This window comes from Dolomitihabitans soli, assembly GCF_022213955.1.
GTDB lineage: Bacteria > Actinomycetota > Actinomycetes > Streptosporangiales > Streptosporangiaceae > Streptosporangium_A > Streptosporangium_A soli.
Map to the genome: position 1 here is coordinate 110,649 of NZ_JAKNTW010000015.1, position 49,348 is coordinate 159,996.

The window sequence follows — 49,348 nt, forward strand, 5'->3', positions numbered from 1 at the left end:
CGGCCACCGCGGCCCGCCGGTTCGTGGAGCCGGTACGCCGGCGGGTCCCGTTCGCCGCGATCGAGGGCCCGACCGAGGCGCAGAGCGTGGCCGACCTGCTCGGCCACGTGGCCGGCGAGCGGGGCGACATGGGCGCCCGGGTGCGGTGGTCCTTCCTGCCGGCGCCGCGGTTCCCGCTCGCGCAGTTCGTGCTGTGGGCGCTCGGGCAGCGGGAGCAGCTTCAGGAGGAGGCCGGGCGGATCCTCGGCCGGCGCGCGAAGCAGATGGAGTTCAACCAGCCGTTGCGGCTCTGGCTCACCGGCCGCGGGCCGTCGTGGCAGGCGCCGCTGGCGCGGGCCGAGTACATCACCCGGTTCCTGCCGCTGCCCGTGCTCGCCACCGGCTCCGTCTCGTTCGCGCTGACCCGCCTGCTCGACGTCGCGGAATGGGCCAACGTCGCCATCTGGGCCGGCGCCCTGCTGGTCGCGTTCGGGTTCGCCACCCTGAGCGCCGCCAACTGGTCGAGCGGGCACTTCCGGTACCGCTGGTTCAAATCGCAGCGCTACCTGCCGAGGGAACGTTCCGAGGCGCTGGCCGCCTACGCCCTGCGCATCGCGGAGGCCGCCGGCGAACCGGGCGATCTCGTCGACCGGCTGCTGGTCAACGCCTTCCACGAGGATCTCCGGGTGGCCTATCGGCGGCTGCGTCCCTGGCTGCTGTGGCCGGGCTGGGGACGCAGCGCGCACGCCGTACTGCTGCTGCCGCAGGTGGGGCGGGGTGACGCGGCGCATCGGCTGCTGACGTTGACGCACGACGTGCGGGCCGCCGTCGGGCGCCCGGTTCCGCTGCTCGTGGTCGCGGGGGCCGCCGAGCCGCCGTTCGACGTCGACGAGCACCGGCACGTCGACGTCGAGCACACCGGTGACGTCGGGCGGCTGCCGGAGGTGTATGAGCGCTGGCGGGAGGCGGCGCAGCGGCCGACCCCCTGCCCCTACCTCCTCATCGACCTGCCGCCTGACGGTCTGGAGGACCTGTACGGCGGGTTGCCCGCGCCGCGCGCCGATCGGCGGGAACGGGCGCTGGTCTACTGGGCGGTGGTGGCGCTGGTGGTGGCCGCGCCGCTGTTCTTCGGCGTCAGGACCGTGCTGCCCCCGGTCTGCGCGTACGGGCTCACCATGCGCGACGGGCAGTGCGTCGGCTACACCACCTCCATCGAGAGCTTCGACGACGACCTCAAACCGCTCCTGGCGCTGATCCAGCGGCAGAACGCGGAGATCCCGGCGGGCGTGGAGACCTTCACCGTCGTCTACTTCGGCACCCTGACGCGCGCGCCGGTGGGCCAGGACCACACGGCGCTGGTCGGTACGGCGGGCGAGCTCATCGGGGTCGCCGCCCGGCAGCGCGACTACAACGAGTCCGCCGACGCCATGCGGATGCGGGTGACCTTCGCCAACGCCGGATACGGCTTCGCGAACGCCGAGTTCACCGCCAGGCGGCTCGCCGAGCAGAGCGAGGACGACGAGTCCGTGGCCGCCGTCGTCGGCCTGGGCTGGAGCCGCGAGGAGGTACGGCGGGCGGTCGGCGTCCTCGGCAACGCCCAACTCCCGATGGTGAGCACGACGAGCACGGCCGACAGCGTGGCCAGGGTCGGGGAGAGCCAGTCGGCGTACTTCTTCCGCCTGGCGGCGCCCAACTCCCGGCAGGCGCTGGTGGCGGTCGAGTGGATGACCGGGATCGGGCTGGAGGGCGGCGGCAAACCGGTGGTCACCGGCTCGGACGTCACCGTGCTCTCCCAGGTCGAGGCGAAGGAGTTGTACAGCGAGGACCTGGCCGACGAGTTCGACCGTGTGCTGGAGGGGACGAGCAGGAAGAGGTTCGCCGACGCCGCCCAGCTCCGCCAGGCCGTGCGGGAGGCCTGCGACGGCGGGGCCAAGCTGCTCTACTTCACCGGCCGGGCGCGCTACCTGCACACGCTCAGGGACGCCTGGCGCAGTCACTGCGCGGACGGAGTCGTGACGATGGCCGGCGACGACGTGATCAGCGCGGTCGCGGACTCGGTCCACGGGAAGACGTCCGACCAGGATCTGGAGCTGTTCTTCGTCGCGCTGACGGACGCCCGCGTCAAGGACGGTGTGGCGGCTCCCACCGGGAAGTCCGACTACCTGTCCGTCGTGGAGCGATGGATCGCGCGGGCGCGGGAGGACAAGGTCGCCCTGCCCCGCTACTCCTCCAGCCACGCCTGGCTCGGCCACGACGCCGTCCTCGTCGTCACGGAGGCGTTCAGCAAGTTCACGGTCCAGGGCGGTGGCAGGCATGTGCGCAACGGCATCCACTACAACCTGCGGGGCCTGGGGATGAAGGGGGCCAGCGGGCAGATCGCCTTCTCCGACGGCGTCACCGGTCACGACGCGCTGAACCGGCCGCTGTGGTTGATGTCGGTGCGCCAGGGCCATTCCGTCAAGGTGCACGGCATCTGCCGGCCGACGGCCACTCAGGCCCGCTGCGAGATGGACGGGAAGTAACCGGCCGGGCGCCACCGAAGCGGCGCCCGAACCGGTGAACCCGGCGGTCGCCCTGCTAGCCCAGGACCGCGGCGGCTCCGGGGACGTCGGTGACCGACCGCTGGGGCGGGCCGACGTACTTGGCGCTGGGGCGGACGAGCCTGCCCGTGCGCTTCTGCTCCAGGATGTGCGCGGCCCAGCCTGCCGTACGGGCGCAGGTGAACATCGAGGTGAACATGTGCGGGGGGACCGCGGCGAAGTCGAGCATGATCGCCGCCCAGAACTCCACGTTGGTGGCCAGCACCCGGTCCGGCTTGCGGGCGTGCAGCTCGGCCAGCGCGGCGTTCTCCAGCGCCACGGCGACCTCGTAGCGCGGCGCGTTCAGCTCCTGTGCGGTACGGCGGAGCACGCGGGCGCGGGGGTCCTCGGCGCGGTAGACGCGGTGGCCGAAGCCCATCAGCCGCTCGCCGCTGTCCAGCGCCTGCTTGACGTAGGTCTCGGCGCTGCCGATCCGTTCCACCTCCTCGATCATGTGGAGCACCCGGGCGGGGGCGCCGCCGTGCAGCGGGCCGGACATCGCGCCCACCGCGCCCGACAGGGCGGCGGCCACGTCGGCGCCGGTGGACGCGATGACCCTGGCGGTGAACGTCGAGGCGTTCATGCCGTGCTCGGCCGCGGAGGTCCAGTAGGCGTCGATGGCCTTGACGTGGTTCGGATCGGGTTCGCCACGCCAGCGGATCATGAACCGTTCGACGATGCTGTCGGCTTCGTCGACGCGTCTCTGCGGGACCATCGGCAGGCCGAGGCCGCGCGCCGACTGGGCGACGAAGCTGAGGGCGGTGACGCTGGCCCTGGCGAGGTCGTCGCGGGCCTGTTCCTCGTCGATGTCGAGGAGCTGGTGGAAGCCGAACGCGGGCGCCAGCATGGCCAGCGCGCTCTGCACGTCGACGCGGATGTCACCGGAGTGGACAGGGAGGGGGTACTGCTCAGCAGGGGGCAGCCCCGGCTGGAACTTGTTGTCGACCAGCAGTCCCCAGACGTTCCCATAGGTGACGCGGCCGACCAGCTCTTCGATGTCGACGCCCCGATACCGCAGGGCGCCCCCTTCTTTGTCCGGTTCCGCGATCTCCGTCTCGAAAGCTACGATGCCTTCGAGCCCGGGTTTGAAGTCGGACATTCTCGGCCGCCTCCCTTTCTTGAAGTCAAAGCCTTGATGTCGAGATACCGGCGGGTCTTATTCAACCCCCTGTACGGGGGTGGGTCGCCGCCGGACCCGCCGAAACGCGATCGTCCCTGGTAGGGAGGTCGTGTCAAGCGCGCAAGAATACTCTCCCGTGGACGCCACATCGCGCCCCCCGTCCCTCGGGGGGCTACGCCGAACCTACGAGGGCCGGCCGTTGCTCGAATCCGACGTCGCATCCGACCCGGTGGCCCAGTTCGCCTCCTGGTACGCCGACGCCGAATCGGCCGGACTGCCCGAGCCCAACGCCATGATCCTGGCCACCAGTTCCGCCGGTGGCCTGCCGACCGCACGAACGGTCCTGCTGAAGGGCTGCACCGAAGCCGGTTTCGTCTTCTACACCAACTACGAGTCGCGCAAGGGCCGTGATCTACGGGAGAACCCCCGGGCGTGTCTGCTGTTCCCCTGGCATCCGATCCGCCGCCAGGTCAGGGTCGAGGGCCAGGTCCTCCGGGTGACGCGGGAGGAGTCCGCGGCCTACTTCAACAGCAGGCCGTACGGCTCGCGGATCGGGGCCTGGGCCTCGCGTCAGTCGGCCGTCGTCCGGTCGCGGCAGGAGCTGGACGAGCGCTACGCCGAGCTGGCGGCGCGGTGGCCGGAGGATCCGCCCGTGCCGGACTTCTGGGGCGGGTATCGGGTGATTCCGGCCGAGGTGGAGTTCTGGCAGGGGCAGGTGGATCGGATGCACGACCGGCTGAGGTACCGGCGGTCCGGGGAGGGGTGGGTGCTGGAACGTTTGGCCCCATGATTCCCTTTAGAGGGATTTGTCGGGGTATCGGGTTGCTGGAGGCGCGTCGATGTTCGGTGGGTTCGGCGGGCTCTGGGGTCGGATCGCCATCGACACGACACCGTTGCGGATCGTCGCCTACCGGCGGCTGTGGACCGGCCAGGGCGTGTCGTTCATCGGCTTCCAGCTCACCGCGGTGGCGGTCAGCGCCCAGATCTACGACATCACCGGCTCCTCCTTCTGGGTCGGCATGCTCGGCCCGGCCAGCCTCATCCCGCTGGTGATCTTCGGGCTGTGGGGCGGCGCCGTGGCCGACGCCGTCGACCGGCGGCGCCTCCTGCTGGCCGGCTCGGTGATCGCCTGGGCGGGTACGGCGGCGCTGCTGCTGCAGGCCGTACTCGGGATCGACAACGTCGGCCTGATGCTCGCCACGGTCGCCGTGCACTCGACGGGCTTCGCGATCACCGGCCCGGTGCGCGGGGCGATCATCCCCAGGCTGGTCCCGGTCGACCAGGTGCCCGCGGCCAACACGCTCAACTTCCTGGTGAGCAGCGTCGGGGCCGTCATCGGGCCGCTCATCGGCGGCGTGCTGCTCGCCCAGGGCGGCTACGCGACCGCCTACCTCGTCGACGCGCTGCTCTTCGGCGCCGCCTTCTACGCCGCCGTACGGCTGCCGCCGCTCCCTCCCCTCGGCGACGTCGTACGGCCCGGCCTGCGGGCCGTGGGGGAGGGGCTGCGGTTCATCGCCGGGCATCCGGTGGTGCTGATGTCGTTCGTGGTGGACATCATCGCGATGGCCTTCGCGCTGCCGCGCGCGTTGTTCCCGGAGATGGTCGCCGCGCGGTTCGACGGGTCGCTGCTCGCCTTCGGGTGGCTGACCGCGAGCATCGCCATCGGGTCCGCGCTCGGCGGGCTGTTGTCCGGCTGGGTGGGGCGGGTCAGCCGTCAGGGGGTCGCGCTGACGCTTGTGATCTCGCTGTGGGGGCTCTCCGTCGCCGCCGCGGGTCTGGCCCACGAGTTGTGGCTGATGGTCGGTCTGCTCGCGCTTGGGGGCGCGGCGGACCTGGTCTCGGCCGTGTGGCGGCAGACGATCCTGCAGACGTACGCGCCCGACGAGATGCGCGGGCGGCTCCAGGGGGTGTTCTACGTGGTGGTCGCCGGCGGCCCGCGGCTCGGTGACCTGCGGGCCGGGGTGACGGCCACGATGGTCGGCGTGGTGCCCGCCTGGGTCGGGGGCGGGCTGGTGTGCGCGGTCCTGGTGCTCGTGGTCGGCTTCGCCGTACCGGCCTTCAGGAACTATCGGCCGAGCCGTTCCTGACCGGCCCGGCCGCTCGCAGGCCCCCGCCAAGGCCCGTTTACGGCGTGCGCCCCGGCGGTCGTGCGATGTAAAGCGGGCATTGTCCTCTTATGGGGAAGGAATCGGTCCGGTCCGGTGTTGCCAACCGTGACCATGGCTGGTCGTTCTCCCAATAGGGTCGATCCAACGATGGTTTCCCTGCCCCCGGCGAGTGGCTCAGTTCCCAGGCCGATGGGCGTAACATCGAGACAGGACGGGAGGAGCCTTGACCGCACACGGCCTGATCGACACGACGGAGATGTATCTCCGAACGATCTTCGAGCTGGAAGAAGAGGGCATCGTCCCCCTTCGCGCGAGGATCGCGGAACGGCTGCAGCAGAGCGGGCCAACCGTCAGCCAGACGGTCGCGCGGATGGAGCGTGACGGCCTCGTCCGCGTCGAGGGTGACCGCCATCTGACGATGACCGATCTCGGACGCACGCTGGCCACCCGCGTCATGCGAAAGCACCGGCTCGCCGAGTGCCTGCTGACCCAGGTGATCGGCCTGCCCTGGGAGGACGTCCACGTGGAGGCGTGCCGCTGGGAGCACGTGATGTCGGAGTCGGTGGAGGCGCGCCTGGTCACACTGCTCGACAACCCCACGGTCTGCCCGCACGGAAACCCGATTCCCGGCCTCGACGAGCTCGGCGTCACCGACTCCGAGGGCGGCGAGGAGGAGGGCATGATCGCCATGTCCGACGTCGCGGGCGCCAGGGATATGCCCGTCGTCGTACGACGGATTAGCGAACAAGTGCAAAGCGATCCTGCTGTGATGCTTAAACTCAAGCAAGTTGGGATACAACCCGGACGCGAGGTGACGCTCGCGGCGAGCGACGACGGTGTGCGGGTGACAGGTGACAACGAGGCGGACAACATTCTCGCGGAGCTACCGCGTGATGTCGCCGCGCACGTTTTCGTCTCGAAACGCTGATCTTCTCGTCACTGCCTGGTTGAATCCCACCCGGGAGGCCCCACTCTCCCCGGACCAGACAGCAGCAGGAGCGCCCGTGGCTCGCTTTGCGTACAACCACCCCCAAGGGGTGGTCACCGAATGAAGCGCTGGGGGGATCTTTCGCAGGATGCCGCCGATCACCTCACGGCCAGCACCGTCCTGGATCAAGCAGAGATGGCGGTGGTCGTCACCGACAGGTTCAGCAACCTGCTCTACTGGAACCCGTTCGCCGAGAAGCTCTTCGGCCAGCCGGGCGGGCAGGGGCAGCGCGACCAGTCGGTGATGTCCCTGGGCATCATGGAGAAGGACCACCCGCTCGCCGTCGAGCTGGCCAAGCACGTGCTCAAGGGCGGCGTCTGGGAGGGCACCTTCGACGTCCGGCGGGGCGACGGCACGATGGTCTATGTGCGGGCGCAGGCCGTCCCACTGCGGCACTCCTCCGGCTCGGTGACCGGCATAGTGATCACCGCGCGCGAGGCGATGCGCAGCAACGAGCGGGAGAAAGACCGCTTCGGCCTGCTGGAGCGCATCGGTGAGCGGCTGGCCGGCTCCCTCTACGTCGAGGAGACGCTCAAGCGAGTCGCCGAGATGCTCGTCCCGCAGTTCGCCGACCACTGCTTCATCGAGCTGAAGGAGACCGACCGGCTGATCCGCCGGGTCTCCACCCACGTGCAGGGCTGGACTCCGCCGGCCGACAGCTGGAAACCGGTCGGCGCCGAGATCACGTATCCCGCCGGGCACTACGCCGACTCCGCGCTGCGGCGTCAGGAGACCATCCTGGTCGAGGACTTCTCCCAGGTCAGTTATCCCAGCCCCAGCGCGGCCAGCGCCCGGCTCTGCGGCGAGGTCGGCCTCACCTCGGCGATCGTCGCGCCGTTGTGCGTGCGCGGCGAGACCCTCGGGCTGATGTATCTCGGGCTCTCCAACCTGACCGACCGGCGCAGCCCGCACTACGACACCTTCGACCGTGACTTCGTCGGCGCGATCGCGACGAGGGTGGCGCTCGCCGTCGACAACGCGCTGCTGTTCGAGGAGGAGCGGCACACCGCCGAGTCCTTTCAGAAGTATCTGCTGCCCAGGGCGCTTCCACAGCTCGACGGGCTGGAGATCGCCGTTCGCTACTACCCGGCGGCGCCGCTCGTCTCGCACGGGCAGGGCATCCAGACACAGGTCGGCGGCGACTGGTACGACGTGATCCCGCTGTCGGCCGGCCGCGTCGGCATCGTGATCGGCGACGTCGAGGGCCGGGGCGCCAAGGCCGCCGCCATCATGGGCCAGCTCCGCGCCGCGCTGCGCGCCTTCGCCCAGGACGACAAGCCGCCCGCCGAGATCCTGGCCAGGCTCGACGAGTGGACCCGCATCGTCGCCACCCCCGAGAGCGACGGTCTCGACATCAGCGTGCCGCCCATCGTCACCTGCCAGTACATGGTCTACGACGCCTGGTCCCGGCAGCTCGCCTTCGCCAACGCCGGCCACGCCCCGCCGCTCCTGCTCATCGACGGCACCTGTCACGAGCTCGACATCTCCGAGGTCGGCCAGCCGCTCGGCGTGCACGCCAAGGGCATCCACGCCGATCTCGTCTACAAGGAGGAGACGCGCACCCTGCCCCCCGGCGCGTCCCTGCTCCTCTACACCGACGGCCTGGTCGACCGCCGCCCCTCCCGTGACGCCGACGGCAACGCGGCGGCCGACGAGGAGACCCTCCAGGTGCTCTGCGAGAAGCTCGCCAAGTCCGACGACCTGACCGTGGAGCAGCTCGCCGACGCCGCGACCACCGCGGTGCCCGGCGAGATCGACGACGACATGGCGATCCTGGTAATCCGGGCCAGTGCCAGCGAGCTCGACGTCGAAGAACGCACCTTTCCGGCCCAGCCCATCATGGTCGGCGAGGCCAGGCGGATGGCGGCCGAGGCGTTCACCGGGTGGAACGTGCCCGAGGAGCGCGCCGAGCTGGCCTGTCTGCTCGTCTCCGAGGTGGTGACCAACGTCGTGCTGCACGCCGCGACCGCGAGCATCCCGCGCAGGGAGCTGTCGATGGACGGCCCGCCGCTGCCCTTCGAGGAGTCCTGGGATCTGCCGGGCATGGAGGAGGAGATCGCGGGCGAGAAGGAGTTCACGCTCCGGATCCGGCGTGGCGGCGAGGCCGTCTGGGTCGAGGTGTTCGACCAGGACCTTCGCCTCCCCCGCATCCGCAGCGCGGGCGAGAACGACGAGGGCGGCCGTGGCCTCTACCTCGTCGACCAGCTCGCCAGCCGTTGGGGGTCGCGTCCCACCAAGGAGGGCAAGGCCGTCTGGTTCGAGATTCCGACCCGCTCCAGGTGATAGGCGGAGCCGCCGAAGAGTGCTTGACTCGGGGGCATGGAGTTGGCTTTCGAGCGGCGTGGCAAAGGCTCGCCGCTGCTCTTGTTGCACGGAATCGGTCACCACTGGCAGGCCTGGTCGCCGGTGCTCGACCGGCTCGCCGCCTGCCACGATGTGATCGCCCTCGACCTGCCCGGTTTCGGCGCCTCCCCGCCGCTTCCCGCCGGCACGCCGTACACGCCTGAGGCGATGGCCGACGCGGTCGACGCGTTCTGCCTGCGGCTGGAGATTCGCGACCCGCACGTGGCGGGCAACTCGCTCGGCGGCTACGTGGCGCTCGACCTGGCCGCCCGCGGCGTGGTCCGCACGGCCACCGCCCTGTCGCCCGCCGGGTTCTGGTCGCGGCCGGAGGTCGGCTACGCGCGGGCGGTGCTGAAGCTGATGCGGTCGGGCGCGCGCGCCCTGCCGGAGAGCAGGAGCGAGCGGATCGCGCGGAGTCCCGCGGGGCGGGCGCTGACGGCCGGGGCGGTCGTCGCCCATCCCTCGCGGCTGTCCCCCGAGGCGCTCGCGTCCGCCGGAGCGGCCCTGCGCGGGTCGGTCGGCTTCGACGAGATGCTCGACGCGCTCGCCTGGGTGATGCCGCCCTCGCCGCCGAAGTGCCCGATCACGATCGCCTGGGGCGAGCACGACCGGCTCCTGCTCCGCCGCCAGGCCGTCCGGGCCGCCCGCTGGTCGGGCCACCGCGTCAAACTGCTCAAGGGCTGCGGCCACATCCCGATGAGTGACGACCCCGCCCTGGTGGCCCAGGTGCTGCTCGACACCACCAAGGGATTCCGGCCCTGACCTGGGGCTTGCCGTACGGGTGAGCGGGGCTGGTTCGTGTTTCGGAGGGCTTCGCCGGTTCGATGGGTCACGGGGTTCTTCGAGGGTGTCTGCGGTCGTCGGCCAGGTGCAGGGCCAGTTGGGTCCTGTCGCGCAGGCCGAGTTTGCGGAGCATGCTGGAGACGTGGTTCTTGACCGTGCCCTCGGCGATGTCGAGCCGGGCCGCGATCTCCCGGTTGGCCGCCCCGACGGCGATCATCCGGGCCACCTCGATCTCGCGTCCGGACAGCAGTTCCTCGTCCGGCAGGCCCGTCCGGCGCCGGGGACCCAGGCGGATCTCCTCGACGAGCCGTCCGGCCACCGGCCCGTCCAGCACGGTCTCGCCCTCGTACGCCTTGTGGATCGCCCTGATCAGGTCTTCGGGCGAGCTGTCCTTCAACAGGTAACCGCGGGCACCGGCCCGCAGCGCCCCGAAGATGTATTCGTCCTCGTCGAAGGTGCTGAGCACGAGGGAGGCGACCTCCGGGTGGTCCGCGCTGAGCCGGGTGATCAGTTCGACGCCGTCCATCCGGGGCATCCGCGCGTCGACCAGCGCCACCTGCGGCCGGCAGCGGGGCACGGCCGCCAGCGCCGCCACCCCGTCGGCGGCCGTGCCGACCACCTCGATGTCGTCCTCGATCTCCAGCATCTTGCGCAGCCCCTGCCGCATCAGCTCCTGGTCGTCCACCACCAGCACCCGGATCGGGGTCATGATCGGGTCACCGGCACCTCGGCCCGCACCTCGAACCCGCCGCCCGACACGTTGCCGGCCCGGAGGCTGCCGCCGATCGCCCGTGCCCGTTCCGCCAGGGAGGACAGGCCGAAGCCGTTCGTCTCCTCGGCCCCCTTGCCGTCGTCGCCGATCACCAGCACCACCCTCTCCGCCCCGAAGGCCAGCCGCGCCCGCACCTGTTCCGCGTCCGCGTGGCGCAGCGCGTTGGTCAGCCCTTCCTGCAACACCCGGTAGAGCACCAGCTCCGAGTCGGGGTCCAGCCTCCGCTCCGGGCCGTCGACCTCGAAGCTGACCCGGATGCCGGTCCCGTCGAAGGAGCGGGCCAGCCGGTCCAGCGCCGCGCTGCCGACGTGACCGTCGAGGGCGAGCGGGCGCAGCGCCCGGACCCAGCGGCGCGCCTCGGCCAGCGCCGCCGCGGTCATGTCCTTCGCCTGCCGTACCTCCGCCCAGGCGTCGGCGGGTCGGGCCTCCCTGAACCGCTCGGCGTTCTCCAGGCCCACCTTGATCACCGTGAGATGGTGCCCGATCGAGTCGTGCATGTCACCGGCCATCCGGGCCCGCTCCTCGGCGACCGCCAGCTCCCTGACCCGTTCGAGCAGCCGCTGGGCGTCCTCCTTCTTCCGCCGCACCTCCAGCAGGGCGGACGCCATGCCCAGCGCGAACGCCCCGAAGAGCACCATCGACGACGCCTGCCCCACCGCGTTCGTCCACGTCCGGTCGAGCACCGTGATCATCGTGACGAAGAGGACCGTGATGTAGGCCGCGACCACGCTGGTGGCCACCAGCATGCCGTTCAGGATGGCGAGGTTGGCGATCGCGATCAGCACCAGCGGCGCGTGGGTGCCGCCCGAGACCAGGCCGATGCACGTCGTCGCCAGCAGGAAGAACGGTGCGACGCGCTTACGGCCGGGGCTCGCGTCCGGGCTCCACGGCAGCAGCAGCCACAGGACGGCGACCACCGCCATCACCACGACGAAGATCACAGTGAACTCGGCGGCCTGGGGGATGGCGAAGCGAAGAAGCCCCGTCGCCGTGAACACCACCCAGAAGACGACGCTGAGCAGTGCCGGGCGGTCGGGGTCGCGGAACAAGCTCACACCTGCGCACACTAATCGCGGGCGCCCGCCGGGTCATCCATCCGCGGGACCATGACCTCGGTCATGGTGATCTCCGTCTGCGGCCCGATGCGCTCACGCCGCCCTCCGGCCTACCGTCGCCGGCATGAGACTGACCAAACCCCTGTGGGCGTCCTTGATCACGGTGGTCGCGCTGTTCGCCTCGGTGTACGGCGCCGCCCTGGCGGTCGGACCGTTGATCGACCGGGCGAACCCGCTGCACCTGCCGGCCGTCCCGCTCGCCACCACGGTCATCGCGGTCCTCCTGGTGGTCCTCCACCGGCGGTTCGTGACCCGTGAGCCCTGGTCGGGCGTACGGCTGGACTGGAAGTGGTCCGCCGTCCCGCAGACGTTACTCGGCGTGGTGTTCGCCGTGGCCGCCATCGCCGTCGCGAACGCCGTGTCCGTCACGGCGGGGTTCGCCACCTGGCTGGTCGACTGGGAACTGCTCCGGGAGCAGGCCGGCCAGTTCGCGCTGGTCGTCCTGGTCATCATCCTCGGGCAGGCGTTCCCGGAGGAGGTGCTGTTCCGCGGGCATCTCTTCGACACCCTGTCGAAGTCGCTGTCGCCGCGCGCCGTCCTGGCCATCACCACCCTGGTGTTCGGCTCGCTGCACATCCTGTCGCAGAGCCCGGCCACGGGGACCGTGGAGAAGCTGCTGTTCGTCGTGACCGCGACCTGCCTCGGGTTCGCGTGCGGGGCGGGCAGGGCCAGGACGGGGGCCGTGTGGATGGCGATCGGCTTCCACACCGGCTTCCACATCGGGATCCGCCTCTTCGCCACCCAGGACGTGAACTACGGGGCCCAGCTCGTGGTGCAGGCGGCGGCCATGGCCGCGGTCGCGCTGCTGGTCCTCGCGGTGCCGGGCAGGTCCGGGAAAGCCGGAGCGACAGCGGCCGCGGGCCTCCAGGACGCCCGCTAGCGCATCGTCTGGCCCCACACGAGGAGCGCGGCGATGATGAACACGATCATCACCCCGGCGTAGCCGATCGGGCCGAGCCGGAACATCCGCCGCACCCGGTTCAGCCCCCACGCGAACAGGAACGCCAGGAACACCAGCAGGATGAGTCCGCTGTCCATCGCCCACTCCTCCGCCCACGGCCGTTGCTGTCCAGTATGCGCGGCCTGCCGTACGGGCGCGAAGACCTAGCGGGCCGCTAGAGAGTTGAGCCGACCTTGGGCCTGTTCTGAATTCAGATCTTCGGTGGAGTGAGGGGCAGGGATCCAGTGAAGGCCCCGACTGAGGACGGCGCTCAGCCTCCTTCGGTTTCCCGGCGCACGGTAGCCGCGATGCGGGTGAGTGCGGCCCCGAGGTGGCGGCGCTGCGCGGCGCTGAGCGGATCGAACACGAGCCGCTTCACCTGCGCGACATGTTCCGGTGCGCTCTCGACGAGTTTCTGCCGGCCGGCGTCGGCCAGGGTGGCGAACGTGTACCGACCGTCGCTGGGGTCGGGTCGGCGGGCGACCCAGTCGCGGGCTTCGAAGCGGTCCATCACCTTCGACAGGCGGGGCTGGGTGCTGTCACAGACCCGGGCCAGGTCACTGAGCCGCATCGTGGCCTCGTCGGCCATGGACAGCTGGGCCAGAACCCCGTACTCGAAGTTGGAGATGCCTGCATCTCGCTGCAGCTGGCGGTCGAGGGCCGCCGGAAGAGCAATGACGACCGTGAGCAGCGCCTGCCAAAGATCCTGCTGTTCGTCGTCGAGCCAGGGTGACTGGGTGTCCATGGGCCCCATCATACTTGCCTAGGCAACTTGCGTCACTTGCCTAAGCAACTCTTTATGCACTACCTTTTGACTTGCCTAGGCAAGTGAAGATGTTGCCAGGGCAAGTGAAGGAGCTGATTTCGATCACTACCACGAGCAGCCTGGCCACCCCGAACGGCCCGTCCTCCCCCTTTCCGTCGCGGACAGCGGCCGCGGCGTACGACGACCTCCTTGCCGAGGTTCTGCCACAGGCGCGCGAGCAGCGGGTGTGGAACCCCTCCGACGGTTCCCTGCCCAGCCTCTTCGTCAGCCACGGCGCCCCGTTCACCCTCGACGATCCACAGTGGCTCAGCGACTTCTTCGCCTGGGCCCAGTCGATGCCCAAACCCCGGGCCATCGTCGTCGTCTCGGCCCACTGGGAACGGGCACCGGTCGCGATATCCGGAGCCGCGGCCGGCACCCCGCTGCACTACGATTTCAGCGGCTTCCATCCCCGCTACAAGACTCTTCCCTACGCGACCCCGGACGCCACTGGCCTGGCTCGGCGACTCACGGGCCTGCTGGGCCGGACGCCGGTGCACGAGTTCGCCGACCGCGGCCTCGACCACGGCGCTTTTATCCCGCTCATGGCCATGTACCCCGCAGCGGACGTCCCGGTCGTGCAGCTGTCGATGCCCAGCCTCGATCCCAGCGCTCTGCTTGAGCTCGGGGCACGCCTGCGGCCCCTGCGCGAAGAGGGCATCCTCGTTGTCGGCTCGGGATTCATGACCCACAGCTTCGCCGTCTTCCGCCGGCCTGAGCTCGCCGCCGAGACCACGGCCTTCGACGAATGGGCCGTTGACGCCCTCTCCCAGGGCGACGCCGACGCCCTCACCGACTACCGCAACAAGGCACCCGGCGCCGCGGTCGCTCATCCGACGGCCGAGCACTTCGTCCCGCTGCTGCTCGCCGTCGGCGCCGCCGATGACCCCGCCAGCGCCTTGAGCGCCATCGACCGCATGGTGATGGGCAACTCGACCCGGTCGGTGCAGCTGACCTGAGCGCCTCGATGCGCTTCACCTTCCCGCCTGATCGCCTTATCCCTTGGCGACGACATCAATACACCCCGGAGGAAAGTGCCATGAAGGCAATTCGTTTCCACGAGTTCGGCAGCAGCGAGGTTCTGCGCTACGAGGACGTCGACCGTCCGGCCCCCGGTACCGGGCAGGTGCTGGTGCGGGTGGCGGCCACATCGTTCAACCCGGTCGACGACCACATCCGCGCCGGTGTCCTGGCCGAGATGATCCCGATCACTCTCCCGTACGTGCCGGGGATCGACCTGGCGGGCACCGTCGCCGAACTCGGCGCCGACGTGACCGGCCTGGAGGTCGGCGACCGGGTCGTGGCGATGCTGCCCCTCGACTCCGCCGGAGGCGCCGCCGAGTACGTGCTCGCCCCGGCCGAGTCTCTGGCCCCGGCGCCCCGGACAATCGAGTTGGCCGATGCCGCGGCGCTGCCGCTGACCGGCCTGGCGGCCTGGCAGACGGCGTTCGAACTCGCCGAGCTCAAGCCCGGTCAGACCGTCCTGATCAATGGGGCGGGGGGCGCGGTGGGCAGCCTCGTGGTGCAGCTCGCCGCCGACGCGGGAGCGCACGTGACCGCGGTGGACGCACCGCAGCACGCCGACCGCCTTCGGGACTACGGCGCGGACCGGGTCGTCGCCCCCCTCGACCTCGCCGCGGGCCCGGTCGCTGTGGGCGGTCCGTTCCAGGTCGTGGTGAACCATGTGCGCCTCTCCCCGGAGGAGCTCGCGCAGCTGACGGACTACGTCGCCGACCGCGGGGTCGCCGCCAGCACAGCCGGCCCGATTCCCCAGGACCCCGCCCGGGGAGTGCGCAGCGCGAGCCTGTGGGTCCGCAGCGACGGAGCCCAGCTGACCGAGCTGGTCGCCAAGGTGGATGCGGGCAAGCTCCGGCTCCATGTCGCTGCCCACCGCCCGGTGGCCGAGCTGGCCGCCGTGCATGACGACGCCGGCGCCGGGCGGCTGCGCGGCAAGACGGTCGTGCTCGCTCCCTGATCACACCCTGATCACACCCTGACCGCACCCGACCGGGCCGCCCGCCGTTCGCTCTCCCGCCGGTGGGCGGACCAGAAGTTCGGCGGCAGCCGCACCCGCGACCCGTCTGCATCGGTGAGGCCGGCGGCACGCCCTGCACTCGAGCCCGCCGCTGCCGCTCACGCACGTTGCCCAGGACGCCGAAGCGTCCCGGGCAACGTCGTCTTCACTCGGGCTCCGGCCAGGCCCGGAGCCCGGGCGTCACGCCGGGGCTGTGACCGCCTCACCCAGCGGGGTCCGCGGGCCGGGCACCGTCGCCCGGATGGAGATCGCTGGGACGTGAAAATTTCACGCCTGCGACGGCATGCGGGCGAGGCTCCCTTCCGCCCCCCTTTCACCGCCTGTGACCTTGGCTGACCGGCGGTCTTCTGGTGGCTGTCGCGCCGCCGCCGCGAAGGGGCTCCTCGCCTCAGACCTTTCCCACTCGGCGATCACGTGGTTAACTCGGCTCCTCGCATCCGGAAAGCGCTTACCAAAGGCTGGTAAGCGCTTGCTCGATCTCCGGCGAAGGGCCCGGAAGGAGATCAACCGGTAGCGGCCCGTATCCACTCGTCCCACGACGAGCCCGCTCCCCTACGGAGACGAACGATGCGTATGAAAGCCGTCATCGCGTGCGCCGGTCTGCTGGCCGGCGTACTCGTCGCACTGTCCCCATCGGCCGCGCACGCCGCCCCCACACGGTACGAAGCCGAGACCTCGCCCGCCGTCTGCACCGGCACCATCGACTCCAACTGGGCCGGCTACTCCGGCAGCGGCTTCTGCAACGGCACCAACGCGGCCGGCGCCTACGCCCAGTTCACCGTGAACGCCTCGGCCTCCGGCACCGCGACGCTGGGCATCCGCTTCGCCAACGGAACCACCGCCCGGCCCACCGGCCTGATCGTCAACGGCTCCACCGTGCAGACCCCGTCCTTCGAAGGCACCGGCGCCTGGAGCACCTGGACCACCAAGACCCTGACCGTCTCGGTCAACGCCGGCAGCAACACCATCCGGCTGAACCCGACCGCCGCCGGCGGCCTGCCCAACATCGACTCCCTCGACTTCGAGGCCGGGAGCCAGCCGCCGGTCAACGCGTTGTACGTGGCGACCAACGGCAACGACGGCAACCCTGGGACGCAGGCGTCGCCGCTGCAGACGATCCAGCGGGCGGTGGACCTGGCGCAGCCGGGGCACACGATCTTCATCCGTGGTGGCACGTATGCGCCGAGCACGAACATCCAGCTGGTCAAGAGCGGTACGGCGAGCCAGCCGATCACGATGCGCAACCACGACGGCGAGCGGGTGATCATCGACGGCGAGAACATGCCGTACACGCCCGGCGCGGTCGGCTCCTCCATCCCCCGCCCCGAGCGAGGCGCCGTCCACATCGAGGGCGAGCACTGGCGGCTGATCGGGCTGGAGATCATCCACGGGCCGTACGGGATCTTCGGTCTGGACACCAGCGACAACGTCTTCGACCGCCTGGTCACCAGGGACAACTACGAGTCCGGTCTGCACCTCCAGGGCGCCTCCAGCAACAACCAGATCCTCAACCTGGACGCGTACGGCAACCGCGACCCGCGCAAGAACGGCGAGAGCGCCGACGGCGTCGCGATCAAGGAGGGCTCGGGCAGCGGCAACGTGATCCGCGGCGCCCGGCTGTGGAACAACTCCGACGACGGTCTGGACTTCTGGATGTTCCTCACCCCGGTCATCGTCGAGTCGTCGGTGGCCTGGGGCAACGGGTTCAACCGGTGGAACCTGCCCGACTACACCGGTGACGGCAACGGCTTCAAGCTGGGCGGCGGCGACCCGGACCCGGCGGCCGACCACGTCGTCCGCAACTCCATCGCCTTCGACAACGCGGTCGACGGCTTCACCGACAACGGCAACCCCGGCCGGCTGGTGACCGAACGTTCCACCGCGTGGCGCAACGGCGGCACCGGCTTCGATTACGCCGATTCCGTCTCCATCCTCACCAAGAACCTGTCGGTGGCGAACAATTCGCAGGTCTCGCTCGGCTCGTCGTCGGGCTCGGGCAACTCGTGGGACCTCGGCGGCTCGTGGTCGTTCGTGAGTACCAACTCCGGCACGATCACCGGCCCCCGGGCGGCGGACGGCTCGATCCCGTCCTCCACCTTCCTGCGTCCGAGCAACGGGGCGGACGTCGGGGCGCGCATCTAGGCGCACGAGAGCATGGTCAGCGGCTGGGTCCTGCCCCTACCGCCGCGATCATGGCAGGCCCCCGGGACGGGACCGTCCCGGGGGCCGATCCCGCGAGGAACGCCGGCGGGGATGGGCGCGGCGCGCGTCGCGGGAGTGGGCCGGGAGTCAGTGTTCGGTGTGGAGGCGGTGGGCGAGGACGCCGTGGGTTCGCTGCTCGGCGACGAAGCGGGCTTTTTGAAAAGCAGTACTTATGGCGGACCGAAACCTCATTTGTAATACCGTCAGAAGCCGAAGGAGCGGCCGATGATCTCCTTCATGATTTCGGTGGTGCCGCCGTAGATGGTCTGCACGCGGCTGTCGATCCACGCCTTGGCGACGGGATATTCCAGCATGTAGCCGTAGCCGCCGTGGAGTTGGAGACAGCGGTCGATGACCTTGTTCTGCAGTTCGGTGGTCCACCATTTGGCCTTGGCCGCGTCGACGGCGGTGAGTTCCCCGGCGTTCAGGGCGAGAATGCACTTGTCGACGTAGTGGCGGGCGATCTCGGTCTCGGTGGCGAGTTCGGCGAGGACGAAGCGGGTGTTCTGGAAGGTGCCGATGCTCCGGCCGAACGCCGTCCGCGATTTGCAGTAGTCGATGGTCGTCCCCAGTACGGCTTCCGCCGCGCCGACGGCGGCCACGGCGATGGAGAGACGCTCCTGCGGCAGGTTGCTCATGAGCTGGAAGAAGCCCTGCCCGTCTTCGTCGCCGAGCCGGTTGGCGACGGGAACCCGGACGTTCTCGAAGAAGAGCTCGGCCGTGTCCTGGGCGTGCATGCCGATCTTCTCCAGGTTGCGGCCGTGGCTGAAGCCGTCCATGTCGCGCTCCACGACGAGCAGGGTGGTGCCCCGCGCGCCCGCCTCCGGGTCGGTCTTGGCGACGACCACGACCAGGTCGGCGTTGATGCCGTTGGTGATGAAGGTCTTCTGCCCGTTGAGGAGGTAGTGGTCGCCCTGCCTGACGGCGGTGGTCCGGATGCCCTGGAGATCGCTTCCCGCGCCGGGCTCCGTCATGGCGATGGCCGTGATCAGCTCGCCGGTCACGAACCCGGGTAGCCATCGCTGCCGCTGCTCCTCGCTGGTCAGCGCCACCAGGTAGGGCGCCATGACGTCGTTGTGCAGGGAGAATCCGAGCCCTGAGGCCCCGACGCCGATGATCTCCTCGACGATGACGGCGTTGTACCGGAAGTCGGTGACCCCCGCCCCGCCGTACTCCTCGGGCACGGAGAAACCGAACATGCCCAGTTCGCCGGCCTTCTTCCACACCTCGCGCGGCACGATGCCGTCCTTCTCCCACTGCCCGTGGTTCGGGACGACCTCGCGGGTCAGGAACCCGCGCACGGCGTCGCGGAAGAGCAGGTGCTCCTCGTCGAAGAGGTCTCGCCGCATCTGTTTTCTCCTCCATGGGGTGGCTTGACGGCAGAATACTGTTCTCGTTACCGCCCGGTGCAGGTATGCCGGGGGTACGGCAGCGCGTCACCGGTGTGGCGATATGGCCGGATCTGCACCCAGGTCGACTTGTGGTCCCTGGGGTGATTCCTCCAAGATTGGTCAAGCGATCGTCTGCTGCAAGTCAAGACGCATGTCCGACCGTGCGTCCATCGGACAGACCGCGCCGAGTCACAGCAGGCGGGAAGCCGCGTAGCGCGTCCGCAAGCCCCGCCGGATGCTGGATCGCTCCCACCAAATGTGGACATCGACGACCTTTTGATCTTTGAGGAGCATTGATGAAGAAGTGGATCGCCGAGAGCGTCGCCGCCCTCGCCGTGACGGTCACGACCGTGGGTGGCGTTCAGGTCGCGGCGCTGAGCCCGGCGCAGGCGGCGCCCGCACACGGGGTGGTCACCAAGGCCGAGACCACTGCCATCGCGCCCTTGTCGTACAAACTGAATCTCACGGGCCAGCGCCAGCAGACGAATTACTACTGTGTTCCCGCGTCGGGTTCGATGAGCCTGTCGACCTTCGGCTTCAAGGTCAGCCAGGCCATCCTGGCCAAGAAGATGAAGACCACGACCAGTGGCACCAGCGGCAAGAACGCGACCCCGGTGCTCAACGCGTATGTCAAGTCGCGCGGCTACATGTACACGTCGGTCACCGACGTCGTCGGCAATCCAGTGCGCTTGATGAGCCGCGTGTCGAACAACGTCGGCGTGCTTCACCGGGCCCCGACCATCGCGGTGTGGATGGAACAGCTGCCGTGGAACAAGGGCAAGGTCAAGGGCACCAAGGTCGGTCACGCCATCATCGCCTACGGCTACAACTCCCTCAAGGGCACGATCACCGTCTACGACCCCTGGAAGCCGACCGGCGGCACGCACACCATCTCCGCCAAGACGCTGGCCGGCGTGCTCCAGTCAGCCGGCGGGATGCGCTACATCTCGAAGCTCTGAGCGCCGCCGCCCTAAGTTCGGCTCCTGCTCCCGCGTTTCTGGCTGTCCCTTAAAGATTCGCCCCACCACCGTCCTTATCACAAGTCCGCCACAGTCCCTGGGGAGCGTTCCTGGGCTGATTCATGAATCAGTACGCTTCGCCGGGGATTGTGATCAGATGGCCGGTTTTCTGGCCAGATCAGGGCGATCGGAGTACGCGGTGGTTGGGTGGGGAACAGGGCTCCGCAGGACGATCGTCGCCTCGGCGTTAGGACTGGCGGGCGGTGTGGTGATCGCCCTGCCCGCCGTTCCGGCGACTGCGGACACGGTCGGGGTGACGCTGGACTACACGTGTGGGTTGGCGTCAATCGGTGACAAGGTGAAGTTGCGCGTCACGGTGACGGCGCCCACCACGATGACGGTCGGGCAGCCGATCGATATCAAGTGGGACATCAAATACCGCGACCAGACCGGTTTCATCGCTCCCGGCGAGCTTCCCGCCGGTGGAAAGCTCTCGGCTGACGGTGCCCTCAGGATCTCGGGCCCGTGGAAAGGCCGGGACCTGGCCCAGGGGACGGCGGATCAGGACGCGCTGCCCGTCGGGACGAAGCTCACGCTCCCGAGCCTCGTGACGGGTGACATCGGCGCCACCTCCCCAGGTGAGATCACCATCAGGCCGGGGCAGTTGAAGTTCGGCTTCACCCCTCCTGCTTCCGAGGTCATGGTCAACGATGATGACCTGACGAAGGTGGTGTACGGCAACCCACCCAGCCTGTGGACTGATTACAACGATCGGGACGCCAAGCTCAATGATTACCAATCCGACGTCCATGGGACGGAGAAAGCGGGCGCGACGTCCGTGCTCACTTTTACCGGCACCGGGGTGGAGTTCCGCACCGAGCGTGACCATCGAGCAGGACCGTTGGACTTCATGATCGACGAAAAGTCGTCCACCGCGAATCCGTCGTTGGACGACGACGGCACCCCTCTGGGCGTGGACGTGGTCAACCAGGGCGGACACACTCTCTGGCGGGTAGACGACCTGGACTACGGGCAGCACGTTCTCACCATCACGAACCGTGAGAACAAGTGGGCCATCGTCGATGCGTTCAACGTGCTGACCAGGGAACTCAATAAACCTCCGGAGGGTTATGAGACGACCTGCAAGCCGGAGAACAACAACGTCGCCTTCAAGATCACGGTAGGGGCCGCCCCGACGCCGACCCCGGATCCGACAGCGACCCCGACTCCCACGAACACCAACGGCAACCAGAACGGCAACAGCAACTCCACCAGTACGGCGACGGCGACGGCCACGACGACCGTGACCGCGACGCCGAAGCCGACGACCACGACGACCGTGACCGCGACGGCGACCCCCCAGGTGAAGGTCACCCCCAAGGGGGCGGCGCAGACGGGTGAGGCCCCCAGTTCTTCGTCAGGAATGGCGCTGATCGGCACGGGAAGTCTCATGCTCGCCGGAGGGGCCCTGGGCGGCGTGGCGCTGCGCCGACGCCGGGCGGCCCATGCGGGCAACCGGTTCGATTCGGATCTGGGCTGACGACAGGGGGAGAGCGATGACGCATCCAGGACCTGCGCCCACCGGCTCGGTTGGTGACAAGAAGGTCGGCGAGAAGGCCGGCGGCAAGAAGGACAAGCGGGCCGCCGTCCTGCCCGCATTGCTGGTGGTCGCGTCGCTGGGCGGAATCGCCGCGATCATGGCGGGCCTGTTGACCGTTCTGTCACCCGCGGAGAACACGGAGATGCTCGCCGCGGCCCAGGCCCAGGATTCGGCCCAGGAGCCGGTCCAGGATTCTGGAGAGCCGGTCGACGTTCAGCCGGCTGCCCAGCCGGTCACGCTGCCCAGCGTGGGGCCGGGCGGGCCGGGGGTGCCGTTGATTCCGGCGGAACCGGCCGCGCCACCACCGCTCCCGGTCGCCGAGGTGGTGTCGCCGGTCTCGACGGCGAAGTCGACCCGGCCCACCAAGGTCTCGATTCCGGCCATCGGGGTGTCCGCTCCGCTGAGCTCCCTCGGGGTGCAGAAGAGCGGCGAGATCGCGGTGCCTCCGCTGAACAAGCCGAAGCTCGCGGGCTGGTACCGGCTCGGGCCCATCCCCGGTGAGATCGGTCCTGCGGTGATCGTCGGTCACGTGAACAACAAGCAGGGGCCAGCCGTCTTCAGCCGCCTCCGTGAGGTCAAGCGCGGTCACAAGATCCGGGTCGCCCGCACCGACGGGAAGATCGTCGAGTTCACCGTCGACGGTGTGGAACAGGTGAGCAAGAACACCTTCCCCACCAAGCGGGTCTACAGCAACCTGAACGACGCCAGCCTCCGGCTGATCACCTGCGGCGGGGTCTACAACCCCAAGAGGCACAGCTACACCGACAACATCATCGTCTACGCGACCCTCTCCAAGCGCACTCGCTGAAGCAGAGCGATCACGTACGGCGACAATCCCGTGTGGCGGCAATTTATCTATGCCCGATTTCTGCATATGGGCCCCATTTCCCAGCCGCTATTCATAGGATCTCTACCGAACCGTGACCCATGACTGGGATGCTGGTACGCCTGTCGAACCGGTCGATGCGCGCTGAAACGGAGTTAGACAGTGCTGAAGTCCAAGGCGCGACGCCGCGTCGCCCTGAAGACAGCCGCCCTGGGGATGGTAGGGGGAGGCCTCGTCTTCGGAGCCGTCCCCGCGATGGCTGCTCCCACTCCGATTCCGTATACGTGCGGGCCGGACCCGGCGAATGTGAATGCCACTCCCACATACACGTTCTCGATGGAACTCGCCGGACCGGTGACGACCCCCTCGCCGAGCGCGGCGGTGACGGTGTCATGGCGGGTGGCGCAACCGGCTAGCAGTCCGCTTCCCGCCAAGGCGCCCATGACGCAGGGCGCGCCGGTGACCGCGCAGGCCCAGGTGAGCGCGAGTGGTCTCCCTGTCGGAAGTGTGACTCCGACCGCTGCTGGAACCGCCAGCGCCGCTGCTGCGGTGACAGCGAACGGTGCGTTGCCGTTGCCCACCATGGCGATCGTCCTCCAGCCGACTGCAACAGGCACGATCGCGATCAAGGCGAGCGACTTCACGGTCAACGCCGGCAACGCCGGCACCTATACCTGCTCGCCTGCCTCGGCCGGCCAAGGACCCACACTGAACCTGGCTGTGGCCACGGGAAGCGTGTCGCCCTCCGCCAGCAATACGACCGGCACCCCCACGCCGACCCCCACGCCCACTCCCACCCCCACACCGACTCCGACCACTCCGAAGCCGACCACCACCCACACCAGGACGGTGACCCAGACGCCGCCCGGAGGCGACGGCCAGGTCACCAAGACGCCGAGGGAGGGCGCCGCCACCGGAGGCGGCGGTGAGATCGGCCCGGACGGGCGGCTCTTCCTGGCGGTAGGGTCCGTGCTCGTACTGGGAGCCGGCATCGGCGGCCTCTACATGCGGCGCCGTACCGTCACTCCCCGGGGCTGAGCGGAGGCGTCGGGGTGAGCATGCCACCGCCGGGCGACCACTATCCCCACCACGGCCACCAGCCGCCCTACCAGGGCCCGCCGCCGATGATGTACGGCGGCCAGCCGCAGTGGGAGGAGCCCGAGCCGGAGCCGCGGGGGAGCACCGTGCTGCGTTCGGTGCTGATCCTCGCGGCGGTGGCGGGGGTGGTCACGGTGGTGGCCGGGCTGCTGATGATGCTGTCGGCCCCGGCGCAGTACGGCCTGGCCGACGGGCGGACCGAGTTGCCCGTCCGGGCCCAGCCCGAAGCGGGCCAGCCGATGTTCCAGGCGGCTCCCACGGTTCCGCCGCCGCTGCCGGAGATCAAGCCCGCGCCGCCGATGCAGCCCTCGACGCCGACCCGCCTGGTGATCAAGAAGCTGAACGTCAACTCGCCGATCAAGTCGGTCGGCCTCGCCAAGGACGGCACGATCGAGGTCCCCCCGGTGAGCAACCCCAACCTGACCGGCTGGTACCGCCACGGCTCCACAGCCGGCCAGGCCGGACCGGCGATCATGCTGGGCCACAAGGACACCCGCACCCAGAGCGCGGTCTTCAGCAGGCTGCACGAACTCCGCAACGGCGACCAGATCGAGGTCAAGCGGCAGGACGGCACCGTGGCCGTCTTCACCGTCGGCGGCGTGGAACAGGCCGACAAGAAGACCTTCCCCACCTCCCGCGTGTACGGCCCGCAGGACAACGCCCAGTTGCACCTGATCACCTGCGGCGGCACCTACAACCGCGCCACCGGCCACTACACCGACAACGTCATCGTCTACGCCACGCTGACCAGCAGCCACCGCGCGACGAAGACCTCCTGAGCCCTACCGCACCCGCCCGGTCGGGCGACGACACCCAACCCTGCCGCGCGCCTGACGGGGCGTTGGCCCCCGGCGAGCGGTGTTCGGACGGATGAGGTTGACTCTCCCAGCATGGGAGACCTGATGCTGAGTCGCGTGCACGACGACGGCACCGCGTTGCTCACGATCGGGGAGCTGGCCGAACGGACCGGTCTGTCCGTGAAGCTGATCCGTCACTGGTCCGACATCGGGGTGGTGCCGCCGGTGGGCCGTACCCCGGCCGGCTACCGCCTCTACGAGCCGGACGCCGTGGCCCGGCTGGAGCTGGCGCGGACGCTGCGCGATCTCGGGCTGGGCATGGCCGCGATCCGCGCCGTCGTCGGGCGCGAGCGCGGCATGGCCGAGGTGGTGGCGGTCCACGCCGACGCGCTGCAGGCACAGATTCGCACACTGCGGTTGCAACTCGCGGTGTTGCGGTCGGCCACCAACCGCGGATCCACTCCCGAGGAGCTTCCTTTCATGACCAAGCTGGCACGGCTGTCGGCCACCGAACGCAACGCGATCATCCACGAGTTCGTGGCGGAGACGATGGGCGATCTGGACGCCTCCGCCTACCGGGACGGGCTGATGGCGATCATGCCCGACCTGCCGGAGGAGCCCACCACCGAGCAGGTCGACGCCTGGATCGAGCTGGGCGAGCTGGTCCGCGATCCGGCCCTGGGCGCCGCGATGCGCCGGATGGCCGAGTACGCCGCCGAGCACGCGCCGAGCGACCCCGACGAACGGGACACGCAGACGGTACGGCACGTCACCGACCTGTGGGTGGAGCGCGTCAACACGGCGATCGGCGAGGGGATCGCCGCCGACTCGTCCACCGCCGAGCCCGTCGTGGCCGGCATCGTCGCCGCCTGGCTCCCCAGCCAGGCCAGAGCCGCCCGGCGGCCGGACGGTGACGGCGCGGCGGCCCGGCGGCTGCTGCTGGAGCAACTGGAGGTCGCCGCCGACACCCGGGCCGAGCGCTACTGGCAGTTGATGTGCGTGATCAACGGCTGGCCGGTCCGCGAGAGCCTGGCGCAAGCCGGCCAGTGGCTCATCACGGCGCTGCGGGCGAACCCGGAACCCGGCGCGCGGGCCGCACAGGTCACCGCGATGCTCGACGACGATGACGCCGTGGACCCGGCGAGCAGGCTGGAGTTCTGTGCCAGGGTCCTGGCGGAGGTGGACACGCTGGTCGCCGCCGTGCCTCGCGACCGGCTGGGCGATCCCACGCCCTGTGCCGGATGGGACGTGCGCGCCCTCCTCGATCACCTGGTCTGGGAGAACCTGCTCTGGACCAGCCTGGCCGAGGGCGCGCCCCGTTCAGACTTCGCCGCCGACCATCTGGGCGATGACCACGTGGCCGCGTTCCGGGTCGCGGCCGAGGCGACCCGCACGGCCTTCAACCGCCCCGGCATGATCGAGCAGCGGTACGGCCCGGCGTACGGCTGGCGGCTGGTCGAGCAGGTCGTCATCGAGATGCTGGTCCACGGCTGGGACCTGGCCAAGGCCACCGGCCAGTCCACCGACCTGGCCCCCGACGTCGCCGAAGCGATCATGACCGCCGTACGGGAGATCTACGGCGGTCTGCCGCGGACCCCTGGTGGCTCGTTCGCGCCGGCGTGCCCGGTGCCCGACGACGCGACCGCCGCCGACCGCCTCGCCGCCTACCTCGGCCGCACGATCGACTGCCCCCCGGCCGGGTGATCACCTGTCTCGGCCCAGGCGTATAGCCGGGTGCCGAACCCGTCGATCGGACGTCAGCGAACGTGGGAACCACCTGGACCGTTCCCTGTCCGCTTCCTGGTCAGGGAAGCGGGTGGGGATAGGCGCGATGCCAGCCGAAGGGCTCGTCCAGGAAGCCCACGGCTTCGAATCCAGTACCCACCATGGCCCGCGACTTCGTTGACACCGCCCACACCTGGCTACGGGCCCCGCTCACCCGCTGAGCGGGCGTTGCTCGCGATCAGTGGGTCAGACCACCCAGGAGCTGGTGCACTTGGCCGGGCTTCCGCCGAGGCCGGGCTGCTTCGCGCAGGCCCTGTAGTGGTAGCCGGCGATGGCTCGGTGCCCATCGGTGTAGGTCGTGTTCTTGATTGACTTCCACCTGCTGTCCCACTTACCCGACTTGGGGTTGTAGACCTGGATGATGAGGTGGTTACCGTTCGCCGAGGTCTTCTTGGGGGTACGCGCCCAGATAGAGGTGTACGAGCCATACTTGCCCGCACGAAGCTGCAGCTCGATATTTCTGCCGGCGACGTAGACGGTCTTCGTCTTGAGGGTGCCCACCTTCGTGGCGTACTGCGCCGCGTTCGATGACCAGTAGTTCGCCGCCTGGGCGGCGGGGGTGGTCATGACGAGCGCGGCCGATGCCGCCAGAGCCACGGTGGCGATGGACGCCAAACGGCCCACGATCTTTCGCATGTCTGCGATCTTCTCCTCTCCCGGCCTGATCAGCCGGGGTTGGTTGACCTGACCTTGCCGGTCAACCCTAGGGAGCGGCGGTATGCCGGGAGTATGCCGTCACGGCACGAGGTAGCCGGCCGTCGCCGGAGAGTCCTTTGACTTGTCCGCCCGGCAGGTGGCGACCGGCGCGGGAGGCACCGGGGTCGGGTTCTGTTGTAACCTCCTACTGACCGAACATTGCTCGGTTTGGCCGGGACGGAACCCAGGAGGCACTGTGGCAGAGGCGTACATCGTCGGGGCGGTCCGTACCCCCGTCGGCAAGAAGAAGGGCGGCCTGTCCGCCGTACACCCCACTGACCTGGCCGCACACACCCTCAAGGCGCTCGTCGAACGCACCGGTGTCGACCCGGCGGCGGTGGAAGACGTGATCATGGGCTGCGTCATGCAGTTCGGACCGCAGAGCATGGACATCGCGCGCAACGCGTGGTTGTCCGCCGGGCTCCCCGAAAGCGTCGCGGGCGTCACCATCGACCGCCAGTGCGGTTCCTCGCAGCAGTCGATCCACTTCGCGGCCCAGGGCGTGCTGTCGGGCACCCAGGATCTCGTGGTGGCGGCGGGCGTCGAGTCGATGAGCATCGTCCCGATGGGGTCGAGCATCACGGCGGCGCTGGAGAAGGGGATGCCGTTCCCGTTCGGGGAGGGCTGGGTCAGCCGGTACGGCAAGCAGGAGATCTCGCAGTTCCGCGGCGCGGAGCTGATGTGCGAGAAGTGGGGCCTGGGTCGCGAGGACCTGGAGCGCTTCGCCTACGAGAGCCACCAGCGGGCTGCCAAGGCCATCGCGAACGGCTACTTCAAGGACCAGATCGCGCCGATCGCCGGCGTCGAGGACGACGAGGGGCCGCGGCCCGACAGCACGCTGGAGAAGCTGGCCCAGCTCAAGACGCTGCGCGAAGGCGGCCAGATCACCGCCGCGACGTCGAGCCAGATCTCCGACGGGTCGGGCGCGGTGCTGATCGCCTCGGAGGCGGCGGTGAAGGCGCACGGCCTGACGCCGCGGGCCCGCATCGTCACCCTCGCGCTGACCGGCGACGACCCCGTCTACATGCTGACCGCGCCGATCCCCGCGACCCGCAAGGCGCTGAAGAAGTCGGGCCTGTCGATCGGCGACATCGACGTCACCGAGATCAACGAGGCGTTCGCGCCGGTCCCGCTGGCCTGGCTGAAGGAGCTGGACGCCGACCCCGCGAAGACCAACCCGAACGGCGGCGCGATCGCGCTGGGCCACCCGCTCGGCGGCACCGGCGCGATCCTGATGACCAAGCTGCTGCACGAGCTGGAGCGCACCGGCGGCAGGTACGGCCTGCAGACGATGTGCGAGGGCGGCGGCCAGGCCAACGTCACGATCATCGAGCGGCTCTGACCGCCTGAGCTCGGGCCCGCCGGTTCACCCTGCTCCGCCGGACCGGCGACCTCCCGGAGACGTCGCGGCGGCACGAGTCTCGGCGGGCTCTCGCCCCGCCGCACGCGACGACGTCCCGTCCCCTGAACTCAGGGGGCGGGACGCCGTCGTCGCATGGCCGGTCATCGCCGGGACACGTGACCTGCGCCGTCCCTGTGCCAGCGCTCTGCGTCGGTCAGCACTCTGTGCCGTCGCTGTGCCAGAACCCTGTGCCGGTCAGCACTCTGTGCCGTCGCTGTGCCAGCGCTCTGCGTCGATCAGCACCCTGTGCCGACCCCGTGTAGGTCAGAACGCAGGCCACGGCCGGAGCGGATGACCTACTTGGGCCGGGGAAGCCGGCGCGGCTGCTGGATCGGCCGCTGCGGCATCTTCGGCATCGGCATGTGCCTGGGCAGATCCCGTCGTGGGTCCTGACCGGGGATGACGTTGCCACGCTTCTTGTTACCGGAACGGATTCGCATAAGGGACTCCTCTACGTGTACGGCGACGCGGCGACATGAAGTCGAGCCGGGCCGAGTTCTCAGCTGCCGCGTCGGATCTACGGGCCTGATAGCTGAGGCGAAGCGGATCGATCCCTGAGACCGATCAACGCTCACGCTTAGGAGAAAATCCACATACTTCGACCTTAAGAGCGCTCCACCCGGAAGGCAACCGATTAAATCCGGGGCGGTACGGCAGGCCGTACCGCCCCGGGGTGGGCTACTTGATCGAGCCGGCCGTCAGGCCGCTGACGACCTTCCGTTCGATGAGTGCGAACAGGATGATGACCGGGATGGTGGCGATCACCGAGCCGGCGAACAGGTTCTGCCAGTCGACCTGGTACTGCCCGATGAACGAGTTGAGCGCCACGGTCAGCGGCTGGTTCTCGGGGGAGGTGGTGAGGGTCAGGGCCACCACGAACTCGTTCCAGGCGGCGATGAAGGTGAAGATCAACGCCGTGATCACGCCGGGCATGGCCAGCGGCAGGGTGACGCGGAACAGCGCGCCGAGGCGGCCGGTGCCGTCCATGAACGCCGCCTCCTCCAGTTCGCGCGGGATGGAGGAGAAGTAGGCGTTCAGGATCCAGACGGCGAAGGCCAGGTTGAATCCGCCGTTGACCAGGATCAGCGACCAGATCGTGTCGACGAGGCCGAGCTGGTAGAACTCGCGGTAGATGCCGACGATCATGGCGGTCGGCTGGAACATCTGGGTGATCAGCACCAGGATCAGGAACGCGGTCCTGAACCTGAAGTTGTGCCGGGCGGTGTAGTAGGCGGCGGGGAGCGCGACCAGCAGCACCAGGATCGTGGAGCCGCCCGCGACCTTGAGCGTGACCAGCAGGTTGTCGGCCAGGCCGCTGGTCCAGAAGCCGGTGAGGTTCGACCACTCGAAGGTCTCGGGGAGGTAGGTGGCGTTGCGCAGCGACTCCTGGGGGCGGAGCGCGGTGAGCACCATGACCAGGTAGGGGAAGAGGAAGACGAACGCGATCACGTAGGCGGCGGCCGCGATGATCACAGTTTTGATCTTCGGGAGCGACCGGGAGCCGACCTGCTTCACGTGCTGGGCCATCACGCGACCTCCGTCTTCCACCGGGAGACCTTGAGGAAGATCGCGGTAAGGATGATCACCATGCCGAAGTTGACAACGGACATGGCGGCGGACTCACCGATGTTGGCGTTCTTCAGGATGTACATGAAGATGGTCGAGGTCGCCGTGGAGTAGCCCGGCTGGCCGTGGGTCATCGCCCAGATGATCGGGAAGCTGTTGAAGACGTTCATGATGTTGATCAGCGCGGCCACGGTCAGCGCCGGGCGCAGCAGCGGCAACGTGATCGACCAGTACGTCCGCCACTTGGCCGCGCCGTCCATCCGGGCCGCCTCGTAGACGTCGCCGGGGATCGTCGCCAGCCCGGCCATCAACGCGTACGTGGTGAAGGGCACCGAGACGAACACCGCGACGAAGATCAGCCACGGCATCGCGGTCGAGGCGTCGCCCAGCGGGTCGGCGGACGCGCCGCCGAGGGCGTCGATCAGGCCCAGATCGCGCAGGACCATGTTGATCATGCCGACCTCGGGGTCGAGCATCCACTTGAAGACGATCGCCGTCATCAGCACCGACGCCGCCCAGGGGGCGATCAGCGCCCAGCGCGCGATCTTGCGGCCGGGGAAGCGCTGGTTGAACAGCTGCGCGAGGCCGAGCGAGATCAGCACGGTCAGCCCGACGACGGCCACCACCCAGATGAGGCTGCGCCACATCACGCTGCCGAAGTCGGGTTCGGCGAACAGCTTCTCGTAGTTCGCGGTGCCGTTCGATCCCTGCACGACGCCGAACCGGCTGATCTTCAGGAACGACGATCTGATCATCTCGACGACCGGCCAGATCACGACCAGTGCGATCAGCACGACGGCCGGCCCGACCCAGACCAGTGGTTCGAGGGCGCGCAAGCCCCTCGACTTTCGCTGCATCTCTCCTGCTTCCTGTCAGCGGAGGTACGGCCGGCGCCGAGGCGCCGGCCGTACGGGCCACCGGGTGGATCAGCCGGTCTCGGCGACCTTCTGGAGGTCACCGAGCACCTTGGCCGGGTCCTTCGCCGCACCGCCGATGGTCTGCTTGACGGCGGTGCTCACCTCCGACCACTTGGGGTCGGTGAAGGGGTAGAAGCTGGCGTTGGGCAGCGCGTCCAGGAACGGCTTGAGCTTCTCGTCGCCGGAGAGCTTCTCGATGCCGCCGTTCGTCACGGGCAGCAGTTTGTAGGTGTCCACGATCTTCTGGACGGCGTCGCCGGTGTAGAAGAAGTCGAAGAACTTCTTGATCTCGGCGGGGTGGCCGTTCTTGTTGAACGCCATGATCCAGTCCATCACGCCGAGCGTGGTGTCGAGCGCGCCCGTCTTGCCGGCGACCGGCACGACGCCGTACTTGTCCTTCACCGAGCCCGCGTCGAAGATCGGGATGGACATCGGGCCGCCGTTGACCATGCCGACCTTGCCGGCGGCGAAGTCCTCCCAGACCTTCTTGCGATCCTTGGTGCCGGGGTTCGGCGTGGTCAGGCCCGCGTCGACCATGCCCTTGAGATAGGTGAACGCCTCGACGTTCTGCGGGGAGTTGATCGCCCACTTGCCCGCGGCGTCCTTGTAGCCGCCGCCCGCGCCGAGGAACCAGAGGTACGACTCGCCCTGGGCCTCCTCCTGTCCGAGGGGCAGGCCGAACGGCTGGCTCACGCCCGCCTTCTTCAGCTTCTCGGCGGCGGCCTTCAGCTCGTCCCACGTCTTGGGCGGCTCGGCGATGCCGGCCTTCTCGAACAGGTCCTTGTTGTAGAACAGGCCACGGGCCGAGGAGACGAACGGCAGGCCGTACGCGGCGCCGTCGACCTTGCCGTACTCGGCGAACTTGGTCAGCAGGTCCTGCTGAACGTTGGGGGAGACGATCTCGTCGACCTTGTGCAGCAGGCCGTCCTTGACGAAGCCGGAGTAGTCGCCGGTCTGCAGGATGTCGGGCACCTGCCCGTTCTGCACCATGGTGGCGACCTGCTTGTCGATGTCGTTCCAGTTGATGACCTGGACCTCGACCTTGATGTTCGGGTTGGCCGCCTGGAACTCGTCCACGATGGCCTTCCAGAACGTCTCTCCGGAGTTGGGCTTGCCGGGCCCGTCGCCGTAGTCGGCCGCGACCATCTTGAGCGTGACCGGGCCGCCCTCGGCCTTGTCGTCCGCGGGGGCGCCGCCGGCGTCCGCTCCGCAGCTGGTCAGGACCAGCGCGGCGGCCAGGCCGAGCGCAGCGCCCGTGAGCCTCTTGTTCAACGTAACTACCACCTTGATCGTCGGACTGGTCCGTACCGGCCGCGACCCGGAGTCCGGCTGGAGCCCCGCCGTTCTCCTCGCGGTGGGCTCACCCTAAGTCTGCGGAAATCAGCCGGTCTATACCGGTTGGTATCGGTTCCACAACGACAAGGCCGCGCGCACGGGCATGGTCTATACCGGTGACCGCTCAAACCGTGCGCGGGAGTGTTCGTTCTTGCACCCTCCAAACCGGTATAGCGCAGGACCCATCCCCTGTCACTAGTCAGCGGATGGGTCGATGAACGTTCTCCGCCGCCGCGTTCCCGACCTCCGTCGAGGCGATCCAGGGCCCGTCGAGCGAGGGATCGAGGATGCCCTCCTCCAGGAACGGGTACCGCCCGTCCATGACGTACCGCGCCAGCCGTACGTCACGGGTGTCGGAGTTGTCCCACAGGCGCGCGAAGAGCGCGTCGATCCGCAGCCGCGCCTGGTGACAGAACGCGTCAGCCAGCTCGTACGGCTTGCGCCCCAGGTCGGACGCGTCCTCGGCGGCGCGGACGCAGGCCGCGGTCATCGCGAACAGTTCCGCCCCGATGTCGACGATCCGCCCGAGGAAGCCCTGTTTGTGCTCCAGCCGTCCCTGCCAGCGGGACATGCCGTAGAAGGTGGCGCGGGCCAGTTTGCGGCTGGTGCGCTCGATGTACCGCAGATGGGGAGCGAGCGGGCCGAAGGCGGCGTACGAGCCGGGACGCTGACTCGGGCCGACCAGCAGAGTGGGCAGCCAGCGGGCATAGAAGCCGCCCGCCCGGGCCGCCGCGCGCGCCCGGTCGCCCGCGGACGCCTTCGGATCGACGAGCTGCCCGGCCGCCGACAGATGGGCGTCCACGGCCTCGCGCGCGATGAACAGCCGCATGATCTCGGAGCTGCCCTCGAAGATCCGATTTATCCGGACGTCGCGGAGGATCTGCTCGGCGGGAATCCCGCGCTCGCCGCGCGCGGCCAGCGACTCGGCGGTCTCGTAGCCGCGCCCGCCCCTGATCTGGACCAGTTCGTCGATCGCCTGCCAGGCCAGCTCCGAGGCGTACAGCTTGGCGAGCGCCGCCTCGATCCTGATGTCGCATCCCTCGTCGTCGGCCAGGCGGCTGGACAGGTCGACCACCGCCTCCAGGGCGTAGGCCGTGGCGGCGATGAAGGCGATCTTGCCTGCCACCGCCTCGTGCTCGCCGACCCGGCGGCCCCACTGCACCCGGGCGCCGCTCCACTCCCTGGCGATCTTCACGGCCCACTTGACGCCGCCCGCGCACATCGCGGGAATGGAGAGGCGGCCGGTGTTCAGCGTGGTGAGCGCGATCTTCAGGCCCTGGCCCTCGCGGCCGATCAGGTTGGCGGCCGGGACGCGCACGCCGGTGAAGCGGGTGACGCCGTTCTCGATGCCGCGCAGGCCCATGAACGCGTTGCGGCGCTCGACCGTGATGCCGGGGGCGTCGGCCTCGACCACGAAGGCGGAGATGCCGCGCCCGGTCCTGGCCATCACGACCAGCAGGCCGGCGACGACGCCGTTGGTGGTCCACAGTTTGACGCCGTCGAGCACGTAGTCGTCGCCGTCGCGGGTGGCGGTGGTGGCCAGCCGGGCGGGGTCGGATCCGACGTCAGGCTCTGTCAGCAGAAAGGCGGATATCTCGCCTGATGCACATCTGGGGAGGAACGCCTGCTTCTGCTCCTCGGTTCCGAACAGCTTCAACGGCTGCGGCACGCCGATCGACTGGTGCGCCGACAGCAGCGCCGACAACGCGGGGGAGTAGGAGCCCACGAGCATCAGGGCCCGGCCGTAGTGCAGATGGCTCAGGCCGAGCCCGCCGTACCGCTGGTCGATCGTCATGCCGAAGGCGCCGAGCCGGCCCAGCCCCTTGACCACCTCGTCGGGCACGCACGCCGTACGCTCGATCTCGGCCGGATCCACCTCGGCGACCAGGAAGCGCCGCAGGGCGCGCAGGAACTCCTCGCCCTGCTTGGCCGCGGACGACGGCAGGGCGGGCGCCGGGTGGACGAGATCGAGCCTGAAGTCGCCGAGGAAGAGTTGCCGCCCGAAACTGGGCCGCGCCCACTCGGTCTCCCTGGCCTGCTCCGCGACCTCGCGTGCCTTCGCGTAATCCGTCATGCCGGCCTCCCGCCACGGGCTGCTCCCGACGCTACGCCGAAGAGCTACCCGTGGACCGGCGAGTCAGACCCTGGCCACGCAGAAGACCGTCTGGCCGAACGGCGGCCGGATGAAACGCTCGATGAAACGCGTGGTGGGGACGACCGTGCGGTCGTAGATCTTGACCAGGCGGGGGTCGGGATAACCGACGCCGCCCCGGCGGACGGCGGCCCACCAGGCGATGCCGCCCAGGAAGTTGATCGGCTTGAGGGTCTCGATCCGCAGGCCCGCCTCGGTGACCGTCTTGCGGAGCGTGGCGGGGGTGTAGCGGGTGACGTGGCCCACCTTGCGGTCGAAGTCGCCATAAAGCTGCATGTAGCCGGGCACCCAGATGATGATCCGCCCATCGGGCAGCGTGACCCTGGCGAGCGAGCGCAGCGCCTCGACGTCGTCCTCGATGTGCTCCAGGACGTTCATCAACACGACGGTGTCGACCTTGTCCTTCAGCGGGATGTCGGTCGGCAGCCCGAACTGCAGCACGTCGATCTCGTCGCGGTCCTCGAAGCGCTTCTGCAACTGCTCCACGCAGTAGGGGTCGAAGTCGCTCACCACGAGCCGGTCCAGCCGCGGCAGGAACTGCTCCGCGAAGTGGCCCAGCCCCGAACCGATCTCCAGCATCGATCGTCCGACGTGCGGGGCGACCATGTCGAACTCGTACTGCCGGTAATTCTTGGCCTCGTCCCCACCGAGGTGGTTCTCCAGGGCCTCGTCACCGGCCGCCGGTTGCACTACGCGGTCATACCCAGACATGCGTTTCCGTCCAGCTCGCTTACAAAGAACCGCGACCGGCGGTCACGGTTACGGACGCGCCGAGTCTAGCCCGGCCGCCGCAAGGAGGGTTCTCTTCCCCGGAGCGAAGTACCGAAACCGATTCACTCTCAGTCGCCGCACCTTCTCACCGCGTGATGTTGCCGTTAAGATCCGAGAACCAACTCCCCCTATCGAGGCTTACATGGAGCGAAGCAATCTGCCCGCCGACGTCACGGGATTCGTGGGCCGGCGGGTCGAGCTCGTCGCGGCCAGGCGTCTCCTCGGCGTGGCCAGGCTGGTCACGCTGACGGGCCTGGGCGGGATCGGCAAGAGCCGGCTCGCGGTCCAGGCGGCCCGGGAGGCGGCGGCGTCCTTCCCCGACGGGGTGTGGTTCGTCCAGCTCCACGACCTGGACGACCCCGACCTGGTCGCGAACGAGGTCTGCGGAGCCCTCGGCCTGCCCGGCGAAGACGCCGGCACACCGGCCGACCTGCTCATCGACCACCTGTACGGCCGGCACGCCCTGCTGCTGCTCGACGGCGTCGACCACGTGGTCCACCCCTGCGCGCTGCTCGTCGACACGCTGCTGCGGGCCTGCCCCCGGCTGACCGTCATGGTCACCAGCCGCCAGGCGCTCGACGTCCCCGGCGAACATCTGCTGGTCGTCCCCGCGATGCCGGTCCCCGACCCCGGCGAGCCGGCCTCCGCCGCCAGGCACGAGAGCGTCGCCCTGTTCGTCGAGCGCGCCGCCGCTGTGACCCGCTTCGAGCTCACCGACGACAACCGGGCCACCGTCGCCGACCTGTGCGCCGGGCTCGACGGGATCCCGCTGGCCCTGGAGCTGGCCGCGGTCCGGCTGCGAGCCATGTCCGTCGAGCAGATCACCGAGCGGCTGCACGACCGGTTCGACCTGCTGACCGGGGGCCGCCGCAGCCTGCCCGCCAGACACATGACCCTGCGCACCGCGCTGGGCTGGAGCCATGAGCTGTGCGGCACCCACGAACGCCTGCTCTGGGCCCGCCTGTCCGTCTTCGGCGGATCCTTCGACCTCGACGCCGCCGAGCAGGTCTGCGCCGACGAACGCCTCCCCGAGTGGGTCATCCTGGAGGTGGTCAGCGCCCTGGTCGACAAGTCGATCGTGATGCGCGACGACGCCGCCGGAGGCGTCCGCTACCGGCTGCTCGAAACCGTCCGCGCGTACGGCGCGGCCTGGCTGGACCGGCTCGACGGCGGGCAGACCGGCGAGCTGCGGGCCAGACACCTGGCCTACTACGCGCGGGCGGCCCGCGAGTCCGAGGCCGTGTGGTCCAGACACGGGCAGGAGAAGGTCTTCGTCCGCACCTTCGTGGAGCACGGCAACCTGCGCCGGGCCCTCGCGTTCTGCCTGACCGCGCCCGAACGCGCCGACGAGGGCATGGAGCTCGCGGCGACCCTGTGGTGCTACTGGATCGGCTGCGGCTTCCTCGCCGAGGGCCGCCGCTGGCTCGAACACCTCCTCGCCGTTGATCCGACGCCCAGTCCACAGCGCGGGAAGGCGCTGTGGGCGCTCGCCCAGGTGGCGTTCGCGCAGGGCGACGCGGAGCCGGCCGAGAGCCGCGGCAAACGGCCGCTCCAGTGCGTCGACTCCTACCGCGCCTGGGCGGCCGGCGAGCCCGCCCGGGCGATCGAGCTGGCCCGCGCCTCCCTGCGGATCCACCACGCGTTCGGCGACCTGGTCGGGGTGGTGCTCGCGGTCGAGATGGTGGCCGTGCTGCTGACCGAGTGGCCGGGCGAGGAGCCGTGCCTGGAGGCCGCCGTCCTGCAAGGGGCCGCGACCAGCATCTGGGAAACGGCCGGCCTGCCGCAGTTCGGCTCCCGCCACGCCAACGAGCCCCGCCGCGAGTGCGCCCGCCGGGCCAGAACCGTCCTCGGCGAGCACCGCTACGCGCTGGCGCTCTCCCACGGCCGCGGCCTGAGCCAGGGGCGGGCCGTGGCGCGGGCGCTCGACGAGGGCCACCCGGCCCGCCCGGCCCTCACCCGGGCGACGCAGCTGACCGAACTCGTCGCCGAACGTTCCACCTGAGTGGCGACCCTGATGGAAGGTGACGGAGCGTGCGGTTGAGGCGCGGCAATCTGCCCGCGGAGACGAGCAGCTTCGTCGGGCGGACACGGGAGATCGACGAAGTCGCGACACTCGTCGCCGGATCAGCACTGGTCACCCTCACCGGGGTGGCGGGAGTCGGCAAGACCAGACTGGCGATCAAGGTCGCCGAGCAGGCCGCGCCGTCCTTCCCCGAAGGCGTGTGGGTCGCCGAGTTATCGGCCGAGCAGAACCCCGACCTGGTCGCGCACAACGTGGCGGCCTCGCTCGGCATGCTGGAGCAGTCGGTGCGCCCCCAGGAGGAGGTGCTGACCGAGTTCCTCGCCGGAAAACGGATGCTGCTGATCCTCGACACCTGCGAGCACCTGCTGGCCTCCTGCACCGCCCTCGTACGGCGGGTGCTGGAACGGGCCCCCGGGGTGCACGTGCTCGCCACCAGCAGGCAGCCGCTCCGCGACCCCGCCGAGCAGCTCTTCCGCGTCGATCCGCTGCCCGTGCCCGAGCCCGGCGTCGCGGCCCCCGGCGACTACTGCGCCGTCCGGCTGTTCCTGGCCAGGGCGAGGGCCCTGGTGCCCGGCCTCGACCCCGACCGCGAGGCGGTGGCCAGGCTCTGCCGCCTGCTCGACGGCATCCCGCTGGCCATCGAGCTGGCCGCGCGGCGAGTGCGCAGCCTGTCGGTCGAACAGATCGGCGACCGGCTCGACGACCGCTTCGCCCTGCTCGCCGGGGGCAACCGGAGCCCGCTCCGGCGCCACCAGACACTGCGCACGGCGATCGGCTGGAGTCACGAGCTGTGCACCGCGGAGGAGCGCCTGCTGTGGGCGCGGCTCACCGTCTTCGCCGGCTCCTTCGACGTCACGACCGCGCAGGCCGTCTGCGGCGACGACCGGCTGCTCGACGTCCGCGGCGCGCTCGACCGGCTGGTGGACAAGTCCATCGTGATCGTCAAGGGCGACCGCTACCAGATGCTCGACATGGTCAGGGAGTACGGCGCGGAGTGGCTGAACCGGCTCGACGATCACAACCGCCTGGCCCGGCGGCACCGCGAGCACTACCTCTTCCTCGCCCAGCGCGCCGACGAGGAGTGGTACGGCCCGGCCCAGGAGGAGTGGGCCGACTGGGTTCGCCGTGAGCTGCCGAACCTCCGCGTCGCCCTCGACGGCAGCCTCAACGACCCCGGCGGGCTGGAGCTGGCCGGCGCCCTCTGGTTCGCCTGGTTCTGCCTCGGCCAGATCCGTGAGGGGCGCTACTACCTCGACCGGGTCCTGTCCGCGCAGCCCAAGCCCGGCCCGGCCAGGACCAAGGCCCTGTGGGCGGCCGGCTGGGTCTCCCACGCCCAGGGCGACCTGGCGGCGGCCGAACGGCGCGCCGACGAGGCGCTGGCCGAGACCGTGGGCCGCGACGACCCGGCCGCGGCCGGCTACGCCACCTACACCTCCTGCGCCCTGCACCTCCTGCACGGTGACGTGGACCGGGCCGACAAGCTGCTCACCCAGGCCATCGCGCACTTCCAGGAGGCACGGCAACCCGAGGTCGGGCTGCCGATCGCCGAGGCCGCCCGCGCGCTGCTGCACAACATGCGCGGCGAGTTCGACCAGGCGTCCGCGGTGCTCAGCGTGCAACGGGCCAGATGCGTGCAGCGCGGCGACGTGTGGGCCCGGTCCTACGGAGACCACATGCGCTCCCTCGCCGAGCTGGGCCGCGGCGAGATCGGCGCCGCCGAGGCGTACGCCAGGGCGGCGCTCGACGTCAAGTGGCGACTGGGCGACGCGATGGGCAGCGCGATGGCCCTCGACCAGCTCGCCGCCACCGCCGTGGCCAGGCGAAAGGCCGAACGCGCCGCCTACCTCCTCGGCGCGGCCCAGCGCCTGTGGGCCACCATCGGCATCCCCTGGTTCGGTTCCCCCGAGCTCGCCGCCCCCCGCACCGCCACCGAGGCCAGGGCCCGCGAGCTCCTCGGCGACGCCGCCTACGAGGCCGCCTTCTCCTTCGGCCTGACCATCGAACCCGAGCTGGCCGTCGCACGCATCCGCGACGGCGGCTGACCCCGGCCTCTTCTCAAGAGGGGTGTTCCTGCGATGGAATCATGCTTTCCAGAAGGAGCCCCCCACGGACGACGACGAGGCGATCGGCCGGTCCCTCTCCGGTGACCTCAGCGCCTACGAGGTGCTGGTCGCCAGATACAGCACGCTCGCACACCGCACCGCGACGATGCTCGGCGCGGGTGACGAGGCGGAGGACGTGGTGCAGGAGGCGTTCATCAAGGCCTACCGTCACCTCGCCTCCTTCCGGCGGGAGTCGCCGTTCCGCCCGTGGCTGCTCCGGATCGTGGCCAACGAGACCCACAACCTCACCCGGTCCCGTGGCCGCCGCGCCGAACTGTCGCTGCGCCTCGGCGGCGAATCCGGCCCGCCCGCCGGCGACGACCCCGAGAGCGTCGCCCTCGCCACCGACCGCCGCACCCGGCTCCTGCGGGCCGTGGCGATCCTCTCCGAACGGGAACGCGAAGCCGTCGTCTGCAGGTACTTCCTGCAGTTGTCCGAAGCGGAGACGGCGGAGGTGCTCGGCCTGCCCCTGGGCACGGTCAAGTCCCGCACCTCACGCGGTCTGGCCCGGCTACGGGAGGAGGTGGCCCGCCATGACCTCCCCTGACGACCTCGAATCCCAGCTCACCGACCTCGCCGCCGCCCTCGACCTGCCCGCCCCGCCGCCCGCCGAGGTGGCCAGGTCCGTGCGAACCCGTCTCGAAGCCCAGCCTGAGCCCCGGGCGCGGAGGTGGAGTCCGCGTCGTCGCCGGCCGCGGTGGCAGGTGGTGACGACGCTGGCGGCGCTGGTCGTGGCCTTGCTCGTGGGCGGGACGCCGCAAGGCAGGGCAGCCGTGGCGGAGATCCTCAGATTCGCCGGCATAGAGATCCGGGTGGGCGGTGCGTCTCCCGCGCCCGTCGGGACGCCTCCGCTCCCCGGGCAGCGGACCGTCTCCCTCGACGAGGCCAGACGCCTGGTCACCTTTCCGATCGCCGTCCCGGCCGGTCTGGGAGAGCCGGAGACGGTGTGGGTGAGCGATGGCCGGGTCGTCTCCCTGCACTGGCGGGGCATCCGGCTCGACGAGTTCGACGGCACCCTCGGCGTCGTCTTCCGCAAGGATCTCGGCCCGCCGTACCCCGAACAGGTCCAGGGCGGGTGGTGGATCCCGCGGCACCACGGGGTGACCTACATCCCGCGGACAGGCGGGGAGACGGTGAGGTACGACAGGCTCGCCGGGCCCACCTTGATCCATCAGCGCGGGCGCGTGGGACTGCGGCTGGAAGGCGTGGACGATCTCGGCGAGGCGCAGCGGATCATCAGGTCACTCCGGTGAGTTCAGCCACTCGTCGACGCCCTTGAGCAGCTCCTGCCTGGTCGACTCGGGCGCCGCCGAGGACCGGATCGACTGGCGGGCCAGCTCGGCGACCTCCGCGTCGCGGAAGCCGTACACATCGCGGGCCAGCTCGTACTGCCGCAGCAGCCGGGTGCCGAACAGCAGCGGGTCGTCCGCGCCCAGCGCGATCGGCACGCCCGCGTCGAACAGGCGGCGCAGCGGCACGTCCTCCGCCCGCTCGACCACCCCGAGCCCGACGTTGGAGGCCGGGCAGATCTCACACGTCACCTGCCGGTCCGCCAGCCGCGCCATCAACCGCTCCGACTCCGCCGAACGCACACCGTGCCCGACCCGGTCCGCGTCGAGATCGTCCACGCACTCGGCCACGCTGACCGGCCCGGACAACTCACCCCCATGAGGTACGGCCAGCAGGCCCGCGCGCTTGGCGATCCGGAAGGCCCCGTCGAAGTCGCGGGCCCGGCCGCGCCGTTCGTCGTTGGAGAGGCCGAAACCGACCACGCCCCGGTCGACGTACTGCGTGGCCAGCCTGGCCAGCGTCTTGGCGTCGAGGGGATGCCTGGTCCGGTTGGCGGCCACGATCACGGCGACGCCGATGTCCTCGGCCCTGGCGGCCTGGGCCGCCGCGTCGAGCACCAGATCGAGGGTCGCGCTCAGCCCGCCGAACCGGTGGGCGTAGCCGGAGGGGTCCACCTGGATCTCCAGCCAGCGGGACCCCTCGGCCGCCTCGTCCTGCGCCGCCTCGCGCAGCAGCCGGTAGACGTCCTCCGGCCGCCGCAGCACCGACCGCGCGATGTCGTAGAGCCGCTGAAAACGGAACCAGCCGCGCTCGTCGGTGGCCCTCAGCTTGGGCGGCCAGTCCTCTTTCAACGCCTCCGGCAGGTGGAGTCCCTGTTCCCGGGCGAGCTCGATCAAGGTCGAATGCCGCATCGAGCCGGTGAAGTGCAGATGTAGATGGGCCTTCGGCAGTTTGTCAAGAGGACGTGGCATTTCCTTATCTTGCCGTATCGTCCGCGGAGCTGAGAATCGACGCTCAACCTCGCGGGGGACTGGTGCGTTGAGGAGGGGCGAAAGGAGGTCTCGCTCATGACGGAAGAAGACGAATCGGCCTTCGACGAGTTCCTGGCCGCACGGAGCACGGCGCTCCTGCGCACCGCCATTCTGGTCTGCGGTGCTTCCCAGCACGACGCCGAGGACCTGGTCCAGGGCGCCCTGGAGAAGGTCTACCGGCACTGGCCGCGGATCAGGAACGACAACCCCCAGGCGTACGCCCGGCGGGTCGTCATCAACGCCGCGATCACCGTTTCCCGGCGGCGCAAGGTGATCCAGGAGATCACGTTCGCCAGGCCGCCGGACACCGCGGTGCCCGCGTTCGACGTCGGACTGCGGGACGCGCTGTTCGCGGAGTTGCGGCGGCTGCCCACCCGGATGCGGGCCGTACTGGTCCTGCGCTACTGGGAGGACTTGTCGGAGAACGAGACGGCCACGCTCATGGGCTGTTCGGTCGGCACCGTCAAGAGCCAGGCCGCACGTGGTCTCGCCCGAATCCGTGAACGCATGTCGAGCTTTGAGGGAGCATCAGCATGAACGCAGAGGAAGCATTGAAGGAGGCGATGTCCGCGCAGGTGGCCGATGTGCAGGCGACCCCGGCGCTGGGCGGAGCCGTCCGCCGGAGACATCGCGGACGGATACTCAGGTTTCGTACCGCAGGGGCGGCGCTCGTCATGGTGGCAATCGCGGGGGCGGTGCCGGCATACCTGGCGGTGACCTCCGGGAGCGACCCCACGGCTGCCCCCGCGACGAGGGAGGCCGCGGCGACCGTGCGGTCGGGCATCGCGGTCCCCGACGTCGTCGGAATGGACGCCAAGGCGGCCCGCCGGACCCTGGAGGCCGCCGGGCTGGTCTCGCAGTACAAGATGGGCCCTCGGTCTGACACCACGCCGGCCAACATCGTGGTCAGCCAGGACCCGGCGGCGGGCGCCGAGGCCGAGCCCGGCACCGAGGTGGCCATCACCCTGCCCGCGGCCCGGCCCGAGCGGGAGCCACAGGAGGCGATCAACCAGGAGCTTCCGCCTGATCTGGGTGATCTCGGTGAGGAAGGCGGCCACCGCTTCGCCGGCGTCGACTTCGTCTACCTCCCCGAAGGGCTCAAGTGGACCCACTGGTTCGTCAGGAACACCTTCGGCAAGACGAGCGACTCCACCATGTGGAACGATTCGGGCAAGAACACCGACGCCTACGGGATCCAGGTGATCGTCTACAGCGGCGACGCCGTCGACAAGATCTCCGAGCGGATGACCGGGTACGGCAAGCAGGGCGCCGAGCCGATCGACATCCGCGGCAAGGAGGCGTACCTGGTGAGCGTCGGTGAGGCGGTCGGAGAGCTCGCCAACGACGAGAACACCCCGCCCGGCGAGGGCAGCACCCGCACCCTCATCTGGGTCGTGAACCCCGACCTGGCCATCGAGCTCATGATGAGCCCCGACTACGCCAAGCGGATCGACGGCGACGCGGAACTCAAGAAGGTCGCGGAGGCCCTCCGCCCGGCCGAATAATCCGTCCTGGCCCACGGGCCCTCGTCTGAGCTCTCCGCTCACCGAATCTGAACGCCCCTGGTGGTTCGCCACCAGGGGCGTTCTCGTTCGCCCGACGCGCCTCGAACGGCAGGGCAACCCCGGAGGGCGGCGGGGCGTATGGGAGGGCATGGAACCGGAGCTGGTCGGATGAGTGTGGGGTTCGCGGAGTTCGTGGCCGCGCGCGGGACGAGTTTGTTGCGGGTCGCCTACCTGACCTGCGGGTCGAGGGACGACGCCGAGGATGTGCTGCAGATCGCCCTGGAACGGGCGTATCGCAGCTGGGCACGGCTTCGGGAGGGGGCCGATCCCGAGCCGTACGTGCGGCGGATCATCGTCAACACCGCGATCAGCCGCGCCAGGCGGCGCGCGATCCTGCGGATCATCCCGACGAGCGCCCCGCCCGAGAGAGGGGCGCCCAGTCAGGTGCACGGTATCGAGCTGCGGCAGGTCCTGATGGACGGTCTGCGGGCGCTGCCGCCACGCCAGCGGGCCGTACTGGTGCTGAGATTCCTGGAGGACATGAGCGAGGCGCAGACCGCCGAGGCGCTGGGGTGCTCGACCGGCACGGTGAAGAGCCAGGCGTCGAAAGGGCTGGCACGGCTGCGCGGGTTGATCGGTAGCGAGAGCCTGAGGGAAGTGGTGAACGGTGCCGAGGCTTGAGGACGAGCTGCGCCTGGCGATGCGCGAGGAGACCGCGGCGCTGTTCAGCGCCCCAGACCTGACCGACCGGATCGTACGGCGAGCGCGCCGCCGCCACACCCGGCGGACCTGGACGGTCGCCGTGGCCGCCGTCATGGCCGTCGTGGCGGTGGTGGTTCCCGCGGTGTTCCTGAACGGGCGGGGCCAGGAGATCGCGGGGAGGCAGACGACGTTCGAAGGGCTGACCGTCACCTACGTCCCGGAGGGGGTGACCGCCGACGGCACGGCCGCACTCGGATACGACGGGATCCAGCGCAGGTGGACCGGCGGCGGCGACCGGTGGATGCAGGTGGAGGCGGTACGGGGCAGCGAGGCGAAGTCGCTGGACGATCTGGAGAAGGTCTCCTGGCCGGTCGGCACGCGCCTGACGGAGGTCCGGACCACCCGGATCGGTGACCTCGAAGGGCGGGCCGGCAGGGTCGAGTCCGCGAAGGACTCCGTCAGTCGCGGACGGGTGGCGATGTGGCTGATCCGTCCCGGTTTCGGGGTGCGGGTCCACGTCGGTGAGGGTCTCGCGGGGGAACTGGAGCGGATCGCCGAGGGGGTCCTTCCGCAGGCTCCGCCCTCAGCCCGGGGGGACTCCGTCGACGGCATCGGCGTGACGCACCTGCCGCCGGGGGCCGAAAGGCTCGACGACGGCACCGACGTGGGTATGGGCAGGGGATGGGTCTCCACCTCCGCCCGGTGGCGGACCGGAGCGGGCGAGATCCTGGTCACCGTGCTGCGCGGGCCGGGCGGAGCCGAGGCGTCGGAGTCGTTCCTGGGGCTCGTGGCCCGGCCGCCGTGGCAGGTCGGCGACCGGATGCGGGCCGTCGTCGGCCGGGAGAGACGCGAGTTGCTGATCGCGGAGATCGGGCTGACCGTCAGGGTGACCGTCCCGTCGAAGCTGGGGGACGAACTTGACGGAATCATCGCAGGGCTGCGGTTGCCGACGATCCGGCCGTCAGGGAAGCCCGTCGTACCGGATGAGGCACTGTGCGGTACACCGCCCGCACCGCGGTCGGGCCGGGCGCTGTCCGGGCTGCGGGCCGTTCCCGGGGTGCCGATCGGCTACACGCCGGAGGGCCTCACGATGGGGGAGACGTTCACCGACCTGGAGTCGCTCACCCGCACGGACCTGAAGGTGTACGGCTACGCCTGGCACAACGGGCTGGACGCCACCGAACCCGGTTTCCGGCGCGTCTCCGTGGGAGTCGTGTGCGGCGTCGAATCAGCCGAGAAGCTGCGGGCGCTGGTGGACGGCGCCGAGCCGGCGGTCCTCGGCGGGAGGCCCGCGATCACCTGGCTGAGCGAGCTTTCGGGCGGCGGGCCGTACGTGATGTGGCTGGCAGGCGGGGGAGCGGCGATCTTCGTGGGCGGCGGCCCCGACGACGCCGGCCGGCCCGGCACGCTCAGGCGGGTGGCCGAGAGCATCACCTGACAGGACGGGCCCGGACCTCTTCGGAAGGTCCGGGCCCGGTTCGCTCGTCGCCGGGCGGTCATCAGGGTCAGCGGGCCTCGGAGAGGAGCTTGTGGAGGCGGCTGACGCCCTCGACCAGGTCGTCGTCGCCCAGGGCGTAGGAGAGGCGGAAGTAGCCGGGGGTGCCGAACGCCTCGCCGGGGACGACCGCGACCTCGGCCTCCTCCAGGACCAGCTCGGCCAGTTCGGCGGAGGTCTGCGGGCGGCTGCCGCGCAGCTCCTTGCCGAGCAGCGCCTTCACCGAGGGGTAGACGTAGAACGCGCCGAACGGCTCGGGGCACAACACGCCCGGGATCTCGTTCAGCATGCGGACCATCGTCTGGCGGCGGCGGTCGAACGCCTCCCGCATCCGCGCGACGGCCGACAGGTCGCCGGAGACGGCGGCGAGGGCGGCGGCCTGGGCCACGTTGGAGACGTTGGAGGTGGCGTGCGACTGGAGGTTGGCGGCGGCCTTGATCACGTCCTTGGCGCCGATCATCCAGCCGACCCGCCAGCCGGTCATCGCGTAGGTCTTCGCGACGCCGTTGACGATGACCACCCGGTCGCCCAGCTCCGGGACGGCGGTGGCGATGCTGGTGAACTCGGTCTCGCCGTACACGAGGTGCTCGTAGATCTCGTCGGTGACCACCCACAGGCCGTGCTCGGCGGCCCAGCGGCCGATGGCCACGACCTGGTCGGCGCTGTAGACGGCGCCGGTCGGGTTGGACGGCGAGACGAACAGCAGGACCTTGGTGCGCTCGGTGCGGGCGGCTTCGAGCTGCTCCACGTCGGCCAGGTAGCCGGTGGTCTCGTCGGTGACGACATCGACCTGGACGCCGCCGGCCAGCTTGATCGCCTCGGGGTAGGTGGTCCAGTAGGGGGCGATGACCAGGACCTCGTCACCCGGGTCGAGCAGCGTGGCGAACGTCTGGTAGACCGCCTGCTTGCCGCCGTTGGTGACCAGCACCTGCGAGGCGTCGACCTGGTAGCCGGAGTCGCGGAGCGTCTTCTCGGCGATGGCCTTCCTCAGCTCGGGCAGGCCGCCGGCGGGAGTGTACTTGTGGAAGCGCGGGATGCGGCAGGCCTCGACGGCCGCCTCGACGATGTAGTCGGGAGTCGGGAAGTCGGGCTCGCCCGCACCGAAGCCGATGACCGGACGCCCGGCGGCCTTCATGGCCTTGGCCTTGGCGTCCACGGCCAGAGTCGCTGACTCGGAGATGGCGGAGATACGCGCTGAGATGCGAGGTCGGGTCATGCCCTCCATGTTTCCAGACGGGCAGGGCTGGTACCTCCTCATATCCCGTGAGCAGGGTCATCGGGTTCCGGTTCGACGTCCGCCGCATTCACCCGTAGACTGCCGCAAGGCCTTGCTGCTAATTGTTGCGTGGCGGGCCGGTGAGTCACGGACCGATCTCCGGCCGAGCCGGGGTAGGGTGGGTCACTACCTAGGGCACTAGCGCAATTGGTAGCGCACCGGTCTCCAAAACCGGCGGTTGGGGGTTCGAGTCCCTCGTGCCCTGCGAAAAGCGGCCCGCGCGGCAATGGCGTGTAGGCGCGCCGCTGGCCGCGATGGACCACGACAGATCAGGTGAGGACTGTGGCGATCGACACGCGCGGCGAAACCGCAGACAAGCCAAGGCCGAGCGGTGAGAAGAAGCGAACTTCTCCCGCCCTCTTCTATCGGCAGATCGTTGCGGAGCTTCGCAAGGTCATCTGGCCCACGCGCAAGGATCTCATCAACTACACCATCATCGTCATGGTCTTCGTTCTGATCATGGTTGGGATCGTGTCCGCGCTAGACTTCCTGCTTACGGAGGGTGTGCTGGCCATATTCGGCGGTTCCTGAGCCGGATACCGGCGGCTGCACCCGCCGGAAGACCAGAACATCCGACGAAAGAGAAAGAGTCACCGTGTCCGAGTCCCCACTGTCGGCCGGCGAGTCCCGCGAAGAGTGGGAGGGCGAGCCGGAAGAGGCGACCAAGCCCGCCGACGAGATCGTCGACGAGCAGCAGCCTGCAGAGCTCGACGAGACCGATTCGGAGCTCGACGAGACCGAGCGATCCGTCGAGGAGTCCGCAGCGGACGAGCCCGCCGAGCCTGGCGAGGGTGACGAGTCCGCGGCGGTAGACGAGCCCGCGGCCGTTGACGAAGACGGTGACATCGTTCCCGAGGTCGACCCGGTCGAGGAGTTCAAGCGCCAGATGCGCGGCCTCCCGGGGGAGTGGTACGTCATCCACTCCTACGCGGGATACGAGAACCGGGTGAAGTCCAACATCGAGAGCCGCACCGGGTCCCTCAACATGGAGGACTACATCTTCCAGGTCGAGGTGCCCACGCACACCGTGACCGAGTTCAAGAGCGGCAAGAAGGTTCCCGTCAAGGAGCGTGTGCTCCCCGGCTACGTGCTGGTCAGGATGGACCTCTCCGACGAGTCCTGGGCCGCGGTCCGCAACACGCCGGGCGTCACCGGCTTCGTGGGTCTCTCCAACAAGCCCAGCCCGCTCAACCTCGACGAGGTCGCCAAGCTGCTCGCGCCCGAACCGGCCGAGGAGACCAAGAAGGCCGCGTCCAAGGCCGCCACGGCCACCGTCGACTTCGAGGTCGGCGAGTCGGTCACGGTCATGGACGGACCCTTCGCCACGCTGCCCGCCACGGTCAGCGAGATCAGTGCCGAGTCGCAGAAGCTCAAGGTGCTGGTGTCGATCTTCGGTCGTGAGACTCCGGTGGAACTCTCGTTCAACCAGGTCTCGAAGATCTGACAACACGCTTACACTGGTAAGTCGTCCCCACGGTTGTGAGGTGTCCCCTCATGCCCTGGGGGATCTGTAGGAAAAGGACCCGGAGAAGGACACATGCCTCCTAAGCAGAAGAAGATTTCGGCGCTGGTCAAGGTCCAGTTGCCTGCCGGCCAGGCCACCCCGGCCCCGCCGGTCGGTACCGCCCTCGGCCCGCACGGCGTCAACATCATGGACTTCGTGAAGCAGTACAACGCTGCGACCGACGCCCAGCGGGGAAACATCATCCCCGTCGAGATCACCATTTTCGAAGACCGCAGCTTCACCTTCATCACGAAGACGCCCCCGGCGCCCGAGCTGATCAAGAAGGCCGCCGGTCTCGACAAGGGCAGCGCCGTGCCGCACCGCGACAAGGTGGGCAAGCTCACCAAGGACCAGCTGCGCCAGATCGCCGAGACCAAGATGCAGGACCTCAACGCCAACGACATCGAGGCCGCTGAGAAGACCATCGCCGGCACCGCCCGGTCGATGGGCATCACCATCGGCGACTGACGCCCCGCACCACGTAACCCAGTGGGAGGGCCACGCGCTGGCCCGCACCACGACCACTCGAAGCAACAGGAGTGAGCAGTGAAGCGCAGCAAGAGCTACCGCAACGCGGAGAGCCAGATCGATCGCGACCGGCTCTACAACCCGATCGACGCGGTGAAGCTGGTCAAGGAGACCTCGATCGCCAAGTTCGACTCCACCCTCGAGGTGGCGTTGCGACTGGGCGTCGACCCCCGCAAGGCCGACCAGATCGTCCGCGGCACCGTCAACCTCCCGCACGGCACCGGCAAGACCGCCCGGGTCCTGGTCTTCGCGACCGGTGACCGTGCCGAGGAGGCCCGCGAGGCCGGCGCCGACATCGTGGGCGCCGACGAGCTGATCGAAGAGATCGCCAAGGGCAACCGCCTGGGCGAGTTCGACGCGGTGGTCGCCACGCCCGACCTCATGGGCAAGGTCGGCCGCCTGGGCCGGGTGCTCGGCCCCCGCGGTCTCATGCCGAACCCCAAGTCCGGCACCGTCACCCCGGCCGTGGCCAAGGCCGTGTCCGAGATCAAGGGTGGCAAGATCGAGTTCCGTGTCGACAGGCACGCCAACCTGCACTTCATCATCGGCCGTTCGTCGTTCAGTGAGCGCCAGCTCATCGAGAACTACGCCGCCGCGCTCGATGAGGTGCTTCGTCTCAAGCCGTCCGCGGCCAAGGGCCGTTACCTCAAGAAGGTCGTTTTCGCCTCGTCCATGGGCCCCGGCATTCCGGTCGACCCCAATGTGACGCGCTCGCTGACCGGCGAAGACGCCTGACGATCACGTTCGACAGAGGGGCCGCCGCCGGGCGGGCGGGGGGCCCCGGCGGGGTGGGGCGGGTGGGGGGGGGGGGGCCGGGGAACCCCCGGT

The 49,348-nt window shown here is 69.6% G+C and carries 44 protein-coding genes and 1 tRNA gene (1 of these 45 running past the window's edge); 30 read left to right on the forward strand and 15 right to left on the reverse strand.

All coding sequences use genetic code 11. The features are described from left to right. A protein-coding gene (locus tag MBA17_RS27845; RefSeq protein WP_238499560.1) for an ABC transporter substrate-binding protein crosses the window boundary here: on the forward strand, window positions 1-2,501 show its 3' portion. 118 nt of this gene lie to the left of the window's left edge; only the last 2,501 of its 2,619 coding nucleotides appear in the window; its start codon lies off the left edge, out of view; its stop codon occupies window positions 2,499-2,501. Window positions 2,502-2,556: 55 nt separating this feature from the next. Here MBA17_RS27845 and MBA17_RS27850 read toward each other — a convergent pair whose 3' ends face one another. Further along, on the reverse strand, window positions 2,557-3,657 hold the full coding sequence (locus MBA17_RS27850) for a citrate synthase 2 (protein WP_238499561.1): 1,101 nt from the start codon (window positions 3,655-3,657) through the stop codon (window positions 2,557-2,559). Between the two features lie 157 nt (window positions 3,658-3,814). On the opposite strand from MBA17_RS27850, the gene pdxH reads away from it, so the two are divergent. The 5 genes from pdxH (at window position 3,815) to MBA17_RS27875 (ending at window position 9,879) form a co-directional block, all read left to right on the forward strand. Then, window positions 3,815-4,468, forward strand: a complete 654-nt coding sequence (gene pdxH / locus MBA17_RS27855; protein WP_238499562.1) for a pyridoxamine 5'-phosphate oxidase — start codon at window positions 3,815-3,817, stop codon at window positions 4,466-4,468. A gap of 49 nt (window positions 4,469-4,517) precedes the next feature. After that, the gene (locus MBA17_RS27860; protein ID WP_238499563.1) at window positions 4,518-5,765 is read left to right on the forward strand and encodes an MFS transporter; all 1,248 of its coding nucleotides are present in this window, start codon (window positions 4,518-4,520) and stop codon (window positions 5,763-5,765) included. A 244-nt stretch (window positions 5,766-6,009) separates the two neighbouring features. Beyond that, on the forward strand, window positions 6,010-6,714 hold the full coding sequence (locus tag MBA17_RS27865) for an iron-dependent transcriptional repressor DtxR (protein WP_274386080.1): 705 nt from the start codon (window positions 6,010-6,012) through the stop codon (window positions 6,712-6,714). 120 nt (window positions 6,715-6,834) lie between these two features. Then, window positions 6,835-9,057: an ATP-binding SpoIIE family protein phosphatase gene (locus MBA17_RS27870; protein WP_238499564.1), complete on the forward strand. Its 2,223-nt coding sequence runs from the start codon at window positions 6,835-6,837 to the stop codon at window positions 9,055-9,057. 36 nt (window positions 9,058-9,093) lie between these two features. Then, entirely contained in the window at window positions 9,094-9,879 is a 786-nt protein-coding gene (locus MBA17_RS27875; RefSeq protein WP_238499565.1) for an alpha/beta fold hydrolase, read from the forward strand. A 67-nt stretch (window positions 9,880-9,946) separates the two neighbouring features. Here MBA17_RS27875 and MBA17_RS27880 read toward each other — a convergent pair whose 3' ends face one another. Further along, window positions 9,947-10,609 carry a response regulator gene (locus tag MBA17_RS27880; RefSeq protein WP_238499566.1) on the reverse strand — a complete coding sequence of 221 codons (663 nt, stop codon included), beginning with the start codon at window positions 10,607-10,609 and terminating at the stop codon, window positions 9,947-9,949. Then, a complete protein-coding gene (locus tag MBA17_RS27885) occupies window positions 10,606-11,727 on the reverse strand; it encodes a sensor histidine kinase (RefSeq protein WP_238499567.1) in 1,122 nt (373 codons plus the stop codon). Before MBA17_RS27885 ends, MBA17_RS27880 begins: the two co-directional genes overlap by 4 nt. Window positions 11,728-11,851: 124 nt before the next feature. On the opposite strand from MBA17_RS27885, the gene MBA17_RS27890 reads away from it, so the two are divergent. Beyond that, entirely contained in the window at window positions 11,852-12,667 is an 816-nt protein-coding gene (locus MBA17_RS27890) for a CPBP family intramembrane glutamic endopeptidase (RefSeq protein WP_238499568.1), read from the forward strand. On the opposite strand, the gene MBA17_RS27895 is transcribed toward MBA17_RS27890, so the two are convergent. After that, a complete protein-coding gene (locus MBA17_RS27895; protein ID WP_238499569.1) occupies window positions 12,664-12,825 on the reverse strand; it encodes a hypothetical protein in 162 nt (53 codons plus the stop codon). The two genes, MBA17_RS27890 and MBA17_RS27895, sit on opposite strands and share 4 nt — an antisense overlap. A gap of 173 nt (window positions 12,826-12,998) precedes the next feature. Further along, window positions 12,999-13,472, reverse strand: coding sequence for a MarR family winged helix-turn-helix transcriptional regulator (locus tag MBA17_RS27900; protein ID WP_238499570.1), 474 nt, complete (start codon window positions 13,470-13,472; stop codon window positions 12,999-13,001). A gap of 104 nt (window positions 13,473-13,576) precedes the next feature. Here MBA17_RS27900 and MBA17_RS27905 point away from each other — a divergent pair, with 104 nt between their 5' ends. From MBA17_RS27905 to MBA17_RS27915, 3 genes are all read left to right on the forward strand, one after another. Then, window positions 13,577-14,491: a DODA-type extradiol aromatic ring-opening family dioxygenase gene (locus MBA17_RS27905; protein WP_238499571.1), complete on the forward strand. Its 915-nt coding sequence runs from the start codon at window positions 13,577-13,579 to the stop codon at window positions 14,489-14,491. Window positions 14,492-14,571: 80 nt separating this feature from the next. After that, the gene (locus tag MBA17_RS27910) at window positions 14,572-15,507 is read left to right on the forward strand and encodes an NADP-dependent oxidoreductase (RefSeq protein ID WP_238499572.1); all 936 of its coding nucleotides are present in this window, start codon (window positions 14,572-14,574) and stop codon (window positions 15,505-15,507) included. 627 nt (window positions 15,508-16,134) lie between these two features. Further along, window positions 16,135-17,709: a right-handed parallel beta-helix repeat-containing protein gene (locus MBA17_RS27915; RefSeq protein ID WP_238499573.1), complete on the forward strand. Its 1,575-nt coding sequence runs from the start codon at window positions 16,135-16,137 to the stop codon at window positions 17,707-17,709. Window positions 17,710-17,972: 263 nt separating this feature from the next. On the opposite strand, the gene MBA17_RS27920 is transcribed toward MBA17_RS27915, so the two are convergent. After that, entirely contained in the window at window positions 17,973-19,118 is a 1,146-nt protein-coding gene (locus MBA17_RS27920) for an acyl-CoA dehydrogenase family protein (protein ID WP_238499574.1), read from the reverse strand. Window positions 19,119-19,456: 338 nt separating this feature from the next. On the opposite strand from MBA17_RS27920, the gene MBA17_RS27925 reads away from it, so the two are divergent. The 6 genes from MBA17_RS27925 (at window position 19,457) to MBA17_RS27950 (ending at window position 26,144) form a co-directional block, all read left to right on the forward strand. After that, the gene (locus tag MBA17_RS27925) at window positions 19,457-20,119 is read left to right on the forward strand and encodes a C39 family peptidase (RefSeq protein ID WP_238499575.1); all 663 of its coding nucleotides are present in this window, start codon (window positions 19,457-19,459) and stop codon (window positions 20,117-20,119) included. Between the two features lie 157 nt (window positions 20,120-20,276). Continuing rightward, window positions 20,277-21,659 (forward strand): hypothetical protein, encoded by a 1,383-nt coding sequence (locus tag MBA17_RS27930; RefSeq protein WP_238499576.1) that lies wholly within the window; start codon window positions 20,277-20,279, stop codon window positions 21,657-21,659. A gap of 16 nt (window positions 21,660-21,675) precedes the next feature. Next, window positions 21,676-22,527 (forward strand): class F sortase, encoded by an 852-nt coding sequence (locus MBA17_RS27935; RefSeq protein WP_238499577.1) that lies wholly within the window; start codon window positions 21,676-21,678, stop codon window positions 22,525-22,527. 567 nt (window positions 22,528-23,094) lie between these two features. Then, entirely contained in the window at window positions 23,095-23,583 is a 489-nt protein-coding gene (locus tag MBA17_RS27940; protein ID WP_238499578.1) for a hypothetical protein, read from the forward strand. Window positions 23,584-23,603: 20 nt separating this feature from the next. Next, window positions 23,604-24,422, forward strand: a complete 819-nt coding sequence (locus MBA17_RS27945) for a class F sortase (RefSeq protein WP_238499605.1) — start codon at window positions 23,604-23,606, stop codon at window positions 24,420-24,422. 123 nt (window positions 24,423-24,545) lie between these two features. Continuing rightward, on the forward strand, window positions 24,546-26,144 hold the full coding sequence (locus MBA17_RS27950) for a TIGR03086 family metal-binding protein (protein WP_238499579.1): 1,599 nt from the start codon (window positions 24,546-24,548) through the stop codon (window positions 26,142-26,144). Between the two features lie 267 nt (window positions 26,145-26,411). On the opposite strand, the gene MBA17_RS27955 is transcribed toward MBA17_RS27950, so the two are convergent. Beyond that, on the reverse strand, window positions 26,412-26,861 hold the full coding sequence (locus MBA17_RS27955) for a hypothetical protein (protein ID WP_238499580.1): 450 nt from the start codon (window positions 26,859-26,861) through the stop codon (window positions 26,412-26,414). A gap of 256 nt (window positions 26,862-27,117) precedes the next feature. On the opposite strand from MBA17_RS27955, the gene MBA17_RS27960 reads away from it, so the two are divergent. After that, the gene (locus MBA17_RS27960; RefSeq protein ID WP_238499581.1) at window positions 27,118-28,263 is read left to right on the forward strand and encodes an acetyl-CoA C-acetyltransferase; all 1,146 of its coding nucleotides are present in this window, start codon (window positions 27,118-27,120) and stop codon (window positions 28,261-28,263) included. 356 nt (window positions 28,264-28,619) lie between these two features. Here MBA17_RS27960 and MBA17_RS27965 read toward each other — a convergent pair whose 3' ends face one another. From MBA17_RS27965 to MBA17_RS27990, 6 genes are all read right to left on the reverse strand, one after another. Beyond that, window positions 28,620-28,763, reverse strand: a complete 144-nt coding sequence (locus MBA17_RS27965) for a hypothetical protein (RefSeq protein ID WP_238499582.1) — start codon at window positions 28,761-28,763, stop codon at window positions 28,620-28,622. Window positions 28,764-29,001: 238 nt separating this feature from the next. Further along, the gene (locus MBA17_RS27970) at window positions 29,002-29,850 is read right to left on the reverse strand and encodes a carbohydrate ABC transporter permease (RefSeq protein ID WP_238499583.1); all 849 of its coding nucleotides are present in this window, start codon (window positions 29,848-29,850) and stop codon (window positions 29,002-29,004) included. Further along, window positions 29,850-30,746 carry a carbohydrate ABC transporter permease gene (locus tag MBA17_RS27975; RefSeq protein ID WP_238499584.1) on the reverse strand — a complete coding sequence of 299 codons (897 nt, stop codon included), beginning with the start codon at window positions 30,744-30,746 and terminating at the stop codon, window positions 29,850-29,852. Before MBA17_RS27975 ends, MBA17_RS27970 begins: the two co-directional genes overlap by 1 nt. 69 nt (window positions 30,747-30,815) lie before the next feature. Next, window positions 30,816-32,078: an extracellular solute-binding protein gene (locus MBA17_RS27980; RefSeq protein WP_238499585.1), complete on the reverse strand. Its 1,263-nt coding sequence runs from the start codon at window positions 32,076-32,078 to the stop codon at window positions 30,816-30,818. Window positions 32,079-32,340: 262 nt separating this feature from the next. Continuing rightward, on the reverse strand, window positions 32,341-34,215 hold the full coding sequence (locus MBA17_RS27985; RefSeq protein ID WP_238499586.1) for an acyl-CoA dehydrogenase family protein: 1,875 nt from the start codon (window positions 34,213-34,215) through the stop codon (window positions 32,341-32,343). A 63-nt stretch (window positions 34,216-34,278) separates the two neighbouring features. Then, on the reverse strand, window positions 34,279-35,004 hold the full coding sequence (locus tag MBA17_RS27990) for a class I SAM-dependent methyltransferase (RefSeq protein WP_238499587.1): 726 nt from the start codon (window positions 35,002-35,004) through the stop codon (window positions 34,279-34,281). Window positions 35,005-35,206: 202 nt separating this feature from the next. Between MBA17_RS27990 and MBA17_RS27995 the strand changes: the two genes are divergently transcribed. Genes MBA17_RS27995 through MBA17_RS28010 form a run of 4 tightly spaced genes read left to right on the forward strand, consistent with a single transcriptional unit; the run spans window position 35,207 to window position 40,442 of the window. Then, window positions 35,207-37,066: an ATP-binding protein gene (locus MBA17_RS27995; RefSeq protein WP_238499588.1), complete on the forward strand. Its 1,860-nt coding sequence runs from the start codon at window positions 35,207-35,209 to the stop codon at window positions 37,064-37,066. Window positions 37,067-37,095: 29 nt separating this feature from the next. Further along, window positions 37,096-39,129: an ATP-binding protein gene (locus MBA17_RS28000; protein ID WP_238499589.1), complete on the forward strand. Its 2,034-nt coding sequence runs from the start codon at window positions 37,096-37,098 to the stop codon at window positions 39,127-39,129. A gap of 22 nt (window positions 39,130-39,151) precedes the next feature. Next, window positions 39,152-39,736 (forward strand): RNA polymerase sigma factor, encoded by a 585-nt coding sequence (locus MBA17_RS28005; RefSeq protein ID WP_238499590.1) that lies wholly within the window; start codon window positions 39,152-39,154, stop codon window positions 39,734-39,736. Further along, window positions 39,723-40,442: a hypothetical protein gene (locus MBA17_RS28010; protein WP_238499591.1), complete on the forward strand. Its 720-nt coding sequence runs from the start codon at window positions 39,723-39,725 to the stop codon at window positions 40,440-40,442. Before MBA17_RS28005 ends, MBA17_RS28010 begins: the two co-directional genes overlap by 14 nt. On the opposite strand, the gene MBA17_RS28015 is transcribed toward MBA17_RS28010, so the two are convergent. Further along, entirely contained in the window at window positions 40,431-41,450 is a 1,020-nt protein-coding gene (locus tag MBA17_RS28015) for an adenosine deaminase (protein ID WP_238499592.1), read from the reverse strand. The genes MBA17_RS28010 and MBA17_RS28015 overlap by 12 nt on opposite strands. 96 nt (window positions 41,451-41,546) lie before the next feature. Between MBA17_RS28015 and MBA17_RS28020 the strand changes: the two genes are divergently transcribed. The 4 genes from MBA17_RS28020 to MBA17_RS28035 all read left to right on the forward strand — a co-directional run bounded on the left by MBA17_RS28020 (window position 41,547) and on the right by MBA17_RS28035 (window position 45,155). Beyond that, complete coding sequence (locus MBA17_RS28020) at window positions 41,547-42,047, forward strand: SigE family RNA polymerase sigma factor (RefSeq protein WP_238499593.1); 501 nt, start codon at window positions 41,547-41,549, stop codon at window positions 42,045-42,047. Next, entirely contained in the window at window positions 42,044-43,015 is a 972-nt protein-coding gene (locus tag MBA17_RS28025) for a PASTA domain-containing protein (protein WP_238499594.1), read from the forward strand. The genes MBA17_RS28020 and MBA17_RS28025 overlap by 4 nt, the downstream gene beginning before the upstream one ends. 168 nt (window positions 43,016-43,183) lie before the next feature. After that, window positions 43,184-43,696, forward strand: coding sequence for a SigE family RNA polymerase sigma factor (locus MBA17_RS28030; protein ID WP_238499595.1), 513 nt, complete (start codon window positions 43,184-43,186; stop codon window positions 43,694-43,696). After that, entirely contained in the window at window positions 43,683-45,155 is a 1,473-nt protein-coding gene (locus MBA17_RS28035; protein WP_238499596.1) for a hypothetical protein, read from the forward strand. Before MBA17_RS28030 ends, MBA17_RS28035 begins: the two co-directional genes overlap by 14 nt. Before the next feature lie 67 nt (window positions 45,156-45,222). Here the strand turns inward: MBA17_RS28035 and MBA17_RS28040 are convergent, their stop codons facing one another. After that, window positions 45,223-46,428 carry a pyridoxal phosphate-dependent aminotransferase gene (locus MBA17_RS28040; RefSeq protein WP_238499597.1) on the reverse strand — a complete coding sequence of 402 codons (1,206 nt, stop codon included), beginning with the start codon at window positions 46,426-46,428 and terminating at the stop codon, window positions 45,223-45,225. A gap of 192 nt (window positions 46,429-46,620) precedes the next feature. On the opposite strand from MBA17_RS28040, the gene MBA17_RS28045 reads away from it, so the two are divergent. The 5 genes from MBA17_RS28045 (at window position 46,621) to rplA (ending at window position 49,255) form a co-directional block, all read left to right on the forward strand. Then, a tRNA-Trp gene (locus MBA17_RS28045) sits at window positions 46,621-46,693 on the forward strand. A gap of 77 nt (window positions 46,694-46,770) precedes the next feature. Continuing rightward, entirely contained in the window at window positions 46,771-47,019 is a 249-nt protein-coding gene (gene secE / locus MBA17_RS28050) for a preprotein translocase subunit SecE (RefSeq protein ID WP_238499598.1), read from the forward strand. A 64-nt stretch (window positions 47,020-47,083) separates the two neighbouring features. Then, complete coding sequence (gene nusG / locus MBA17_RS28055; RefSeq protein ID WP_238499599.1) at window positions 47,084-47,932, forward strand: transcription termination/antitermination protein NusG; 849 nt, start codon at window positions 47,084-47,086, stop codon at window positions 47,930-47,932. Window positions 47,933-48,025: 93 nt separating this feature from the next. Continuing rightward, a complete protein-coding gene (gene rplK, locus MBA17_RS28060) occupies window positions 48,026-48,460 on the forward strand; it encodes a 50S ribosomal protein L11 (protein WP_238499600.1) in 435 nt (144 codons plus the stop codon). Window positions 48,461-48,538: 78 nt separating this feature from the next. After that, window positions 48,539-49,255, forward strand: coding sequence for a 50S ribosomal protein L1 (gene rplA, locus MBA17_RS28065; protein WP_238499601.1), 717 nt, complete (start codon window positions 48,539-48,541; stop codon window positions 49,253-49,255). The last annotated feature ends 93 nt before the right edge of the window (window positions 49,256-49,348 follow it).

Coding starts and splice junctions, on each gene's coding strand:
- MBA17_RS27850 (WP_238499561.1), bottom strand. CDS start 3,657: ATGTCCGACTTCAAACCCGGGCTCGAAGGCATCGTAGCTTTCGAGACG.
- MBA17_RS27860 (WP_238499563.1), top strand. CDS start 4,518: ATGTTCGGTGGGTTCGGCGGGCTCTGGGGTCGGATCGCCATCGACACG.
- MBA17_RS27870 (WP_238499564.1), top strand. CDS start 6,835: ATGAAGCGCTGGGGGGATCTTTCGCAGGATGCCGCCGATCACCTCACG.
- MBA17_RS27875 (WP_238499565.1), top strand. CDS start 9,094: ATGGAGTTGGCTTTCGAGCGGCGTGGCAAAGGCTCGCCGCTGCTCTTG.
- MBA17_RS27880 (WP_238499566.1), bottom strand. CDS start 10,609: ATGACCCCGATCCGGGTGCTGGTGGTGGACGACCAGGAGCTGATGCGG.
- MBA17_RS27890 (WP_238499568.1), top strand. CDS start 11,852: ATGAGACTGACCAAACCCCTGTGGGCGTCCTTGATCACGGTGGTCGCG.
- MBA17_RS27895 (WP_238499569.1), bottom strand. CDS start 12,825: ATGGACAGCGGACTCATCCTGCTGGTGTTCCTGGCGTTCCTGTTCGCG.
- MBA17_RS27900 (WP_238499570.1), bottom strand. CDS start 13,472: ATGGACACCCAGTCACCCTGGCTCGACGACGAACAGCAGGATCTTTGG.
- MBA17_RS27910 (WP_238499572.1), top strand. CDS start 14,572: ATGAAGGCAATTCGTTTCCACGAGTTCGGCAGCAGCGAGGTTCTGCGC.
- MBA17_RS27915 (WP_238499573.1), top strand. CDS start 16,135: ATGCGTATGAAAGCCGTCATCGCGTGCGCCGGTCTGCTGGCCGGCGTA.
- MBA17_RS27920 (WP_238499574.1), bottom strand. CDS start 19,118: ATGCGGCGAGACCTCTTCGACGAGGAGCACCTGCTCTTCCGCGACGCC.
- MBA17_RS27925 (WP_238499575.1), top strand. CDS start 19,457: ATGAAGAAGTGGATCGCCGAGAGCGTCGCCGCCCTCGCCGTGACGGTC.
- MBA17_RS27930 (WP_238499576.1), top strand. CDS start 20,277: ATGGCCGGTTTTCTGGCCAGATCAGGGCGATCGGAGTACGCGGTGGTT.
- MBA17_RS27935 (WP_238499577.1), top strand. CDS start 21,676: ATGACGCATCCAGGACCTGCGCCCACCGGCTCGGTTGGTGACAAGAAG.
- MBA17_RS27945 (WP_238499605.1), top strand. CDS start 23,604: ATGCCACCGCCGGGCGACCACTATCCCCACCACGGCCACCAGCCGCCC.
- MBA17_RS27950 (WP_238499579.1), top strand. CDS start 24,546: ATGCTGAGTCGCGTGCACGACGACGGCACCGCGTTGCTCACGATCGGG.
- MBA17_RS27955 (WP_238499580.1), bottom strand. CDS start 26,861: ATGCGAAAGATCGTGGGCCGTTTGGCGTCCATCGCCACCGTGGCTCTG.
- MBA17_RS27965 (WP_238499582.1), bottom strand. CDS start 28,763: ATGCGAATCCGTTCCGGTAACAAGAAGCGTGGCAACGTCATCCCCGGT.
- MBA17_RS27970 (WP_238499583.1), bottom strand. CDS start 29,850: ATGGCCCAGCACGTGAAGCAGGTCGGCTCCCGGTCGCTCCCGAAGATC.
- MBA17_RS27975 (WP_238499584.1), bottom strand. CDS start 30,746: ATGCAGCGAAAGTCGAGGGGCTTGCGCGCCCTCGAACCACTGGTCTGG.
- MBA17_RS27985 (WP_238499586.1), bottom strand. CDS start 34,215: ATGACGGATTACGCGAAGGCACGCGAGGTCGCGGAGCAGGCCAGGGAG.
- MBA17_RS27990 (WP_238499587.1), bottom strand. CDS start 35,004: ATGTCTGGGTATGACCGCGTAGTGCAACCGGCGGCCGGTGACGAGGCC.
- MBA17_RS27995 (WP_238499588.1), top strand. CDS start 35,207: ATGGAGCGAAGCAATCTGCCCGCCGACGTCACGGGATTCGTGGGCCGG.
- MBA17_RS28010 (WP_238499591.1), top strand. CDS start 39,723: ATGACCTCCCCTGACGACCTCGAATCCCAGCTCACCGACCTCGCCGCC.
- MBA17_RS28015 (WP_238499592.1), bottom strand. CDS start 41,450: ATGCCACGTCCTCTTGACAAACTGCCGAAGGCCCATCTACATCTGCAC.
- MBA17_RS28020 (WP_238499593.1), top strand. CDS start 41,547: ATGACGGAAGAAGACGAATCGGCCTTCGACGAGTTCCTGGCCGCACGG.
- MBA17_RS28025 (WP_238499594.1), top strand. CDS start 42,044: ATGAACGCAGAGGAAGCATTGAAGGAGGCGATGTCCGCGCAGGTGGCC.
- MBA17_RS28030 (WP_238499595.1), top strand. CDS start 43,184: ATGAGTGTGGGGTTCGCGGAGTTCGTGGCCGCGCGCGGGACGAGTTTG.
- MBA17_RS28040 (WP_238499597.1), bottom strand. CDS start 46,428: ATGACCCGACCTCGCATCTCAGCGCGTATCTCCGCCATCTCCGAGTCA.
- rplK (WP_238499600.1), top strand. CDS start 48,026: ATGCCTCCTAAGCAGAAGAAGATTTCGGCGCTGGTCAAGGTCCAGTTG.